Here is a 54771-nt window from a genome sequence, read left to right as displayed (position 1 = left end):
TTCAGAAACCTGAAAAGCAGCCTGCTGAACAATGCCCTGGTGCTGAGAAGCCGTAAGGTTGAGTTGCTGGAGCAGGAGGTGTGGGGCATGTTGCTGGCTTACAACCTGATACGGCGTGAGTGACTAGTCCTGATATAAGTTGACACTTTTCTGTCTGTAAAACGCCTGATGAACGTCATCGGGCGTTTTGTATTTCAGAGCCAGGTGTGGCCGCTCATGGTTATAAATTGCCACGGACTCTTTGACCATTTCCCGGGCCTGCGCCAGGTCTGCAGGACGCGAGAGTAAAAACTCATTCTTCAGAATACCGTTTATTCGCTCAGCCAGTGCGTTCTGGTAGCAGTCGTAACCATCTGTCATTGAACAGGTTATCCCGTTTCTTTCATGGACTGACTGATAGAGCGCTGAGCAGTATTGCTGCCCTCTGTCAGAATGATGCACCAGGGGACTCGTCGTTATTCTCAGCCTCAGAGCCTGTCTGAACGCTTTTACCACATTTTCCGTCTGCAGGTTTTCCCCAACATGATAGCCCATAATTTTTCTGGAGCAGGCATCGGTGACCAGACTCAGATAGGCCGTGCCACTGCGCAGTGGAAGGTAGGTAATATCGGCGACCCAGACCTGTTCCGGTTCAAGAGCGGTAACCTGTTCAGGGCCTGGTTTGAGCAGGTTTGGATGCTGGTAGAAGCGATGATGACTGTTGGTGGTTTTGTGATATGCCCGTTTCACTGGCACCAGAAGCCGATTTTCGTCCAGCAGGTTAAACAGACGATCCCGTCCTATAGCCAGGTTTTTACAGGCCTGGGTGTTCAGCAGATAGTGCAGTTTACGCGTACCGATTCGTGGCTGACGACACCTGACGCGGGCAACAAACTTCAGAACCTGAGCATGCTGCTCCTGCCGTTTTCTGCGCATTGTGTTGTCCTGATACCATGCCTGTCTGCTGTGCCCCAGGAACTGGCATGCGCGCGTAACCGTTATTTTTGGGGCCGGACTTTGCGCGAGGACTTGCCGGGCCGCTTTTTTACGATACTCACTCCGTAATCATTTTTCAGGACATTAATAACCGACTCAAAAAAATCAGCTTTCTGGTTTGCCAGCTCAAGCTGTTCTTCAAGTTCCCTGATTCTTTGCTCGGGTGTCAGCGGGACAGTCGTCAGGGCCACAGGCAGTCTCCTCTTTACCAGATCAGGAAGTCCGGGGCTCCAGTCAAGCCGACCATATTTACGCAGCCAGACAAGAACAGTGGAGCGCCCCTGAATGCCATATCGTAGCTGGGCCTGTTTATAGGTCATCTCGCCTTTTTCGACCTGCTCAACGACGGCTATTTTAAAGGATAGAGGATAATCACGTTGGGTGCGTTTGAACTCAGTCATCATCACGTTCTCCGGATTTAAGTCAGGAACGTGTCAACGCTATTCAGGACGGGTCAGAGGCAACAAAAGCGGCTGAGAAACACAAAAAAGCGGCGTCAGAAATCAGCTTTAAGTTCGCGTTCCAGTTTATCGCGACAGAAATGATAGTGCTGGGAAATACGGCATCACCGGGGACTATCCCGAAACGACTGGAGCATCTGCGGGGTGCTCTGGAAGCAGTGTTCATAACAAAACGCCCCCGACCATCAAGGCCGAGGGCAGTTAAGATATCAAAAACCCGTTATCCGGTGAAACGCAGCACTGCTCCGCTTAAGTGAACGGCATTGAGCGAAGGTCAGGCTTTTCTGTTTCTGCGTGGTGGTAATGGCGGCGTATGCTGGAAGTTCATCAAGGATGTACATTTCCGCTGTACTGAGCCTGTCCTCTGCCAGACGCCAAGCGAGCTTTTGTCGCCATGCAGGCGTCAATACAGCTGGCATCCACCGAAGGGCCTCTTCGAGTTCTGACTGCATAAGTTGGGTGACAAGCTTTAAATCTTCCTCGCCCGCATGTTTACCCTTACGCAGACAATTGCTTAATTTCTCGTTATCGGCGGTCAGGTCATAACCATATTGCGGTACATATCGTGCTTTGATGGTTTCTGGTTGCTGGAGGATTTTGGTCATCCATACCGAAGCGATCACTTCTATGTCGTCCTGCGTTACGGTCTGCTCTGCTCGGGCGTTCTGAATGATGGTGTTGATTGCTGCCAGAGCGGCAGGGGCTTTGAGTTTGGCTTGGTGAAGGTCTTTCGTCTCTAGTGAACGTTTTAGTTCACCTTTGCCGATAGCTAAACGTAGCTCCTGAGGAACCGCTTTGCGGATGTAGTAGGTGCCGTTACGGTCTTTGGTAGGCTTTATCATAATGCCCATTTTGTACCACCTTTTTGTACCACCGGGAAGCGGGGCCGGAGGGGAGATAAGAGTGGTAACTACTGCTAAACCAACAAGTTGTTGACTCAGAAAGCAAAAACCCCCGCCGAAGCGAGGGTTATAAATGAGTGGTGCCCGGACTCGGAATCGAACCAAGGACACGGGGATTTTCAATCCCCTGCTCTACCGACTGAGCTATCCGGGCAACGGGGCGCATTAAACCTGATTCGCCTCGTCTCGTCAATCAAATTTCTTCAATTTACGGCAGACTGCACAATCTATCATCAGTTTGCCGTTATCGCTCGTAATGTCAGGCAAACCAGGTGGTCCAGGCGGCGGAAAGCGGCATTGCCAGAAGGAGGGCAGGAAGCATATTGACCACCGGAAACATTTTTATGCCGCAGATGCGTAAGCCGGTTGCCAGCAGCAATAAACCACCTACGGCGCTGAAGTCCGCCATCATCGACGGTGTGGTCAGCGGTAATATCAGCGCAGCAGCCCACGCCAGCGTTAACTGGATGATGAGCAATGGAATACTAATCACCGATACCGCAATGCCAAGTGAACAGGCGAAGATCATCGCTGTAAAGAAATCAAGAAATGACTTGGCGATTAAAATACTCGGATCGCCTGTCATCCCTTCATTCATCGCGCCGAAGATCCCGGTGCCGCTGGCACAAAACAGGACAATAATTGCGACAAAATTCTGAATAAAAGATTCATGCGCAGATTTCTTGCTCGAGTGACGAAACAGATTCTGCGCTTTAGCGACCGCAGTGTTGACGCCTTTTTCCAGCAGACAAATTTCGCCGATTAATGCCCCGAGTAGCGTAGCTAAAACCATCGCCGGAAGGTTGGCACATTTCACGACCAGTAAAATACCAATTCCCAGCGACGCCAGGCCAAAAATGGACGTCATAGAAACGCGGATGTGTTCCGGTAAGCGTTGGCTAAGCAGTGCGCCGAGGGCGCCACCCAGTAATACTGCACTTGCGTTGATAAAAGGGCCGATGACCACAAGAGTTCCTGTTAATTGTGTTGTTTGATGTTTTTATTATGAACTTTTTGCCCCGTCGATTGCTTGTCTGGTCGCAAAGTCCTGGCTTGCACGCGTTAGCGAAAAGTGCCATGATTGCGCGAATTTTCTCCTTCCTGTACGGAGCTTGCCTGATGCACGCCGCCTCCTTACATTCTTTCGCTTATCGCCGTTTCGCGCGAAATGTCTCCTGTTCTGTGACGCTGCTTTTTATGCGGTGACGTTAACGTATGCTCACTGCAGGGCAACAGTAAAATCAGAGCGTTTCTGCTTTTACTGATGTCTGGCGGTCGGAGCTGGTGACCAGTTTGACCCACATCTCATGGGGCAGGGGGTTCCACCTTGCCCGGTATTTTTACTTCCCCGAAACGGGTTTTGCGCTTATGAAATCAATGAGTATTGCCGCCAGTGGTGAACTGGTTTCCCGACTTTCTACCCATCGCCGCGTGGTGGCGCTGGAAGATACTGATTTTACGGACGTCGCGGCAGTCGTCATTACCGCTGCGGATAGTCGTAGCGGCATTCTTGCGTTACTTAAGCGCACCGGTTTTCATCTGCCGGTGTTTTTGTATTCTGAAGATGCGGTTGAATTGCCCGCGGGCGTTACGGCTATCATCAACGGCAATGAGCAGCAGTGGCTGGAGCTGGAATCCGCAGCCTGTCAGTATGAAGAGAATTTGCTGCCGCCATTTTATGACACGCTGACCCAGTACGTTGAGATGGGCAATAGCACCTTTGCTTGTCCTGGGCATCAACATGGTGCGTTCTTTAAAAAGCATCCTGCCGGACGCCATTTTTACGATTTCTTTGGTGAGAACGTCTTTCGCGCCGATATGTGTAACGCTGACGTAAAATTGGGCGATCTGCTTATTCATGAAGGTTCCGCAAAGGATGCGCAGAAATTCGCTGCCAAAGTTTTTCATGCCGATAAAACCTATTTTGTGCTGAACGGCACATCGGCAGCGAATAAAGTGGTGACGAATGCGCTGTTAACGCGTGGTGATCTGGTGCTTTTCGACCGTAACAACCATAAGTCGAACCATCACGGTGCGCTGATTCAGGCGGGGGCGACGCCGGTGTATCTGGAAGCCTCACGCAACCCATTCGGGTTTATCGGCGGGATTGATGCGCACTGTTTTAATGAAGAGTATCTGCGCCAGCAAATTCGCGACGTTGCGCCAGAAAAAGCCGAACTGCCGCGCCCGTTCCGCCTGGCGATTATTCAGCTGGGAACCTATGACGGCACTATCTACAACGCCCGCCAGGTGATCGATACCATTGGGCATCTGTGTGATTACATTCTGTTTGATTCCGCGTGGGTCGGGTACGAACAGTTTATCCCGATGATGGCGGATTGCTCACCGTTGCTGTTAGAGCTTAACGAAAGCGATCCTGGGATCTTTGTGACTCAGTCGGTGCACAAACAGCAGGCGGGATTCTCGCAGACGTCGCAGATCCATAAAAAAGATAACCATATCCGCGGACAGGCGCGTTTTTGCCCGCATAAACGGTTGAACAATGCTTTTATGCTGCACGCCTCTACCAGCCCGTTTTACCCGCTGTTTGCTGCGTTGGACATTAACGCCAAAATTCATGAAGGGGAGAGTGGGCGTCGGCTGTGGGCTGAGTGTGTTGAGATAGGGATTGAAGCGCGGAAAGCGATTCTTGCGCGCTGTAAGCTGTTCCGCCCGTTTATACCGCCAGTTGTTGATGGCAAATTGTGGCAGGATTATCCGACGTCAGTGTTAGCCAGCGACCGCCGTTTTTTCAGTTTTGAGCCGGGGGCGAAGTGGCACGGCTTTGAAGGATATGCCGCGGATCAGTATTTTGTTGATCCCTGCAAGCTGTTACTCACTACGCCGGGTATCGATGCTGAAACCGGCGAATATAGCGATTTTGGCGTTCCAGCGACGATTCTGGCGCACTATCTGCGTGAGAACGGCATTGTGCCGGAGAAGTGCGATCTCAACTCCATTCTGTTCTTATTAACTCCGGCGGAAAGCCACGAGAAGCTGGCACAGCTGGTGGCGATGCTGGTGCAGTTTGAACAGCATATTGAAGATGACTCGCCGCTGTCTGAAGTCTTGCCGAGCGTTTATAACAAATACCCGGTGCGCTATCGCGACTATACCCTGCGCCAGTTGTGTCAGGAGATGCACGATCTGTATGTCAGTTTCGACGTCAAAGACCTGCAAAAAGCGATGTTCCGCCAGCAGAGCTTCCCGCCAGTGGTGATGAATCCCCAGGACGCGCATAGCGCTTATATTCGTGGTGAAGTGGAGTTGGTGCGCATTCGTGATGCCGAAGGGCGAATTGCGGCGGAAGGCGCGCTGCCGTATCCACCTGGCGTGCTTTGCGTGGTGCCAGGAGAAATGTGGGGCGGAGCGGTCCAGCGTTATTTCCTTGCGCTGGAAGAAGGCGTGAATTTGCTGCCGGGATTTTCGCCGGAGCTACAAGGTGTCTATAGCGAAACCGATGCGGATGGAATGAAACGGTTATACGGTTATGTGTTGAAGTAAGAATAAAAAACGGGGCACCTTCTGGCACCCCGTTTTTCTTTGCGTAATTAGTGGTTAACAGTTTGTGTACCGGCAGGGACACGAACGTGTTTGTATTTAAACATCGCCATGAATGCGAAGGCCAGAATCACGGAGTAACCTGCAAAAATCAGCCATACGGTCTGCCAGTCGGTAATGCCGTTTTGGGTGTACATCTCAACCACTTTACCGCTCACGATGCCACCGAGGATACAGCCGAAGCCGTTGGTCATCATCAGGAACATCCCTTGCGCACTGGCGCGAATCGCCGGGCTAACTTCTTTTTCGACAAACACCGAACCAGAGATGTTGAAGAAGTCGAACGCACAGCCGTAAACAATCATCGACAGAACCAGCAGTACGGTGCCGAACGGAGTCGGGTCGCCGTAAGCAAACAGCGCAAAACGCAGGATCCATGCCACGATACTGATCATCATTACGTTCTTAATACCGTAGCGGCTTAAGAAGAACGGGATGGTCAGAATGAACAGGGTTTCAGAGATTTGCGAAATCGACATGATGATTGACGCATGCTGCACAATAAAGCTGCTGGCAAACATCGGATCTTTGTCGAAGCTGTGCAGGAAGGTATTACCGAACATGTTGGTAATCTGCAGTTCCGCGCCCAGCAGCATCGAGAAGATGAAGAAAATCGCCATACGCTTGTTTTTAAACAGCGCGAATGCATCGAGGCCGAGCAGCGTCGTCCAGCTCTGATTAGCTTGCTGTTTAGCAACCGGAATATACGGCAGCGTAAAGGTGAACAGCACCAGAACGGCGGAGAGTGCTGCGCCAATATATAGCTGCATGTGGCTCAATTCAAAGCCAGACAGGCTCACAACCCACATCGCCATGATAAAGCCGATAGTACCCCAGATACGGATTGGCGGGAAATCAGTCACGATATCCATTCCTGCATTTTGCAGGCGATAGTAGGAGATGGTGTTGATTAACCCAAGCGTTGGCATATAAGCAAACGAGTTAATCAATATCACGAGGAACATCGCCTCCGGAGTGGTAACTTGTGCCGCCATGAAGAGGGTGATTGCGCCGATGGTGTGACAAATAGCATACACCCATTTCGCACTTAACCATTTGTCGGCCACAATCCCCAGCAAAGCAGGCATAAAGACCGCAGCGATACCCAGCGAGCTATAAACAGCGCCAATGGAAGCACCGTCGAACTTCAGGGTAACGAACATATATGAGCCGAGGGTCGTCAGCCAACTTCCCCACAGACAGAACTGCAGAAAAGAGAGGATTTTCAGCTGCAGCTTAAGATTCATGTTAATTTCCTCACATCGTGATGCGGATGAGTGTTTTAAAAAGCACATTTGACCGTGCAAGATGATGCGATTCTATCAACTTCACTGACTGTTTTTTTGTTATCCGTAGCAAATAATTGCAAATAATCTCAATTTGCAAGGCGAAATTGTGATGCGTATAACACTTTGTCTCGGAGTATTGTTAGAGGCAAAGGTGAAATTATCGGCGGCGGTAAGATTTCTGCGCCATGTTCACTTTATAAAGATAGCGACGAGATTCCGCAGACGGATGGCGGGTTGTCAGCGTCTGATAAACATCGCCCGGCGTCATAGTATTTATAATAGCGGCAGCCTGAATTTTATCGTTCGAGAAGACGCGTAATACGCTGCCTGCACCACCGTTATAGGCGGTGATGACGGCATAACGCCGCGACGTTGGGTTATCAATTCCGCCGAGATAAACATTATTCAGCATCGCCAGATACGCGGTGCCGGTATCAATATTGCTGGCAGGATCAAACAAGAAACTGCGGCTCGGCGTGCCGGATTTCCCCTGTGAGCGGAACACATCTTTCCCGGCAGTATGTTGTACCACCTGCATTAATCCCAGCGCATCGGAACGGCTGACCGCATACGGGTTAAAGGAAGATTCGGTCTGCATAATCGCCAGAATCAGCGACTCATCAACGCCATATTTCCGTGATGCCTGGCGGACCATGCCGAGATATTTGTGCGCACGTTTATCAAGGTGGTTCGGCACCATGTTAATGGTCACGCTGTAGATGATACGCAGCCCGTTGCTGCGGCTTTTGAGGCGGTTTTTCAGCAGATAATCCGCGAAGTTACTCGCACGGCCTTCCCAGCGAATCGGCTGCCCGGTGTTATCCACCACCTGACCGTAAAGGAAAGGTTCTTTCGAAATCGTAATATCATCAACGTCGGAATAGAGATCGACCGAACTCGGATCGTCGCCCATCAATAATGTTTTGATAATTGCCCGGCGCAAATGCGCAGCAGGTTCTGTCCCGGCGATGGTTTCGATAGTGATCGTACCGTCATCGAAGTTGATGTGGCTGCGGGTCTGATATTGATCGGTGTATTTCACGTAGTCCTTAGGACCGGCGATCACCACCTCTTTGAATCCCCAAATGTTCTCAATATTGTGGGCAAATTGCCCCATCAGAATATCAAAACCGTTGGTATCTTTGACCCAGGCTTCATTATAGGTATCGCCTTTTTTGGTCGTCGAACAGGAAATGAGCAACGGCGCAATCAAAGCCAGCGCGAGATATTTTTTCATCATTCCGGGTGCGTGTTGTGTTTGTTTTTATGCAAGTTGCCGGAGGCGTGCTCCGGCACTGTTTTTATTTTTTATCTTCCGGCGTATAGCCCTCGATATGCACCTCTTTACCTTCGAACAGGAAGTTAACCATCTCCTGCTCCAGCAGCTTGCGGTGCTCGGCATTCATCATGTTGAGTTTCTTTTCATTAATCAGCATGGTTTGTTTGTGCTGCCACTGCGCCCAGGCTTCTTTGGAGATCTCGTTATAGATGCGTTTTCCCAGTTCGCCGGGGTACAGCTGAAAATCCTGACCTTCTGCTTCACGCTGCAGGAAAGTACAAAAAATCGTTCTGCTCATAAATCATCCTCTTTATCGACTCACGCGCTAAACCGGCGCGCCAGTGCGTAACTGCTGTAACAAACGCTCCACGGGAGCCGCCAGGCCAACTGACGGCGGTTGCGCTAAGTTATACCAGAGCGCATTGCCTTCATCCATGCAGTCGGTGAATGACGACACGGGAAGCCACATAGGCACAATATCTAAGTGGAAATGGCTGAAGGTATGCCGAAACGCGGTCAGTTGCGTCAGGTTATCGGCAGCAATCTGCCGTTGTGCCAGCCATTCTCGCAAACTTTCTTCGTCGGCAAACTGTGGGAAACAGTATAAACCGCCCCACAATCCGCTCGGCGGACGCTGCGCCAGCAATACTTCATCTTCGTGCTGTAACAGCAGAAAGTAACCGGTGCGCTCCGGCAGCGTCTGTTTCGGCTTTTTGCCCGGATAAAGCGACCAGCTATTATTGGCGGCGGCAATACAACCGTTTTGCAGCGGGCAGAGCGAGCATTTCGGCTTCGAACGCGTACAAATCATCGCACCTAAATCCATCATCGCCTGATTAAACCGCTCCACGCCAACCGCGGGCGTCACCTGCTCGCTCAAACTCCATAATTTATTCTCGACCTCTTTTTTCCCAGGCCAGCCGCTTACAGCATAGCAGCGCGCCAGCACGCGTTTGACGTTACCGTCGAGAATCGGAAAGTGCTTACCCAGAGAAAGTGAGAGAATCGCGCCAGCAGTGGAACGCCCGACGCCCGGTAACGCCGCAACTTCTTCAAAGGTTTCCGGGAAATTACCGCCGTGTAAGGTGGCAACGTGTTGTGCCGCTTTATGCAGATTGCGCGCGCGGGCGTAATAGCCAAGCCCGGTCCACAAGTGGAGAACTTCGTCGAGCGGCGCGTTGGCGAGATCGGTCACCGTCGGGAAGCGCGCCATAAAGCGTTCAAAATAGGGGATTACGGTCGCAACCTGAGTTTGTTGCAACATCACTTCTGAGAGCCATACTTTGTAGGGCGTCTTGTCAATTTGCCAGGGCAGCGTTTTCCGCCCGTATTTATCGTACCAGTCCAGAACCTGGGCTGAAAATTGCGACGCTTGCATGGTCACCGAATTCACTGTTGTGGGGGGCAAGATTGCAGCACAGCCGCGGCGGGGTGTAAACCGGAACTTTCCGCAGCCACGGCCTTATCATGCTTGCATCCGGCAACTAACTTTGGATAATGCCCGTTTTCAGAACACTTTCACAAGCGACTAAATCTTTATGAAAAACGACGTCATTTCACCGGAATTTGATGAAAACGGCCGCCCACTGCGCCGTATCCGTAGTTTTGTGCGCCGCCAGGGGCGACTGACCAAAGGCCAGGAACATGCGCTGGAAAACTACTGGCCGGTGATGGGCGTTGAGTTCAGCGAAGATATGCTGGATTTCCCGACGCTGTTTGGCCGTGAAGCGCCGGTGACGCTTGAGATTGGTTTTGGCATGGGGGCGTCGCTGGTGGCAATGGCTAAAGATCGCCCTGAGCAGGACTTCCTCGGCATTGAAGTGCATTCACCGGGCGTTGGGGCTTGCCTGGCTTCCGCGCATGAAGAGGGCTTAAGCAACCTGCGCGTGATGTGTCACGACGCGGTCGAAGTGCTGCATAAAATGATTCCTGACAATTCATTGCGCATGGTGCAACTCTTTTTCCCTGACCCGTGGCACAAAGCGCGCCATAATAAACGCCGTATCGTTCAGGTGCCGTTTGCTGAACTGGTAAAAAGCAAACTGCAGCTGGGTGGCGTATTCCATATGGCGACCGACTGGGAACCTTATGCGGAACATATGCTCGAAGTGATGTCTTCTATTGACGGTTATAAAAACCTGTCAGAGAGCAATGATTACGTACCGCGTCCGGCATCACGTCCGGTGACGAAATTTGAACAACGTGGTCATCGTCTTGGTCACGGAGTATGGGACTTAATGTTCGAGAGGGTGAAATAATGGCAAAGAACCGTAGCCGTCGTCTGCGTAAAAAAATGCACATCGACGAATTCCAGGAATTAGGATTTTCGGTGGCATGGCGATTCCCGGAAGGTACATCGGAAGAGCAGATTGATAAAACCGTTGATGACTTTATTAACGAGGTTATCGAACCGAACAAACTGGCCTTTGACGGCAGCGGTTATCTGGCCTGGGAAGGTCTGATCTGCATGCAGGAAATCGGCAAATGCACCGAAGAACATCAGGCGATTGTGCGTAAGTGGCTGGAAGAGCGCAAACTGGATGAGGTACGCACCAGCGAACTTTTCGACGTTTGGTGGGACTAATAAAGCATACGGGCGATGACAAATGCAAAACTGCCTGATGCGCTACGCTTATCAGGCCTACAAAGATGCACGATCGAGTAGGCCGGATAAAGCATTTACGCCGCATCCGGCATGGACAACGTGTACTTTGTTATCAATCTGGGGCCAGCAAATGCTGGCCTGATTTGTTCTTGAGGGAAGACTATGATGCGCAAAATGCTGCTGGCGGCAGCACTTTCAGTGACGGCAATGACCGCTCACGCCGACTACCAGTGCAGCGTCACGCCGCGTGACGATGTGATTGTCAGCCCGCAAACCGTGCAGGTGAAGGGCGAAAACGGCAATCTGGTGATCACGCCAGACGGCAATGTGATGTACAACGGCAAGCAATATTCACTGAACGCCGCCCAGCGCGAGCAGGCGAAGGATTATCAGGCCGAACTGCGCAGCACGCTGCCGTGGATTGATGAAGGTGCGAAAAGCCGCGTAGAGAAAGCACGCGTTGCGCTGGATAAAATTATCGTTCAGGAGATGGGCGAAAGCAGCAAAATGCGCAGCCGTCTGACCAAACTTGATGCGCAGCTGAAAGAGCAGATGAATCGCATTATCGAAACGCGCAGCGATGGCCTGACGTTTCACTATAAAGCCATTGATCAGGTTCGCGCCGAAGGTCAGCAGTTAGTGAATCAGGCGATGGGCGGAATTTTGCAGGACAGCATTAACGAAATGGGCGCGAAAGCGGTGCTGAAAAGCGGCGGCAACCCGTTACAGAATGTGCTGGGAAGCCTGGGGGGACTGCAATCCTCAATCCAGACCGAGTGGAAAAAACAGGAAAAAGATTTCCAGCAATTTGGCAAAGATGTTTGTAGCCGTGTTGTGACTCTGGAAGACAGCCGTAAAGCCCTGGTCGGAAATTTGAAATAATCCTCTAGTTTAAGACGGCATAATGCTTTTTTATGCCGTTTAATTCTTCATTTTGTTACCTGCCTCTAACTTTATAGATCTCCAAAATCTATTCACAAAGTAAATTGTTTAACGTCAAATTTCCTATACAAAGCTAAGGGATAATACGTAGCGTTCACGTAACTGGAGGAATGAAATGGAGTTTTTCAAAAAGACGGCACTTGCCGCACTGGTTATGGGTTTTAGTGGTGCAGCATTGGCATTACCCAATATCACCATTTTAGCGACTGGCGGGACGATTGCCGGTGGTGGTGACTCCGCAACCAAATCTAACTACACAGCGGGTAAAGTTGGCGTAGAAAATCTGGTCAATGCGGTGCCGCAACTGAAGGACATTGCGAACGTTAAAGGCGAGCAGGTCGTTAATATCGGCTCCCAGGACATGAACGATAATGTCTGGCTGACACTGGCGAAAAAAATTAACACTGACTGCGATAAGACTGACGGCTTCGTTATTACCCACGGTACCGACACGATGGAAGAGACTGCTTACTTCCTCGATCTGACGGTGAAATGCGACAAACCGGTGGTGATGGTCGGCGCAATGCGCCCATCCACCTCCATGAGCGCAGACGGTCCATTCAACCTGTATAACGCGGTAGTGACCGCCGCTGATAAAGCCTCCGCCAATCGTGGCGTGCTGGTAGTGATGAACGACACCGTACTGGACGGTCGCGATGTCACCAAAACCAACACCACCGACGTAGCGACCTTCAAGTCTGTTAACTACGGCCCTCTGGGTTACATTCACAACGGTAAGATTGACTATCAGCGTACCCCGGCACGTAAGCACACCAGCGACACGCCGTTCGATGTCTCTAAGCTGAATGAACTGCCGAAAGTCGGCATTGTTTATAACTACGCTAACGCATCCGATCTTCCGGCTAAAGCCCTGGTAGATGCGGGCTATGATGGCATCGTGAGCGCTGGTGTGGGTAACGGCAACCTGTATAAATCCGTGTTTGACACTCTGGCAACCGCCGCGAAAAACGGCACTGCGGTAGTGCGTTCTTCCCGCGTACCGACGGGCGCTACCACTCAGGATGCCGAAGTGGATGATGCGAAATATGGTTTCGTTGCCTCCGGCACGCTGAACCCGCAAAAAGCACGCGTTCTGCTACAACTGGCTCTGACGCAAACCAAAGATCCGCAGCAAATCCAGCAGATTTTCAATCAGTACTAATCACTTCGCCCCGGTATTGCGCCGGGGCTTATTCACTTCAGACTCACGTCCATTGCTAATTATTATTACCCTGATGATAATCACTGAAATAAATTATTCCGCGCGAGGGTGTTCCGGTGAAAAAGCAATGGATTGTAGGCACGGCGCTGCTTATGTTGATGTCTGGTAATGTCTGGGCCGATGGCGAACCGCCAACTGAAAATGTCTTAAAAGATCAATTCAAAAAGCAGTATCACGGCATTCTCAAGCTTGATGCCATCAGCTTAAAAAATCTTGATGCCAAGGGTAATCAGGCCACCTGGTCAGCGGAAGGCGATGTCTCTTCCAATGACGATCTCTATACCTGGGTCGGTCAGTTGACCGATTATGAACTGCTGGAACAGACCTGGACGAAAGATAAACCAGTAAAATTCTCGGCGATGTTAACCAGTAAAGGAACGCCCGCGTCTGGCTGGACGGTGAACTTTTACTCTTTTCAGGCGGCAGCCAGCGATAGTGGGCGGGTGGTCGACGATATTAAAACGAATAATAAATATCTGATCGTAAATAGCGAAGATTTCAATTATCGCTTTAGTCAGCTTGAATCAGCGTTGAATACCCAGAAGAACTCGATTCCTGCGCTGGAAAAGGATGTAAAAGAGCTTGATAAGCAAATGGTGGCGGCGCAGAAAGCAGCAGATGCCTATTGGGGAAAAGATGCAAACGGCAAGCAAATGACCCGCGAAGATGCCTTTAAAAAAATTCACCAACAGCGTGATGAGTTTAATAAACAGAATGATAGCGAGGCGTTCGCGGTTAAATATGACAAAGAGGTTTATCAACCGGCGATTGCGGCATGTCATAAACAGAGTGAAGAGTGTTATGAAGTGCCGATTCAGCAGAAACGGGATTTCGATATCAACGAACAACGGCGACAGACTTTTCTACAATCACAAAAACTTAGCCGTAAATTGCAGGATGACTGGATAACGCTCGAAAAAGGGCAATATCCGTTAACGATGAAAATTTCAGAAATAAACAGTAAAAAAGTCGCGATTTTGATGAAAATTGACGATATCAACCAGGCTAATGAACGCTGGAAAAAAGATACCGAACAATTGCGGCGCAATGGGGTGATTAAGTAATTGTTGCGATGACGCATGAGTTGTAGCCGGATGTTGCGTACACGCCGCATCCGGCAATACAAATTTACTCAGCCAGAAAAAGCTCCAGCAGCGAATTTAAAAACAACTTCCCATGTTCCGTTATCTGCCAGTAATCCGCACATTCTGTGAGATAGCCCTGAGCGATAGCCTCGTCTAACTGAGGGCGAATAACCTCTTCTGAAAGGCCAGTATACTGGCTAAACTCCACGCGCGGCGCGGCCTCCAGCAGACGGAAGCGATTCATAAAGAACTCAAACGGCTTATCTGCGGCTTCGACATCACGCTGGCTTTCCAGATACCGCCCCTGCATAAAACCGCGCGGATGCCGCGTTTTGGTGGTACGCAGAATGCGCCCATCCGGGAAGGTCACTTTGCCGTGCGCGCCGCAGCCAATACCGATGTAGTCGCCAAATCGCCAGTAGTTGAGATTGTGCTGGCACTGATAACCGGGCTTAGCGTAAGCGGAAGTTTCATATTGCTGATAACCTGCCGCGGTTAACAACTGATGCCCCTGTTCGAAAATATCCCATAACGCATCCTCGTCCGGCAGTACGGGAGGGCGCGAGCCAAACAGCGTATTGGGTTCGATGGTCAGTTGATACCAGGAAAGATGCGGCGGATTCAGTTCAATGGCCTGGCGCAGATCGCCTAGCGCCTCTTCCAGTGATTGATCCGGCAGCCCGTGCATCAAATCGAGGTTAAAGCTACGCAGCCCCAGTCCGCTTGCCAGTTTTGCTGCACGTTTCGCTTCTTGCGGGCCATGAATGCGCCCAAGTCGTTTCAGCTTTTCTTCGCTAAAACTCTGTACGCCAATAGAGATGCGGTTCACGCCAGCACGCTGATAATCAACAAAGCGATCGGCTTCAACCGTACCAGGGTTCGCTTCCATAGTAATTTCTGCATCCGCTGCCAGCGGCAAACGCGCACGCACGCCGTCCAGCAGCGTTTGCATCGCCGGGCCGGAAAGCAGGCTCGGCGTACCACCGCCAATAAAGATTGTCTGCACTTCACGGCCCTGAGCGTAAGCCACATCGTTGTCCAGATCGCAAAGCAGATGCTGAACGTAATCGTCGTGCGGCACTTCCCCTTTCAACGCGTGAGAGTTGAAATCGCAGTACGGGCATTTCTGCACGCACCACGGGATGTGAATGTAGAGACTCAGCGGCGGTAATTTAACCATTACGTAAAGCGTCCAGCAGCAGTTTCAACGCCCGACCACGGTGAGAAATGGCGCTCTTTTCTTCGCGGGTCAGTTCGGCAGCGGTTTTCCCTTCGGAAGGTACGAAGAAGATTGGATCATAACCAAAGCCGCCAGTACCCGCTGGTTCACGAGTAATCACGCCCGGCCAGCTGCCGTGGCACACCAGCGGAGTGGGATCTTCCGCGTGGCGCAGATATACCAGCACGCAGTGGAAACGCGCCTGACGTTGGTCGTCCGGTACGTCTTTCAGTGTTTCCAGCAGTTTTTGCAGATTCTTTTGATCGGTCGCGTCTTCACCGGAATAACGCGCGGAGTAAATACCCGGCGCGCCACCCAGCGCATCTACCGCCAGACCGGAGTCGTCGGCAATTGCCGGTAAACCGGTCACTTTTGCCGCATGGCGCGCTTTCAGAATCGCGTTTTCGATAAATGTCAGGCCGGTTTCTTCAGCGGAATCTACGCCGAGGTCTGTTTGGGCCACGATATCAAGACCGAAGTCGCTAAGCAGCGACGCCAGCTCACGCACTTTACCGGCATTGCCGGTTGCGAGGACAACTTTTTGCATAGGATACCTAATTAATTAACGCCGCGATTTCTGGCGGGATTTGTTGCGGATTAATGATTTTAATTTGTTTGTGGCGGCCAAGTTCGCCTTTCTCAATCACCACCTGGCTTTTGGCAACCCGGAATTGCTTACCGAGAAACTTCACCAGATGGCTGTTGGCCTGGCCGTCAACCGGCGGCGCGGTAATGGCGACTTTTACCTCGTCGCCATGTAAACCGACAATTGAATCACGGCTGGCTTTCGGCTGAATATAGAGCCGTAAAACCAGACCGTCATCATTAACTGTTACGGCACTCATAACGCCATCCACAGCCCCGGCAGCAGCATGTTTCCGGTCGCCTGCAGCACTTCTGCGACACCCATATTAATGACATACAGTAGCAGAACGAGGATCATCGGCGAGAAATCAATCCCACCCATTGCCGGTAGCAGGCGGCGAATCGGACGCAGCAGTGGATCGGCAAGTTGAATCAGCACATATTCAATTGGGCTACGACCCTGGCTTACCCAGCTCATAATCGCCATCACCAGCAGGACCCAGAAAATCAGCAGGCCGATGGTTTTCAGCAGAATCAATAAACCGGCAATCCAGATGATCGGCAGGAAGGTCACCACTTTAAACAGCACGATGGCTTTGATGAAACTGAGAATATAGGCAACCAGCAGCGAGGCGCTATCAATTGGCCCCATTGCCGGAATAACGCGGCGCAGTGGCCCGATAATCGGTTGTGTCACCTTCACCACAAACTGTGAGAAAGGGTTATAAAAATCACAATGAGCCCACTGCATCCAGATGCGTAATAACAGCACCATGGTATACAGCTCAATGACCGTTGAAAGCAGGAAAGTCAACGTATTCATGGCGTTCTTAAGATTCCTTATTTTTTAGAGTAATCACGTGCACCAAAGATGGCAGTGCCGATACGAACCATCGTGCTACCTGCCGCAATGGCGGCTTCCATATCGTCCGACATTCCCAGAGAGAGCGTGTCGATATGCGGGTAGCGCGTTTTCAGTCCGGCAAATGCTACAGCCATTTGGCGTGCAACTTCAAACTGCCTTACATATTCTGACTCAGGCGCCGGGATTGCCATCAGCCCGCGTAGACGTAAACGCGGTAGTTCAGCGACCGCCGCTGCCAGCTCGTCCAGTTCCGCCAGTTGAATCCCTGACTTGCTGTTTTCATCACTAATATTAATTTGAATCAGTACGTTAAGAGGGGGAAGTTCTGCCGGTCGCTGGTCGTTCAGGCGTGTGGCGATACGCAAACGGTCGATGGTATGACACCAGTCGAAATGCTCTGCCACCAGGCGGCTTTTATTAGACTGCAACGGGCCAATAAAATGCCATTCTAATCTTGTTACGCCCAGCTCCTGAAAGTGGCGAATTTTATCTACCCCTTCCTGAACGTAGTTTTCACCAAATTGACGCTGCCCGGCATCAATGGCTTCTGCGATGGCGCTCGCAGGTTTTGTTTTACTGACTGCAAGCAGCGTAATTTCTTCTGGAGAACGGCCGCAACGCGTTGCAGCCGCTGAGATTTTGTCCCGGACCTGTGCCAGGTTATGCGCAATATCGTTCATTTTCCGAGGATCTTAGTATGAATATGGAAGAAATTGTGGCCCTTAGTGTAAAGCATAACGTCTCTGATCTACACCTGTGCAGCGCCTGGCCCGCACGATGGCGCATTCGCGGCAGAATGGAAGCTGCGCCGTTTGATGCGCCGGACGTCGAAGAGCTACTGCGGGAGTGGCTGGATGACGATCAGCGGGCAATATTGCTGGAGAATGGTCAGCTGGATTTTGCCGTGTCGCTGGCGGAAAACCAGCGATTGCGCGGCAGTGCGTTCGCGCAGCGGCAAGGCATATCTCTGGCGTTACGGCTGTTACCTTCGCACTGCCCGCAGCTCGAACAGCTTGGCGCACCACCGGTATTGCCGGAATTACTCAAGAGCGAGAATGGACTGATTCTGGTGACGGGGGCGACGGGGAGTGGTAAATCCACCACGCTGGCGGCAATGGTTGGCTATCTCAATCAACATGCCGATGCACATATTCTGACGCTGGAAGATCCTGTGGAATATCTCTATGCCAGCCAGCGATGTTTGATCCAGCAGCGGGAAATTGGTTTGCACTGTATGACGTTCGCATCGGGATTGCGGGCCGCATTGCGGGAGGATCCTGATGTGATTTTGCTCGGAGAGCTGCGTGACAGCGAGACAATCCGTCTGGCGCTAACGGCGGCAGAAACCGGGCACCTGGTGCTGGCGACATTACACACGCGCGGCGCAGCGCAGGCAGTTGAGCGACTGGTGGATTCGTTTCCGGCGCAGGAAAAAGATCCCGTGCGTAATCAACTGGCAGGTAGTTTACGGGCGGTGTTGTCACAAAAGCTGGAAGTGGATAAACAGGAAGGACGCGTGGCGCTGTTTGAATTACTGATTAACACACCTGCGGTGGGGAATTTGATTCGCGAAGGGAAAACCCACCAGTTACCACATGTTATTCAAACCGGGCAGCAGGTGGGGATGATAACGTTTCAGCAGAGTTATCAACAGCGGGTGGGGGAAGGGCGTTTGTGACGTTGCTGTGCCTGATACGAATTGTAAACATGCCCGATGCGCAAGCTTATCGGGCCTACAAACGTAGTCATTCACGCCGCGTCCGGCAAGATGGCGGGATGACGGTAACGACTATCCGCCAGGCTTTTAAATCGCCTTAATATCCTTGCTCGAAATAACTTTCGAGAATAATAACCGCAGAGGCAGAGTCGACTTTGCCTTTGTTGAGCGCCCGATAGCCGCCCTGTTCAAACAGACCGGAACGCGCTTCCACGGTGCTAAGACGCTCGTCATGGAGCTTTACTTCAACACCGAAACGGCCATGAATACGGTTGGCAAATTTACGCGCTCTGGCAGTCAATGGTTGCTCGGTGCCGTCCATATTCAGCGGCAAACCGACGATGATTTCGTCTGGTTGCCACTCTTTCAGTAAACGCTCGATAAGGTTCCAGTCCGGCGTACCGTCCTGTGCTTTAATTGCGGGCAGCGGGCGAGCGGTGCCAGTAATGCGTTGGCCGACCGCTACGCCAATGCTTTTGGTGCCGAAGTCGAAGGCGAGTAATGTTCCGCTCATCAGGCATGCCCTGCCACACCAGGCATGGTTAGAATATCAACACCAATCAGCCTTGCCGCATCGCGCCAGCGGTCGGCTATCGGTGTTTTGAACAGAATATTCAGATCTGCCGGGGCGGTTAACCACGCGTTATCGAGAATTTCTTGTTCCAGTTGGCCTTTATCCCAGGAGGAGTAACCAAGGGCTACCATCACGTCAGCAGGTTGTTTATCGGTGCCGAGTGTTTCCAGCACATCGCGGGAAGTGGTCATCACCGTGTTATCTGAAATGCGAATGCTGGACGCAAAATTGGATGGAGGGGTATGCAAAATAAACCCGCGATCTTCAGCTAGCGGGCCGCCAAGCATAACCGGTTTGTCCAGACGGACAGATTCATCACGCGGCTCCGGCGTGATCTTCAGCTTTTCCAGAATCCCTTCAATTTTGAGATTTTCCAGTGGCTTGTTAATGATGATCCCCATTGCTCCATTGGTATTATGTTCGCAAATGTAGACCACGGAACGACGGAAAATCGGATCCTGGAGAGCAGGCATGGCAATAAGAAAGTGATGCTGTAAATTCATTGTCAGAGGTTCTGTTTCCTGGTTCAAAAAAGCAACAGCGCCCAGTATGCGTGGAAAGTATGGCGCTGTCACTCATAGTCTCAACGAGATCCCTCTCGCTAAACAGGGTTACTGCTGCTGTAATCGTGCTTCAATAGCATCCATTAACATTCCGGTGATAGACACCGGAAACTCTGCTTCAATCTCACGAATACAGGTTGGACTGGTGACATTAATTTCAGTCAGGCGGTCACCGATAATATCCAGACCAACAAAAATCAGCCCTTTTTCTTTCAGCGTCGGTCCTACCTGACGGGCGATTTTCCAGTCGCTTTCCGTTAGCGGACGAGGTTCGCCACGACCACCGGCAGCCAGATTGCCACGGGTTTCGCCGCCCTGTGGAATACGCGCCAGACAGTACGGTACTGGTTCGCCATCCACCACCAGCACGCGCTTGTCACCATCTTTAATCGCTGGCAGATAATTTTGTGCCATGCAGTAGCGAGTGCCGTGCTCAGTCAAGGTTTCGGCAATCACACCAAGGTTCGGATCGCCTTCTTTCACGCGGAAAATCGACGCGCCGCCCATACCGTCCAGCGGCTTAAGAATGATGTCGCTGTGTTTTTCCCAGAACGCTTTCAACTGCGCTTTATTGCGCGTGACCAGCGTTTCTGGCGTTAAGTCAGAGAACCATGCGGTAAACAGTTTCTCGTTACAGTCGCGCAGGCTCTGCGGCTTGTTAACAATCAGCGTTCCTTTCTCTTCGGCGCGTTCCAGAATATAGGTCGCGTAGATAAACTCGGTATCAAACGGCGGATCTTTACGCATCAGAATCACGTCGAGATCGGCCAGTTGCAGATCCTGCTCACCCGTGAACTCGTACCATTTATCGTAGTTCTGTTCGACGCTCAAAGTACGGGTACGAGCGCGAGCCTCACCATTGATCAAATAGAGATCGGCCATCTCCATATAGTGAAGTTCGTAACCACGACGCTGTGCTTCCAGCAACATAGCGAAACTGGAATCTTTCTTGATGTTGATGCTTGCGATGGGGTCCATCACGATGCCGAGCTTGATCATTATTCTTCTCCGTTAGCCCAGATCGCCAAAACGCACTTGTAGCGCGGTAATGGCGGTGAGCGCAGTTGTCTCAGTACGCAGAACGCGAGGTCCCAACAGGATATCAGTAAATTGATAGCGGGCAGTCATGGCAATTTCATCTGCCGACAAACCGCCTTCCGGGCCAATCAGCAGGCGGACGCGTTCGACTGGTAACGGCAGCGTGTTGATGCTGTTACTGGCGCGCGGGTGAAGATTGAGTTTCAAGCCTTCATCTTGCTCTGCACACCAGGCTTCCAGATCCATCGCTGGACGGATTTCTGGTACCCGATTACGACCACACTGCTCGCAGGCGGCAATTGCAATTTTCTGCCACTGCTGGAGCTTCTTGTTCAGACGTTCACTATCCAGTTTAACGCCGCAGCGTTCAGAAAAAAGTGGCGTAATGAGGCTTACGCCAAGTTCTATCGATTTCTGGATAGTGAATTCCATTTTTTCTCCGCGCGACATCACCTGACCGAGGTGAATATGCAAGGGAGATTCACGATCGTCTACCTGGCCTTCCAGCACTTTAACTTCCACGCTTTTTTTGCTGGCACTGGTGATTTCTGCGTCAAAGACCTGGTTGCTGCCGTCAAATAACTGTAATGCCTGACCTGGCGCCATACGCAGGACGCGCCCGATATGGTTAGCGGCATCTTCACAAAGCGCGATCTGCGAATTGCTGGTGAGTGGTTCAGGATGATAAATGCGGGGGATACGCATGGTTAAATATCCGCGTCGTCTCCCCACGCGGTTGCGCGCGTGGGGCAGGGTTAACAAAAAGAATTTCGCTAGTGTAGGTTAGCTCTTTCGCGCCTGGCAAGCGCGTTGCACATACGGGTTGTGATTGCCTTGCACCTTCGCGATGCGTTCGTCACGCTCACACTCCCAGTCGGTGACCGGATACATTTTGTTCCAGGCGTTAAACAGCTGCGTTTGCTGGCGTGAGAGTGTCAGGTTGTACTGGTCACGCATGTAGAAGTAAATCCGCGCAATGGAACCACGGGCATGAGCTGGCGGTTCAGCAACTTTTTCTTTGAAATCAATCTTCATGGCGCACTGCCCATACTGGCCCTCGCCGCCATTCCACTGGCTGTACATAAAGTTGCCGCGATCGCCGTTCACTTCACCTATCGCGGGCTGCAGGTTATGCATATCGCTTTCCATTTGGCGATAAACCGGATCTTTAGCGCAGTTTTTACGACCGCCTTCCTGCCAGCACTGACGCTGGTGGCCGAACTGCCAGGCGGGAACAACATGTTCCCACTCTACGCGGCTGGCGCGGTTTTCATTTTTGCGCACCTGATACCCGCACGACTCCAGATCCACGATGCCTTTTTTACCCTGCCAGTTGATTTTACATCCGCAGTAAAATGTTCCCGGCACATCAGCGTAGACTTTTACCGCTGCTGTTTTCGCCTGGGAAAAACTATTGATGCCTTCGGCTAACGCCGTGCCGGATAATGCTGCGCTCAGTACCACCGCAGCCACAGACAAATTACGGTACATCACTTACTCCGTGTTAAAACGAGCGAGCAACGTAGCGAAAGTTGTTTTGGTATGCAATCAGCCAGATCAGTAAAATTCCTGATAGTTCTGCTGGTTATTGGGCAACCAGTTGTTCGCCGCAGTGAACGCAGCGATAGACGGCTTCGCCTCGTACCACGCGGTTATGACGACGTACGGTAAGCTGATGCTCCTGGCATTTGCAACGGTAGGGGAAAGTGTTACGGCGCACGGATTGCAGTTCAAACTGATGCGTACGGCGGGCGGGAACGCCCAGCACGCTTTCCATCATCCACTTCCACTCTTTGCCATGTGGCGCTACGCGACCGAAGTGCTTCCACACCAGCAGATGCGCCAGTTCGTGTGGCACCACTTCTTCTATAAAAGCCTCGCTGTTTTCCATCAGCAACACCGGATTGAGGCGAATTTCATAGCTTTCCAGCCAGGCTGTTCCGGCGGATGTGCCACGCTGGGTATAAGAGAGTTTTGGCTCCGGATAGTTACGCCCCAGCTTGAGGTTGGCCTGGGCGAGTTTTTCCCGCAGGCGACGCATAACAGCCTGTTGGATGGCGATAGGGAGACGGGATGTTTTCATAGCGGCAGAGGATAGAGCGAAGAAAAGATGACTGCAAGAGGTGGCTTCCTCCGCGACGGGAGGAAGCCTGAGGAGATTAATCGTGAGCGCCGATTTCGCGCAGTTTACGACCTTTCATCAGATTACGTTCAATGTGTTCCAGCGAAACGTGTTTGGTTTCCGGCACCAGCCACAGTGTCAGCAGGATAAACAGCACATTCAGACCTGCGTAAACCCAGAAGGTATTGGCGTTGCCCAGCGTGTTGAGCATGGTCAGGAAGGTTGCGCCGACAATCATGTTGGCAATCCAGTTGGTGGCGGTGGAGCAGGTGATACCGAAGTCGCGGCCTTTCAGCGGCTGGATTTCAGAACACAGTACCCAAATCAACGGACCCGCGCTCATGGCAAAACCGACAATAAACATCAGCAGCATGGCGATGGCGAAATATTGCGCCGACGGTGAGTGAATACCGATATGCATCATTGTACCCAGTACGCCCATGCCCACAGCCATCACCATGAAGCCCAGCGTCAACGTTGGTTTACGTCCCCAACGGTCAACAAGACCGATTGCGATAAAGGTGGCAAGTACGTTGGTCAGGCCGACAATCACGGTCCCCCACATTTGTTCCGTCGTGTTGGTATATCCCGCCAGTTCGAAGATTTTTGGCGCGTAATACATGATGACGTTCATCCCGGTGAATTGCTGCATCACCTGCAACAGTACACCCAGGAACACCGCGCGACGGAAGTTACTGTTCTCTTTAAACAGCGCCCAACCGCTCTGTTTAACCTGCAAACTTTCACGGATTTCATCCAGTTCACGTTTGGCTTCCGTGCTGGTGTCGCGCAGGCGCAGTAGCACGCGTTCGGCATCAACAAAGCGGCGTTTGGCAGCAAACCAACGTGGGCTGTCTGGCAGGAAGAAGACGCCAATCAGTAGCAGAATTGCCGGGATGATAATCACACCCAGCATCCAGCGCCATGCACCGGTGTAGCTGAAGGCGGTATCAGAAAGATACGCGCCGAGGATCCCGATAGTGATCATCAACTGATACATCGAGATCATACTGCCGCGAATTTTCTCTGGCGCAATTTCAGAGAGGTACAGCGGCGCGGTATAAGAGGCCACACCTACCGCCAGTCCCAGCAGCACGCGGGAAAGAATCAGCACTTCAACGTTCGGTGCAGCGGCAGAGAACAGCGAACCGGCAACAAACAGGATTGCGCCGATCATCAGGCTCTTTTTGCGCCCGAGTTTAAAGGAGAGCCAGCCGCTACCCACCGCACCGACTGCCGCACCGAACATCATGGAGCTTACGACCCATTCTTGCGTGTGCGAAGTAATCTGGAATTCATCTGCAATAAACGGCAGTGCGCCAGCAATTACACCGATATCCAGGCCAAAGAGTAATCCCGCCAGAGCGGCAAGGAAGCAGACGAAAAACGTCATTGCCTTGTTTGACCGCCCCTGTTTTTTAGCGTCAGGCATGATGCCCTCCAATATGGTTATTTTTTATTGTGAATTAAGATAGGTGAGTACGACGTAAAAAGATGTGAAGCAAATCACATCAGTGTAATCGCTTACACTAACATTCATTATGATTATAATTTAAGTGTATGAAAATAATTGAGTTATATAATCATAGGTTAAACATAGTTATCTGCATTTAAGACTTTACTGAAAAGAAATGTAACGATTATGAAAAATGAATCATACGATGAAAATATTGTGAACATTTGCTCTGTATTGCTGGTGTAATCGGTTTCAATCGTGATGATGATTTGCGGGTAAAACGTGTTCAGGAAGAATGATGTCATTGCGCGGGCGGCTTTTTGCCGGATGCGGCGTGAACGCCTATCCACCGCGGTGAGGTAAAAGAAAAGGCCAGCGCGAGGCTGGCCTTTGAAAGCAGGTGAAGAAAGATTACTTCAGACCGGCAGCTTCACGCAGCAGTTGCGCTTTGTCGGTTTTTTCCCACGGGAAATGTTCGCGACCAAAGTGACCGTATGCTGCGGTTTCTTTGTAGATCGGGTGCAGCAGATCCAGCATCTGAATCAGACCGTATGGACGCAGGTCGAAAAACTCACGTACCAGCAGGGTCAGCTGTTCAGAAGGCACTTTCTCGGTACCGAAAGTTTCCACCATGATGGAGGTCGGTTCAGCCACGCCAATTGCGTAGGAAACCTGAATTTCGCAACGGTCAGCCAGGCCAGCAGCAACGATGTTTTTCGCGACATAACGTGCTGCGTACGCTGCGGAACGGTCCACTTTTGATGGATCTTTACCGGAGAACGCGCCGCCACCGTGACGTGCCATGCCGCCGTAGGTATCTACGATAATTTTACGACCAGTCAGACCGCAGTCACCCATCGGGCCGCCGATAACAAAACGTCCGGTCGGGTTGATGAAGAATTTGGTTGCTGAAGTCAGCCATTCAGCCGGCAGAATCGGCTTGATGATCTCTTCCATTACCGCTTCTTGCAGCGATTTCTGGTCGATATCTTCAGAGTGCTGAGTGGAAAGCACGACAGCATCGATGCCGACGATTTTGCCGTCGTCATACTGGAAAGTCACCTGGCTTTTCGCGTCCGGGCGCAGCCACGGCAGAGTGCCGTTTTTACGCACTTCAGCCTGACGCTGTACCAGACGGTGTGCATAGGTGATAGGTGCAGGCATCAGCACGTCGGTTTCGTTGGTTGCGTAGCCAAACATCAGACCCTGGTCGCCCGCGCCCTGTTCCAGCGGATCGGCACGGTCAACGCCCTGGTTGATGTCAGGAGATTGTTTGCCGATAGCGCTCAGGACCGCACAGGAGTTAGCGTCAAAGCCCATGTCGGAATGTACATAGCCAATTTCGCGAACGGTGTTACGGGTGATCTCTTCGATGTCTACCCAGGCGCTGGTGGTGATTTCACCGCCAACTAAAACCATGCCGGTTTTTACGTAGGTTTCGCAAGCAACGCGTGCTTTCGGATCCTGTTCGAGGATCGCGTCTAAAACGGCATCAGAGATTTGGTCAGCAATTTTGTCAGGATGCCCTTCAGAGACGGACTCGGACGTAAAAAGGTGTTTTGCCATATTTAATATCACCTAAAGAGAATTTGGTTAGCTCAAACTGTTGTGTGGATTTTCTGTGGTAGCGGATCCTACCACGACTCGACAGGTTAAAAACACTGGCAGTCTGAGTGTTAATCAGTATGGATGGATTAACATCTGGATGGCTATTCTAGGTCAATCCTTCACCCGATTTCCACTTTTTTTTGAATCGTGTCTCATTCTGTTAGAAACGTGGCTGGAAATTTTTCCTGACAATGCTGGCATTCTGCGTATTTATCTTTTGCAATTTTCTGCCATTGTGGGGTATAAAACGCGGCGCGCGGCTTAAATAAAAAGCACACGACGTTTTTTTCGTGTTGCCACTTCCAGCCGGGTTGAAATCAGAGTTTTGGCTTGTGGGTTCGTCTTAACGGGCGGCCGTGGAGGTGATACGAAATAATGAACCGTTGTCTGCTGCTTAACCTGTCTCACCGTTCTGGTGAAGATTCGTTCCCCGCACTCTGCATCTCTGCTTTGCATACCTGCCGATGTTATACCCATCTCGGCGCTTCTCAGGATTCAAGAGCTGGTTACAGTTACTGAGGACTGAACAAGGGCGCTCTTGTAAAAACAAGAGTTTTCTCGTGGTTTCGCCGAACTGTCACACTTACGTTCGGTTATGTGCTTAATAATGTTATGAAAAAGAAACCGATTGCGCAGTCGGAGCGTCAGCATACACTGCTGGAAAATCCATGTGCTTATGGGTTGTTATCGCAGTTTCAGGCTGCGATAGTGGTTAACTGTTTTACACTTAATAAAATAATTTGAGGTTCGCTATGTCTGACGACATGTCTATGAGTTTGCCTTCGTCAGCGGGCGAACACGGTGTACTACGCTCCATGCAGGAGGTTGCAATGAGCTCCCAGGAAGCCAGCAAGATGCTGCGTACTTACAATATTGCCTGGTGGGGCAATAACTACTATGACGTTAACGAGCTGGGCCACATCAGCGTGTGCCCGGACCCGGACGTACCGGAAGCTCGCGTCGATCTCGCGCAGTTGGTGAAAACCCGCGAAGCACAGGGCCAGCGTCTGCCTGCACTGTTCTGTTTCCCGCAGATCCTGCAGCACCGTTTGCGTTCCATAAACGCCGCGTTTAAACGTGCGCGTGAATCCTACGGTTATAACGGTGACTACTTCCTCGTTTATCCGATCAAAGTTAACCAGCATCGCCGCGTGATTGAGTCCCTGATTCATTCTGGCGAACCGTTGGGACTGGAAGCAGGCTCGAAAGCAGAGTTGATGGCCGTTCTGGCGCATGCTGGCATGACCCGCAGCGTCATCGTCTGCAACGGTTATAAAGACCGCGAATATATCCGCCTGGCATTAATTGGCGAGAAGATGGGCCACAAGGTTTATCTGGTCATTGAGAAGATGTCAGAAATCGCCATTGTGCTGGATGAAGCAGAGCGTCTGAATGTCGTTCCTCGTCTGGGCGTGCGTGCACGTCTGGCCTCACAGGGCTCGGGTAAATGGCAATCTTCCGGCGGGGAAAAATCGAAGTTCGGCCTGGCAGCGACTCAGGTACTGCAATTGGTTGAAACGCTGCGTGAAGCCGGGCGTCTCGACAGCCTGCAATTGCTGCACTTCCACCTTGGTTCGCAGATGGCGAATATTCGCGATATCGCCACGGGCGTTCGTGAATCCGCACGCTTCTATGTGGAACTGCATAAGCTGGGCGTCAATATTCAGTGCTTCGACGTCGGCGGCGGTCTGGGCGTGGACTATGAAGGTACCCGTTCGCAGTCTGACTGCTCGGTGAACTACGGCCTCAATGAATACGCCAACAATATCATCTGGGCGATTGGTGATGCGTGTGAAGAAAATGGTCTGCCGCATCCGACGGTAATCACCGAATCGGGTCGTGCGGTGACTGCGCATCACACCGTGCTGGTGTCTAATATCATCGGCGTGGAACGTAACGAATACACGGTGCCGACCGCGCCCGCAGAAGATGCGCCGCGCGCACTGCAAAGCATGTGGGAAACCTGGCAGGAAATGCACGAACCGGGAACTCGCCGTTCTCTGCGTGAATGGTTGCACGACAGCCAGATGGATCTGCACGATATTCATATCGGCTACTCTTCTGGCACCTTTAGCCTGCAAGAACGCGCATGGGCTGAGCAGCTTTATTTGAGCATGTGCCATGAAGTGCAAAAGCAACTGGATCCGCAAAACCGTGCTCATCGTCCGATTATCGACGAGCTGCAGGAACGTATGGCGGACAAAATGTACGTCAACTTCTCGCTGTTCCAGTCGATGCCGGACGCATGGGGGATCGACCAGTTGTTCCCGGTACTGCCGCTGGAAGGGCTGGATCAAGTGCCGGAACGCCGCGCTGTGCTGCTGGATATTACCTGTGACTCTGACGGTGCTATCGACCACTATATCGATGGTGACGGTATTGCCACGACAATGCCAATGCCGGAGTACGATCCGGAGAATCCGCCGATGCTCGGTTTCTTTATGGTCGGCGCATATCAGGAGATCCTCGGCAACATGCACAACCTGTTCGGTGATACCGAAGCGGTTGACGTGTTCGTCTTCCCTGACGGCAGCGTAGAAGTGGAACTGTCTGACGAAGGCGATACCGTGGCGGACATGCTGCAATATGTACAGCTCGATCCGAAAACGCTGTTAACTCAGTTCCGTGATCAAGTGAAGAAAACCGATCTTGATGCTGAACTGCAACAACAGTTCCTGGAAGAGTTCGAGGCAGGTTTATACGGTTATACCTATCTTGAAGATGAATAATTAAACCGATGGTTGGGTGTTTTTATACAACACCCAACCTTTTCTCAGGTCATAAGGGCTAAAGGAAAGAGCACTAATTGCGGGAAGAGCACCAGTAAAATAAGGATTGCCACGCATGTGAGTAAGAACGGCCATATACCTTTGACCAGCTCATCCATACTTATCTTTCCAATACCACAAATTACATTTAATACTGTGCCTACTGGTGGTGTTATCAAACCAATGGACGTATTTATTACAAAAAGAACACCGAAATATACCGGGTCTATTCCTGCCTGTTTAATCAAAGGTACAAGTACAGGTGTCATAACTAAAATAGTGGGTGTTAAATCCATTGCTGTACCGATGATAAATATCAGCAACATTAATGTTAATATTAACAAAGTTTGGCTATGCATAACCGGCGCCAGCAGTTCCGTTAATTGTGCTGGAATATCTGCTGCTGCTATAAGCCATGCAGAAACCGATGCAGCAGCAACCAGGAACATAATAACAGCTGTTGTCTTAGCGGCATTGAGCATTAATCCATAAAGCGATCCTAAGTTAATGCCACGATAAATAAATACGCCGACAAATAATGAATAAGCAGCTGCTATCACTGCCGCTTCTGTTGGGGTAAATATACCAATCCTTAATCCACCCACGATAATAACAGGTAGCAACAACGCCCAAAAACCTTCACGAGTCTTTTTCAGCCTGTCTCGCAATGTGCTCTTCGGACTTGTTTGTACATTTTCTGATTTAGCCAGTAGTCGCCAGGTCAGGAGTAATCCCATTCCCATAATTATGCCAGGTACGATACCCGCAAGAAACAATTTGGTAATGGAAATTTGGCCTGTAACACCATACAAAATCATTGCTACTGATGGTGGAATTACTGGCGCGATTATTCCTCCGGCTCCGATTAAACCGCCAGTCCGATTTAATTTATACCCAGCTTCACGCATCATCGGTAAGAGAATCGCCGCCAATGCAGCAGTATCAGCTGCAGCAGAACCAGAGAGCGAAGCCATAATAATGGCGGCAAAAACGGCGACGTATCCCATTCCTCCTCGCACATGACCAACCCAGGTCATGGCAATACCAATAATCCGTTTGGTCATACCTCCGGCATTCATAAACTCTCCCGCCAGCATGAAAAAAGGTACTGCCAGTAACGGGAAGTTATTAGCTCCATTCCACATATTTTGAGTAATAATTTGGATATCTGTCATATCCAAAAAATACATTAATGAAAGAGCGCAAATAATTAGTGAGAAGGCGATAGGTAAGCCGATGAACATCGATAACAGAAGTGAACCCGCAAATATTAATAATGCCATTACTTACCCTCCCTGGAAGATATGGAAGAAAGCGTTTTAGCCCGGAAGAGATAATTTTTTGTAAAAACAGATATAATGTTTATCAATGCACTGATAAAAATACAAATGCCGGTCAGCCATGAAATTCCGAAAATAAGCAACATATTAACATCTAAAACCGGTGAATATGTCGTTGACAGAATATCAGATTCAATCCAGGTACCGTAAATTAGCGTTATACTACATACCAACATAAGTACCTGTGAAGCTAATTGGCAAATCTGTTGACCCAATAATGGCATTTTTTTAATGAAAAGGTCTACGCGAATATGGCTCTGATCTTTGATTGCTACCACAGCACCAATAAATATCATCCATACGAATAAAAATCGAGGTAACTCTTCAGCTATGTCTATTCCACTGTTAAAGATAAAACGCATCAATACATTGATAAGCACAAGAAGAAACATAATGCTGATACATATCACCATGATGGCTTCAAGGCTACCTATGAAAAACCTTGTGGCTTTTTCATAAATTTTCATTATGGAAACCTTTATTGAGAATAGCGGGGATATAGTATTACCCGCTATCTTGATAGTATTATTCAGCGAGTTTTTTCTTTACATCATAAAAATGCTTGATGGTATCTTCACCGACGGTTTTTTTATGTTTTTCTATAACAGGTTGAACGGCTTGCTGGATTTTTGACAATTCTCCTTCTTGTAAGGAGGAGACTACCATGCCATTTTTCCTGAGTTCGTCAATGGCGCCTTTTTCCTGTTCAATTTCTTGCTGGCGTTGAAACGTTTTATTGTTGTTGGCAACTTTCTGGATCACTTCTCTTTGTTTCTCAGTCAGCGAATCAAACCACTTTTTAGACACGATCAACGCAACAGGGGTATAAACATGCCCTGTCAGTGTCATATATTTTTCAACTTCATACATTTTATTCTGTAAGATATCGACAGAAGGGTGTTCATGACCATCAAGAGCGCCAGTTTCAAGTGCTGTAAATACCTCTGAATAAGCCATAGGTGAAGGATTTATACCTAAGCTTTTAAAACTGTCTATAGCAACCTGTGTTGGCATTACACGAATTTTTAAGCCTTTAAAACCTTCAAGCGTGGTGACTTCTCGTTTTATATTTGCCACATTACGAAAAGCGCCACCTGCCCATGTCAGTCCTTTCAGGTTAATGCTATCAAGATCTGTTAATAATTTATCGCCAAATTCACTATCAAGTATTTTTGCAGCTTCGTCATTAGAGGAAAATAAAAATGGGAAGTCGAATATTTGAAATTGTTTCTGAAAACCTGCAAGCGGAGAAACGGCGCCCATATAGAGTTGCTGAACATTACTTCGTGTTGCTTGCAACATTTGCTGTTCAGATCCGAGAACAGCATTTCCGTAAACAGTAATCTTAATTTCACCATCAGTTGCATTTTCAACATCTGCCGCAAATTTTTTCATAGCAATGGCTCTTGGATGTGCATCTGAAAATGAATGACCTAGCTTTACTGCTTTGACTTCTGCATTAAGGGTTGTTGAAAAAAAGCTACAACTTACTAATAATATCCCCAAGCTTAGACTTTGAACGGCAGAAGTAAATTCCTTTGCTTTCATATAAATATCCTTTATTAAATAAAATAATATGATTTGTATTTGTCTTTTTATTTATGGTGTTAATAATCTGGCTTATAAATTGTTATAATACTGCCAACCAACCACCATCGACATAAATAACTTGTCCATTGATATAGTCAGAAGCTGTAGAGGACAGGAATATGGCAGTTCCTACTAGCTCCTCTGGTTTTCCCCATCGTTCTGCTGGATTACTATTTTTAACCCATTTATCAAATTCTGCGTTATTAATAAGCGCAGTATTCATATCCGTTAATATATAGCCAGGACCAATAGCATTTGCCTGAATATTAAATTTTGCCCATTCAGCAGCCATAGAGCGGGTAAGCATTTTCACCCCGCCTTTTGCCGCGGTATAAGGTGAAACGGTTGGGCGAGCTGCTTCACTTGTTAAAGAGGCAATATTGATAATTTTGCCACCTGTATTGCGAGCTATCATGCGAGAGGCTGCTGCCTTTGAAACCAGAAAAACACTGGTGAGATTTACATCAATAACTTTTTGCCAGTCAGCTAAAGCAAGATCCACAATCGACTGACGGTACTGGATACCAGCGTTATTAATAAGAATATCGATAGCGATATCTTGTTCATCTATTTGTTGAAATGCTTGTTCCACAGCCTTTTCATCTGCCACGTTGAATGCAATTCCTTGTGCAGACAAGCCTCTGCTCTGGAGTTGTTCAACAGCTTCTTGCAACACGGCGTCATTCAGGTCATTTAGAATGACATGCGCACCAGCGCTGGCTAATCCTTCTGCATATGCGAATCCCAGACCGCGGGCGGAGCCTGTAATCAGAGCTGTTTTACCTGTCAGATCAAATAAATGATGCATTTTGTTTCCCTTATCATGGAAAGTTTTTTGAAAGGTAGGACGTCTGACAAGTTGCGTAAAAAACGATACAGTATTAAAAAACTTGTTCAATAAAAGCGCTTTCAAAATGTGTTGATAATCACAAAAAACAGAAAATTGAACTTGTAGGACATGTTATACTCATTTTTATTTTATAAAGTCTGTAGAAAGATGAATTCAAATAAAGCCGTTAAAAATCATAATGTTGTGTCTGTTTTGTTTGAGGCTATGAAAGGCTATCTGCAAGATGGTCGCTGGAAAGCGGGTTACAAACTTCCTTCAGAAGCCCAACTCGCTGCTCAATTTGGCGTAAGCAGAGTTAGCGTTCGAAGTGCAGTTCAAAAATTGCGTGATATGGGGGCTGTGATTACGTACCAGGGTAAAGGGACATATGTAACTGATAATATAGATAAATATGGTATTGATGATTTGCTGGCGAAACCTGCTATGCATCTTAGTGAAGCTGCGTTTTGTGATATGCTGGTTTTCAGGCAAACCGTGGAATTTAAATGCATTGAACTTGCTGCACAGCACGCAGATGATGAAGATATCGCGATTCTCGAACGTCTGCTTGGACAAATGTTAATCAATAAAAACGACTATAAAAAGTACAGTAAAGCAGACTACGAATTCCATCTTGGTATTGTTAATGCGGCAAAGAACACGGTTTTTACTGCAGCCATGCATGCAATAAAAGACATATATTATCAATATCTTGAAGAGTTGAATCGGACCCTTGGCATCACTATTGAAAGCATTGATGCACACTTGAATATTTATCTGGCAATAAAAAACCGCGATCCAAAAGCTGCCGCCGAAATTCTTGATACGCATATGGCGAGCAATCTCAAAGTTATCCAGACGCTTAATGAAAAAAAATAGTTGCCTGAGAAAATAATCCAGCTCATACTGCTCCACACCACATGTAGGACAACTGACAGGTTGCGCGAATCGGCTAACTACAGTGGAAATGAATATGCAGAATCTGAAAATAACAGATGTCAGGACGATCCTTACTGCACCCGGTGGGATCGATCTGGCCGTTGTAAAAATTGAAACGAATGAACCTGGCTTATATGGGCTTGGATGCGCTACGTTTACTCAGCGGATAGTGGCAGTGGAAAAGGCTGTAAATGAGTATATGAAGCCTTTCTTGATTGGGAAAAACCCTGCCCGTATAGAAGATATCTGGCAATCAGCATGTGTAAGCGGTTACTGGCGTAGTGGCCCAATTATGAATAATGCCTTGTCAGGGATCGATATGGCTTTGTGGGATCTAAAGGGAAAAGTCGCCGGACTCCCTGTTTATGAATTACTGGGGGGGAAATGCCGTGATGGCGTGCCATTATACCGCCATACTGACGGGGCTGATGAGATTGAAGTTGAAGATAATATCCACAGCGCTATAGCAGAGGGGTATCAGTACGTTCGCTGTCAGATGGGGATGTATGGTGGGGCTGGAACCGATGATCTGAAACTTATTGCCAGTAAATTAGCCAGAGCAAAAAACATTCAACCGAAACGCTCGCCAGCTAACAAAACTGCTGGCATCTATTTTGATCCGGAAGCGTATGCCAGAAGCGTTCCTCGTTTGTTCGATCATTTGCGTAATAAGTTTGGTTTTGGCATTGAATTTATCCACGACGTTCATGAACGCATAAGCCCCATTAACGCAATCCAATTAGCAAAATCACTTGAACCTTACTCACTTTTTTATCTTGAAGATCCTGTGGCCCCGGAAAACCTGGAGTGGTTGAAAGTACTTCGTCAACAATCGTCAACTCCTATTGCTATGGGGGAGTTATTCACGAATATTAATGAATATAAACCATTAATTATTAATCAACAGATTGACTTTATTCGCTGCCATGTCAGTTCAATTGGCGGGATCACACCAGCAAGAAAACTGGCGATTTTGAGTGAAATGTTTGGAGTTAGAACAGCATGGCATGGACCAGGAGACATTTCTCCTGTGGGGGTAGCCGCTAACATGCATTTGTCTGTAAGTTCGAGTAATTTTGGTATTCAGGAATACACGCCAGTCAATGAGGCGCTGCAAGATGTTTTTACAGGCTGCATCCAGATTAAGGACGGTTTTGCATATGTGAGTGATAAACCAGGACTGGGTATTGAAATGGATGAAAATAAAGCAAAAGCATGGCCAATTAATGGCGGTATTCCTGGCTGGACATTAGCGCGTACTCCTGACGGTACAGCGGCCCGACCATAGCCGTAAATTTATTTTTAGTGAGACCTCAAACATAGGAAGTGTAACGGCTATTGCCTTTGCTCTGATTGACCTGATTTGTGCAGACTACCAGCGATAATTCTTCTTATTCACTTCTACCAAATCCAACCCTTCTTCGTCGGGCCTGACGAAGAAGGTTTTTATATCGACTTTGTAAAAACAGCCCATTTATGAGCACATTAGGTCATCAATATTGTAGCTCACTGTCTACAAACTACTTTGGTTGTCAGCAAAATAGCGCAGGCACACTTTGATGCCCATATCGATACCTATAGTTGTGAGTTTGGCCACTGCCGCATTGTAAGAAGATCTGAACGACTTGAACTATTCGTATTGAGTGCGATGGAGACGACAACTTTACCGTGCTGGATGTCTGCCAGGTGAACGATCACTGTGTGGATGATATTATCGTCCAGGCGAAATAGATTGTTGGTGATATGCCGAGCTATCTGACTTTGGATATCGACAGCCCGTGCCCTACTTTTGCGCTGGAGAAGCTTTTTCCCGGATTGGCTGCGCTGAACTGCAACAACAGTTCCTGGAAGAATTCGAGGCAGGTTTGTACGGTTAAACCTATCTTGAAGATGAATAATTAAGATTATTCCACTGGCGGGGCGATTTGTTTTGCCGAATCGGTCCGATTTATTTTTATATATTCTTAAAAATAAATTGGCTGCTTTTATTCTTAAATAATCTCCCTACAATCGCTGCATTAATTAAATGCAGAGGGAACGGTTATGAAAAAATGGAAAGTACATGGCGCACTGGTCGCATTAGTCGTGTTGTTGGCAGGTTGTTCCAGTAACGCGCAGTATAATAGCAGTGCATCTGGCGATGTCGGCACCGCCTGGGGTGGGGATGTGCACTCAACGGTTCAGGGCGTATCTGCTGAGCGAGCCTGGCGCGATCCGGCGGAGATGATCGTTATTAGTTATTCAGCTAATGTTCCTTCCGGCTACGACCGCGTTTATAGCATTCGTATTAACGAACTGGAATATGCTATTCGCGATGCTAATTTTAATTCACTACCTATTACGCGGGTTTATGATTCATCAAATAATGAACCACGCTATATTGTCCATGCCAGAGTAGGAATGAATTATCAATTATATGTCCGCAATTACAGTCGTAACACCAACTACGAGATCGTTGCTACGGTTGATGGCCTGGATGTTCTGAACGGTAAACAAGGTTCGCTGAATAACAACGGTTATATTGTGAATGCCGGAGATTCGTTAGCGATTAAAGGATTCCGCAAAGATAAACATACCGAAGCGGCTTTTCAGTTCGCCAACGTTGCTGATTCCTACGCAGCCAATTCGGCGCAAGGCGATGTGCGTAATACCGGTGTAATCGGCTTTGCCGCCTTTGAATTACAAGGCCCGGCGCAAAACGCGCTGCCGCCGTGCTCTGGACAAGCGTTTCCGGCAGACAACAATGGCTATGCGCCGCCGCCGTGCCGTAAATAGCAACCTCGCTTGATGCCTCGCCCATTTAAGGCGATAATTAGCACAAACTTGTGTTTCGCAAATCCAACCCTTCCTCGTCGGGCCTAACGACGCGGAAGGGTTTTTTTATATCGACTTTGTAATAGGAGTCCATCCATGAGCACCTTAGGTCATCAATACGATAACTCACTGGTTTCCAACGCCTTTGGTTTTTTACGCCTGCCGATGAACTTCCAGCCGTATGACAGCGATGCTGACTGGGTGATTACTGGCGTGCCGTTCGATATGGCCACTTCTGGTCGTGCGGGTGGTCGCCACGGTCCGGCAGCTATCCGTCAGGTTTCGACGAATCTGGCCTGGGAACACAACCGCTTCCCGTGGAATTTCGACATGCGTGAGCGTCTGAACGTGGTGGACTGCGGTGATCTGGTATATGCCTTCGGCGATGCCCGTGAGATGAGCGAGAAACTGCAGGCACACGCCGAGAAGCTGCTGGCTGCCGGTAAGCGTATGCTCTCCTTCGGTGGTGACCATTTTGTGACGCTGCCGCTGCTGCGCGCTCATGCGAAGCATTTCGGCAAAATGGCGCTGGTACACTTTGACGCCCACACCGATACCTACGCGAACGGTTGTGAATTTGACCACGGCACCATGTTCTATACTGCGCCGAAAGAAGGTCTGATCGACCCGAATCATTCCGTGCAGATTGGTATTCGTACCGAGTTTGATAAAGACAACGGCTTTACCGTGCTGGACGCCTGCCAGGTGAACGATCGCAGCGTGGATGACGTTATCGCCCAGGTGAAGCAGATTGTGGGTGATATGCCGGTTTACCTGACCTTTGATATCGACTGCCTGGATCCTGCTTTCGCGCCGGGAACCGGTACGCCGGTGATTGGCGGTCTGACCTCCGATCGCGCCATTAAACTGGTACGCGGCCTGAAAGATCTCAACATCGTTGGGATGGACGTAGTGGAAGTGGCTCCGGCATACGATCAGTCAGAAATCACCGCTCTGGCTGCGGCGACGCTGGCGCTGGAGATGCTGTATATTCAGGCGGCGAAAAAGGGCGAGTAAGCGCACGGGGTAGCAAATGTGCCATTAATGTCAGATGCGGCGTAAACGCTTTATCTGACCTACGTTCGGCACCCGTAGGCCGGATAAGATGCGCCAGGCATCGCATCCGGCAATGCGCACGGGGTAGCAAATGTGCCATTAATGTCAGATGCGGCGTGAACGCCTTATCTGACCTACGTTCGGCACCCGTAGGCTTTACTTAACTCCATCCGCGCTCATACGATCGCGAATATGCTGGGCGCGTTCGGCGGATGCCGGATGGTCGTCAAACATTGAACTTTGGCGGCCTTCTTCCAGTTTCGCCAGTTTTTCAAAGCTGGTGGCAAGGCCTGCCGGGCTGATGCCGCGTTGACGCAGCAAATCGTAGGAATAATCATCCGCCTCTGCTTCCTGGCGCTGGGAGAATTGCGAATTGACTAATTTTTCGCCCAAGTCACCGAGTTGTGATTGCGATAAACTGCCGACAATCCCGCCCGCAGAGGCCGCAGCTACTCGCACGGCATTTGTACCAAGCGCTACCTGCATCCCTTTCTTCACATGGCCTAACGCCACATGGCCCATTTCATGGCCGATCACCGCTTCAACTTCGTTATCGGTCATCATATCCATCAGGCCGCTATAGACGCGGATACAGCCGTTTGCCATCGCAAAGGCATTCACATCCTTCGCCATATACACTTTGTAATTTACCGGCTGACCGTTGATGTTATTTCCCAGCGCATTAGCAATGGTGGTCAGACGTTTAGCGTATTCACTACCGTCTGGCGCAATCGTCGCCTTGCTGTCCATCTCCTGGCACGCCTGATCGCTCAGGGCTTTTACCTGCGCATCGCTCAAACTGTAAGCCTGAAAAGCTTCCGCTCCTGATGAGAGCAGTCCACTGGAGTCCATATTCTGGCAACCGGTCAGTACCGTTGCCACGCTCATTGCTACCAATAAGGCGCGAATTTTCATGTTTTCTCTTCCGCACAAGGTCAGGATTATTCTAAAAATGCGCCGTTTGCAGGTGAATCGACGCTCGTCCTAAGTATAAGAAAAAGCGCAGCGGACGGGCGAGCAGATTGCGCAACATGCGAGCATGATCCAGAGATTTCTGAAACGGCAAAAGGATGTTCCATGTACATGACGCGCGGCTTGCGGTAAATTGTTGGCAAATTTTCCGGCGTAGCCCAAAACGCGCTGTCGTCAAGTCGTTAAGGGCGTGCCCTTCATCATCCGATCTGGAGTCAAAATGTCCTCACGTAAAGAGCTTGCCAATGCTATTCGTGCGCTGAGCATGGACGCAGTACAGAAAGCCAAATCCGGTCACCCGGGCGCCCCGATGGGGATGGCTGACATTGCCGAAGTCCTGTGGCGTGATTTCCTGAAACACAACCCGCAGAATCCGTCCTGGGCTGACCGTGACCGCTTCGTGCTGTCCAACGGCCACGGCTCCATGCTGATCTACAGCTTGCTGCACCTCACCGGTTACGATCTGCCGATGGAAGAACTGAAAAACTTCCGTCAGCTGCACTCCAAAACGCCGGGTCACCCGGAAGTGGGTTACACCGCTGGTGTGGAAACCACCACCGGTCCGCTGGGTCAGGGTATTGCCAACGCAGTCGGTATGGCGATTGCAGAAAAAACGCTGGCGGCGCAGTTTAACCGTCCGGGTCACGACATTGTCGACCACTACACCTACGCCTTCATGGGCGACGGCTGCATGATGGAAGGCATCTCCCACGAAGTTTGCTCTCTGGCGGGTACCCTGAAGCTGGGTAAACTGATTGCGTTCTACGATGACAACGGTATTTCTATCGATGGTCACGTTGAAGGCTGGTTCACCGACGACACCGCAATGCGTTTCGAAGCCTACGGCTGGCACGTTATTCGCGACATCGACGGTCATGACGCAGCATCCATCAAACGCGCAGTAGAAGAAGCGCGCGCAGTGACCGACAAACCGTCCCTGCTGATGTGCAAAACCATCATCGGTTTCGGTTCCCCGAACAAAGCCGGTACGCACGACTCCCACGGTGCGCCGCTGGGCGACGCTGAAATTGCCCTGACCCGCGAACAGCTGGGCTGGAAATATGCGCCGTTCGAAATCCCGTCTGAAATCTATGCTCAGTGGGATGCGAAAGAAGCAGGCCAGGCGAAAGAATCCGCATGGAACGAGAAATTCGCTGCTTACGCCAAAGCTTATCCGCAGGAAGCCGCTGAATTTACCCGTCGTATGAAAGGCGAGATGCCGTCTGACTTCGACGCGAAAGCGAAAGAGTTCATTGCTAAACTGCAAGCTAATCCGGCGAAAATCGCCAGCCGTAAAGCGTCTCAGAATGCTATCGAAGCGTTCGGTCCGCTGTTGCCGGAATTCCTCGGCGGCTCCGCTGACCTGGCACCGTCTAACCTGACCCTGTGGTCTGGTTCTAAAGCAATCAACGAAGATGCTGCGGGTAACTACATCCACTACGGTGTTCGCGAGTTCGGTATGACCGCGATTGCTAACGGTATCTCCCTGCACGGTGGTTTCCTGCCGTACACCTCCACCTTCCTGATGTTCGTGGAATACGCACGTAATGCCGTACGTATGGCTGCGCTGATGAAACAGCGCCAGGTGATGGTTTACACCCACGACTCCATCGGTCTGGGCGAAGATGGCCCGACTCACCAGCCGGTAGAGCAGGTCGCTTCTCTGCGCGTGACCCCGAACATGTCTACATGGCGTCCGTGTGACCAGGTTGAATCCGCGGTCGCGTGGAAATACGGCGTTGAGCGTCAGGACGGCCCGACCGCGCTTATCCTCTCCCGTCAGAACCTGGCGCAGCAGGAACGTACTGAAGAGCAGCTGGCAAACATCGCGCGCGGTGGTTATGTGCTGAAAGACTGTGCCGGTCAGCCGGAACTGATCTTCATCGCCACCGGTTCTGAAGTTGAACTGGCGGTTGCTGCCTACGAAAAACTGACTGCCGAAGGCGTGAAAGCGCGCGTGGTTTCCATGCCGTCTACAGATGCATTCGACAAACAGGATGCGGCTTACCGTGAGTCTGTACTGCCGAAAGCGGTTACTGCACGCGTTGCAGTAGAAGCAGGCATTGCTGACTACTGGTACAAGTATGTTGGCCTGAATGGCGCTATCGTCGGTATGACCACCTTCGGTGAATCTGCTCCGGCTGAACTGCTGTTTGAAGAGTTCGGCTTCACCGTTGACAACGTTGTTGCGAAAGCAAAAGCGTTGCTGTAATCGGTAAGATGCTTTGTGAGAAGGGCCGCGAAAGCGGCCCTTTTTTACTTAGTAGAGATAAACGGAACTGTGCTGCCGGGGATCATGGTATCGGGCAGCTTACCGTCCCAACGCTCAGCAGTGGTGAGGGCAACAAGTCCGGGATTATCTCGCAGGGCTTCCCCGCGCAGGCGGATAGCTTCTGCTTCAGCCGCACTTTTTAAACGAATAGTTTCAGCTTCGGCCGCACCTCTTACGCGAATAGTCTCTGCTTCTGCTTTGGCTGCCGCCAGTTTACTGTCTGCTTCTGCCTGGGCTTGAGTTACCGCAATTTGCGCCTGGATTTTCTCTGTTTCCAGATTTTGCTTACGCGTGGCAATGGCGACTTCTGCTTTCATTCGGTCCTCAATCGACTTTTCATAAGCGTCAGAAAAATCGATGTTTTCAATCTGGACCCCGTCAATTACCACTGGCCCAACAACGGCTTTGCGCATGGCATTTTGCAGATCCTGAACCAGTTTTGTACGATCCTGTACGGCGCTGATGGCGGTATATTGGCCGAAAACGTTCTCCAGTTGAGTTGGCAACTGACGAACAATCAGGCGATCTTTTAATGCTTCAATGGTGTTGTAAGTGGTATAAACCGCGCCTGCTTCCGAAGGCTTAATGTGGAAACTAACTGACACGGTCATTTGTGCAGGTTGCTGGTCGCGGCTGTATGCCTGCAATCCCTGATAGACCACGGCCTGATTACGCGTGGAAATTTTCTCCACGCTTTCCATAAACGGGATCTTAAAACCCAGGCCCGGCTCGGCAACTTTTACGATTTTTCCGTAACGCAGCAAAATGCCGCGTTCACCTTCATTAACGGTGTAATACGAGAGAAATGGCAGCACAACCACGGCAAGCACGCCAATGGCGATAGCAATAGATTTTTGTGGGCGAAATGAGGTTATTGAAACAGGTGCTTTCATGACAATCTTCCTTGAGTAAAGTGTGGGAATATGTCACATGGGGGGAGGAGAAAACAGCTGGCAACCGAAAATTAAGAATCTATAAAGGGGAGGCGCGAAAAACAATAAATCAAATAAGTATGTTTTCGGATATTCAATAAACAAATGGTGACATGCGTCACAAACATATCAACGTATAAAATATTGATTTTGTGACGGTCATTGCAAATACAAAGTTGACTTTAATAATATTGATTTCATCTTATTGTTATTTAATGTTTTATTATTTTGGTTTATGAAACTTGTCCTCTCAGACGCTCAATTGCTTTCATTAAATCTCACGCGTATTTTATTTTTACCGCCGGACGGTACCGTAAAAATAAAATAAGGATGATTTATGCGGCTTATTGATTATTTTCCAGAGTCATCAATCTCAGTTATACATTCAGCAAAAGACTGGCAGGAAGCTATCGATTTTTCGATGGCATCATTGCTGGATAAAAACTATATCAGCGAGAATTACATTCAGGCTATTAAAGATTCCACCATTAGCAACGGTCCTTATTATATTCTCGCACCAGGCGTGGCGATGCCTCATGCGCGACCGGAATGTGGGGCGCTTAAAACCGGGATGTCACTGACATTACTCGAACGACCAGTGTATTTTCCGGGGAATGACGAACCGATTAAATTACTCATCGGGCTTTCGGCTGCCGATGCTGATTCGCACATTGGCGCTATTCAGGCGTTAAGTGAATTACTGTGCGAAGAAGAAATACTCGAACAACTATTAACAGCAATATCAGAAAAACAATTAGCGGACATAATCAACCGCGGATAATTACTCTCTCCTCTACAGGATAATATTATGGAAAACAAGTCTGCTCGTGCAAAGGTCCAGGCTTTTGGGGGCTTTTTGACGGCAATGGTCATCCCCAATATTGGTGCTTTTATTGCCTGGGGTTTTATTACTGCATTATTTATTCCTACTGGTTGGCTGCCTAACGAACATTTCGCCAAAATTGTTGGCCCGATGATTACCTATTTATTGCCCGTGATGATTGGTTCTACAGGTGGTCATCTGGTCGGTGGTAAACGCGGTGCGGTCATGGGCGGAATAGGGACGATTGGCGTTATTGTCGGTGCTGAAATTCCGATGTTCCTTGGCTCAATGATCATGGGACCGTTAGGTGGGCTGGTCATAAAATATATCGATAAAGCACTGGAAAAACGCATACCTGCTGGTTTTGAGATGGTTATCAATAACTTCTCATTAGGTATCGCTGGGATGATTCTCTGTTTGCTGGGTTTTGAAGTCATCGGCCCGGCGGTGTTAATTGCCAATACTTTCGTCAAAGAGTGTATTGAAGCACTGGTACATGCAGGCTATCTGCCTTTGCTGTCAGTCATCAATGAACCGGCGAAAGTGCTTTTCCTCAATAACGCGATAGATCAGGGCGTCTATTATCCGCTGGGGATGCAACAGGCATCAGTTAATGGCAAATCCATCTTCTTTATGGTGGCATCCAACCCTGGGCCTGGCTTAGGGCTGCTGCTGGCATTCACTCTGTTTGGTAAAGGGATGAGTAAGCGCTCTGCACCTGGTGCGATGATTATTCACTTCCTCGGTGGGATCCACGAACTGTATTTCCCGTATGTGCTGATGAAGCCGTTGACCATTATCGCCATGATTGCGGGCGGTATGTCTGGCACCTGGATGTTTAATTTGCTGGACGGTGGTCTGGTTGCAGGCCCAAGCCCAGGTTCTATCTTTGCTTACCTGGCGCTGACGCCGAAAGGCTCGTTCCTGGCGACAATTGCCGGAGTTACGGTAGGCACGCTGGTGTCCTTTGTTATCACTTCCCTGATACTGAAGATGGAAAAAACAGTGGAGACTGAGAGCGAAGATGAATTTACCGAGTCAGCCAATGCGGTTAAAGCAATGAAGCAGGAAGGCGCATTCTCGTTAAGCCGTGTTAAGCGTATTGCCTTTGTTTGCGATGCAGGGATGGGCTCCAGCGCGATGGGCGCAACCACCTTCCGTAAACGCCTGGAAAAAGCAGGGCTGACAATTGAAGTAAAACATTACGCCATAGAAAACGTGCCTGCAGATGCGGATATCGTCGTTACTCATGCCAGTCTGGAAGGGCGTGTGAAACGTGTGACGGATAAACCGCTGATATTGATTAATAACTATATTGGCGATCCAAAACTCGACACTTTATTTAATCAATTAACCGCCGAACATAAAAACTGATTGCAGAGGTAAAAATGAAAACCAAAGTTGCTGCTATTTATGGCAAGCGGGATGTCCGTCTGCGCGAATTTGAATTGCCAGAAATTACTGATAACGAACTTTTGGTGAGTGTAATTTCTGACAGCGTCTGTTTATCGACCTGGAAAGCGGCGTTACTCGGTAGTGAACATAAGCGCGTACCCGACGATTTAGAAAATCATCCGGTCATTACCGGGCATGAATGTGCCGGGGTTATTGTCGAAGTGGGTAAAAATCTCACCGACAAATATAAAAAAGGTCAGCGTTTTGTATTGCAACCGGCGATGGGGTTACCAAGCGGATATTCAGCGGGCTACAGCTACGAATATTTTGGCGGTAACGCCACCTATATGATTATTCCAGAGGTAGCCATTAATTTGGGCTGCGTATTACCGTATCACGGCTCTTATTTTGCTGCGGCGTCGCTGGCAGAGCCTATGTGCTGCATTATTGGCGCTTATCATGCCAATTATCACACCACGCAATATGTTTATGAGCATCGCATGGGCGTCAAACCTGGCGGCAATATTGCACTGCTGGCGTGTGCAGGTCCGATGGGAATTGGCGCTATCGATTATGCCATTAACGGCGGCATACAACCGTCGCGGGTGGTGGTGGTCGATATCGACGACAAACGTCTGGCGCAGGTGCAGAAGTTGCTGCCAGTGGAGCTGGCGGCCAGTAAAGGCATTGAGCTGGTGTATGTGAATACCAAAGGGATGAGCGATCCTGTCCAGATGCTACGGGCGCTGACGGATGATGCCGGGTTCGATGACATTTTTGTTTATGCGGCGGTGCCTGCTGTCGTTGAGATGGCTGACGAATTACTGGCGGAAGATGGCTGCCTGAACTTCTTTGCCGGTCCGACGGATAAAAACTTCAAAGTGCCGTTTAATTTCTACAACGTCCATTACAACAGCACTCACGTCGTCGGTACATCCGGTGGTTCAACGGATGACATGAAAGAGGCGATTGCCCTTAGCGCCACGGGGCAGTTGCAGCCGTCGTTTATGGTGACCCATATCGGTGGCCTGGATGCGGTGCCAGAAACCGTGCTCAATCTGCCGGATATCCCAGGCGGCAAAAAACTCATTTATAACGGCGTGGCCATGCCGCTCACTGCCATTGACGATTTTGCCGAAAAAGGCAAAACCGATCCGCTGTTTAAAGAGCTGGCGCGGCTGGTTGAGGAAACGCACGGCATCTGGAATGAACAGGCCGAGAAATATCTGCTGGCGCAATTTGGCGTTGATATTGGGGAGGCCGCGCAATGATGTCCCTGGCGTGGCCATTATTTCGCGTTACGGAACAGGCAGCGTTAGCTGCCTGGCCGCAAACCGGCTGTGGCGACAAGAATAAAATTGATGGCCTGGCGGTCACCGCGATGCGCCAGGCATTAAACGACGTTGCTTTTCGTGGGCGAGTGGTTATCGGCGAGGGAGAAATTGATCATGCGCCGATGCTGTGGATTGGCGAAGAGGTGGGCAAAGGCGATGGGCCAGAAGTCGATATCGCGGTTGATCCCATTGAAGGCACGCGGATGGTGGCGATGGGGCAGAGCAATGCGCTGGCGGTCATGGCTTTCGCCCCTCGAGATAGCCTGTTACATGCGCCCGATATGTATATGAAAAAGCTGGTTGTTAATCGACTGGCTGCCGGGGTGATTGATCTGTCTTTGCCCCTGGCGGACAACCTGCGCAACGTGGCGAAAGCGTTAGGCAAACCGCTGGACAAGCTGCGCATGGTTACGCTGGATAAACCGCGCCTGAGAGCCGCAATTGAGGAAGCAACACAGCTGGGCGTGAAGGTTTTTGCCCTGCCGGATGGCGATGTCGCCGCCAGCGTGCTGACCTGCTGGCAGGATAATCCTTACGATGTGATGTACACCATCGGTGGCGCACCGGAAGGCGTTATTTCTGCCTGTGCTGTTAAAGCATTGGGTGGGGATATGCAGGTGGAATTAATCGATTTTTGCCAGGCCAAAGGTGACTACACCGAAAATCGGCAAATCGCAGAACAGGAGCGTAAGCGTTGTAAGGAGATGGGGGTTGAAGTCAACCGTGTGTACTCACTCGATGAACTGGTGAGGGGGAACGATATCCTCTTTAGCGCTACGGGCGTGACGAGCGGCGAGCTGGTGAACGGTATCCAACAGACGGCGAATGGGGTGCGGACGCAGACATTACTGATCGGCGGCGCGGACCAAACGTGTAATATAATAGACTCCCTGCATTGATGGTGATCTATCGGAAGACGAATGGCGACGCTGACAGAAGATGATGTGCTTGAGCAACTGGACGCACAGGACAATTTATTGTCATTTATGAATACTGCGCATTCTATTTTGCTCCTGGGGATACGCCAGTTTCTGCCGTCGCTGTTTGTCGATAACGATGAAGAGATCGTGGAATATGCAGTGAAGCCGTTACTCGCCCAAAGCGGCCCGCTTGACGATATTGATGTTGCGCTGCGTTTGATTTATGCGCTGGGGAAAATGGATAAATGGCTGTATGCCGATATCACGCACTTTTCCCAGTTCTGGCATTACCTGAACGAACAGGATGAAACGCCCGGATTTACCGATGATATAACCTGGGATTTTATCAGCAACGTCAATAGCATAACCCGCAATGCGACGCTCTACGATGCGTTAAAAGCGATGAAGTTCGCCGATTTCGCCGTCTGGTCAGAGGCGCGTTTTAGCGGGATGGTCAAAACGGCGCTGACGCTGGCAGTAACGACAACTTTAAAGGAATTAACGCCGTGAAAATCGAACTGACGGTGAATGGACTAAAGGTACAGGCGCAGTACTCTGATGATGAAATTGAGAATGTACATAAACCGCTACTGCGTATGCTGGCGGCCTTACAGGCGGTAAATCTGCAGCGACGTACGGTGGTTTTTCTTTGCGCTCCGCCGGGGACGGGTAAATCTACATTAACTACCTTCTGGGAATATCTCGCGCAACAAGACCCTGAATTACCCACTATCCAGACGCTGCCGATGGATGGTTTTCACCATTACAATAGCTGGCTGGATGCGCATCAATTACGCCCCTTCAAAGGTGCACCAGAGACATTCGACGTTGCGAAACTGGCGGAAAATCTGTGCCAGGTCGTGGAAGGGGATTGTACGTGGCCGCAGTACGATCGACAAAAACATGATCCGGTAGAAGATGCGTTGCACGTTACCGCACCAATAATCATCGTCGAAGGAAACTGGTTGTTGCTGGATGATGAGAAGTGGCGCCAGCTTGCGCAATTTTGTGATTTTTCGATCTTTATCAACGCGCCCGCAGCTGCATTGCGTGAACGGCTGGTGGGGCGCAAGCTGGCGGGGGGGCTATCGCTGGCAGACGCAGAAGCCTTTTATGAACGTACCGACGGTCCGAATGTTCGCCGGGTGCTTGAAGAGAGTCTGCCTGCAAATTTGACCTTAATGATGACAGCTACGGGTGAATATCGACGCTGCATCAGTCATATTCTGATATAAGTCAGGGTTTATGACGGCACAACGAAAAGATTTTGCTACGCTTATTCGTGATTCTGCAAAGTGGAATAAATTCCAACGCATCAGGCCGGAAAACGTGACGCAAGTCAGATAATTGTCTTCTTTGACTGGACAATCATTCCTTTTATTCCATGTTTCGCTTATCCTAGCTGAAGCGTTTCAGTCGATTAAATGTTCGACAATTAACCAATCAGTCGCAGTTTGCGACAGGTAAGGTTTCCCCGAACGATTTGCTGGATTACTCTGTCTGGCAAATTTGCTCAGGGAAAGCCTTGCAGGAGATCTATGACCGTACGCGTAGCGATAAATGGCTTCGGTCGCATCGGGCGTAATGTGGTTCGTGCTTTGTATGAATCAGGACGCCGGGCGGAAATTACCGTGGTGGCAATCAACGAACTGGCGGATGCTGCGGGCATGGCGCATTTGTTGAAATATGACACCAGTCATGGCCGTTTTGCATGGGAAGTCCGTGAGGAACGTGATCAACTTTTTGTTGGTGATGATGTCATCCGCGTATTGCATGAACGTTCACTGCAATCGCTTCCCTGGCGTGAACTAGGCGTTGATGTGGTTCTCGACTGCACCGGCGTATATGGCACCCGCGAGCATGGCGAAGCGCACCTTGCCGCCGGGGCCAAAAAAGTGCTCTTTTCACATCCTGGCAGTAACGATCTCGACGCGACCGTTGTTTACGGCGTCAATCAGGATCAACTTCGTGCGGAACACCGCATCGTTTCTAACGCTTCCTGTACCACGAATTGCATAATTCCTGTCATCAAATTGTTGGATGATGCGTACGGTATTGAGTCCGGCACTGTGACTACAATTCACTCCGCCATGCACGATCAACAGGTTATTGATGCATACCATCCTGACCTGCGCCGCACCCGGGCAGCCAGCCAGTCGATCATTCCGGTCGATACCAAACTGGCCGCCGGTATCACACGATTTTTTCCGCAATTTAACGATCGCTTTGAAGCGATTGCGGTACGTGTGCCAACCATAAATGTGACGGCAATCGATTTAAGCGTGACGGTGAAGAAACCTGTAAAAGCCAATGAAGTCAACCTGTTGCTGCAAAAAGCAGCACAAGATGCATTTCATGGTATAGTTGACTATACGGAATTACCGTTGGTCTCTGTAGATTTTAACCACGATCCGCACAGTGCCATTGTCGATGGCACCCAAACCCGGGTCAGTGGCGCACACCTGATCAAAACGTTGGTCTGGTGCGATAACGAATGGGGCTTTGCTAACCGAATGCTCGACACGACGTTAGCTATGGCTACTGTTGCTTTCAGGTAAGACGCAAGCAGCGTCTGCAAAACTTTTAGAATCAACGAGAGGATTCACCATGTCTGTAATTAAGATGACCGATCTGGATCTTGCTGGGAAACGTGTATTTATCCGTGCGGATCTGAACGTACCAGTAAAAGACGGGAAAGTAACCAGCGACGCGCGTATCCGTGCTTCTCTGCCGACCATCGAACTGGCCCTGAAACAAGGCGCGAAAGTGATGGTAACTTCCCACCTGGGTCGTCCTACCGAAGGCGAGTACAACGAAGAATTCTCTCTGCTGCCGGTTGTTAACTACCTGAAAGACAAACTGTCTAACCCGGTTCGTCTGGTTAAAGATTACCTCGACGGCGTTGACGTTGCTGAAGGTGAACTGGTTGTTCTGGAAAACGTTCGCTTCAACAAAGGCGAGAAGAAAGACGACGAAACCCTGTCCAAAAAATACGCTGCACTGTGTGACGTGTTCGTAATGGACGCATTCGGTACAGCTCACCGCGCGCAGGCTTCTACTCACGGTATCGGTAAATTCGCTGATGTTGCGTGCGCAGGCCCGCTGCTGGCAGCTGAACTGGACGCGCTGGGTAAAGCACTGAAAGAACCTGCTCGCCCGATGGTGGCTATCGTTGGTGGTTCTAAAGTATCTACCAAACTGACCGTTCTGGACTCCCTGTCTAAAATCGCTGACCAGTTGATCGTAGGTGGTGGTATCGCTAACACCTTTATCGCGGCACAAGGCCACGATGTGGGTAAATCCCTGTACGAAGCTGACCTGGTTGACGAAGCAAAACGTCTGCTGACCACCTGCAACATCCCGGTTCCGTCAGATGTTCGCGTAGCGACTGAGTTCTCTGAAACCGCTCCGGCTACCCTGAAATCTGTTAACGATGTGAAAGCTGACGAGCAGATCCTGGATATCGGTGATGCTTCCGCTCAGGAACTGGCTGAAATCCTGAAGAATGCGAAAACCATTCTGTGGAACGGTCCGGTTGGCGTGTTCGAATTCCCGAACTTCCGCAAAGGTACTGAAATCGTGGCTAACGCTATCGCAGACAGCGAAGCGTTCTCCATCGCTGGCGGCGGCGACACTCTGGCAGCAATCGACCTGTTCGGCATTGCTGACAAAATCTCCTACATCTCCACTGGCGGCGGCGCATTCCTCGAATTCGTGGAAGGTAAAGTACTGCCTGCAGTAGCGATGCTCGAAGAGCGCGCTCAGAAGTAAAAAATCACAGGGCAGGGAAACCTGCCCTTGTTGCAGCGCGCTTTTAAAGCACGCACTTTTTCATACTCTAAATAATTCGAGTTGCAGCACAGCAACTTGAGGTATGGCGAGTATAAGGCCCGACGATACAGGACAAGAGACATGTCTAAGATTTTTGATTTCGTAAAACCTGGCGTAATTACTGGTGATGACGTACAGAAAGTTTTCCAGGTAGCAAAAGAAAACAACTTCGCACTGCCAGCAGTAAACTGCGTCGGTACTGACTCCATCAACGCCGTACTGGAAACCGCTGCTAAAGTTAAAGCGCCGGTTATCGTTCAGTTCTCCAACGGTGGTGCTTCCTTTATCGCTGGTAAAGGCGTGAAATCTGACGTTCCGCAGGGCGCTGCTATCCTGGGTGCGATCTCTGGTGCGCATCACGTTCACCAGATGGCTGAACACTATGGTGTTCCGGTTATCCTGCATACCGACCACTGCGCGAAGAAACTGCTGCCGTGGATCGACGGTCTGCTGGACGCGGGTGAAAAACACTTCGCTGCTACCGGTAAGCCGCTGTTCTCTTCTCACATGATCGACCTGTCTGAAGAATCTCTGCAAGAGAACATCGAAATCTGCTCTAAATACCTGGAGCGCATGTCCAAAATCGGCATGACTCTGGAAATCGAACTGGGTTGCACCGGTGGTGAAGAAGACGGCGTGGACAACAGCCACATGGACGCTTCTGCACTGTACACCCAGCCGGAAGACGTTGATTACGCATACACCGAGCTGAGCAAAATCAGCCCGCGTTTCACCATCGCAGCGTCCTTTGGTAACGTACACGGTGTTTACAAGCCGGGTAACGTTGTTCTGACTCCGACCATCCTGCGCGACTCTCAGGAATATGTTTCCAAGAAACACAACCTGCCGCACAACAGCCTGAACTTCGTATTCCACGGCGGTTCCGGTTCTACTGCTCAGGAAATCAAAGACTCCGTAAGCTACGGTGTAGTTAAAATGAACATCGATACCGACACCCAATGGGCGACCTGGGAAGGTGTACTGAACTACTACAAAGCGAATGAAGCTTACCTGCAGGGCCAGCTGGGCAACCCGAAAGGCGAAGATCAGCCGAACAAGAAATACTACGATCCGCGCGTATGGCTGCGTGCCGGTCAGACTTCGATGATCGCTCGTCTGGAAAAAGCATTCCAGGAACTGAACGCGATCGACGTTCTGTAAGATATTCCTTTCTGCTTATCTCAAGGCCCGCTCTGCGGGTCTTTTTTTCGCCAAAAGCAAAATTGCCTGATGCGCTACGCTTATCAGGCCTACAAGTGTCCTGCAATATATTGAATTTGCAGGTTTTTGTAGGTCGGATAAGGCGTTCACGCCGCATCCGGCATGACAAAGCGCTCTTTGTCATCTGTCTGAGGCCCGCTCTGCGGACCTTTTTTTCGCCAAAAGCAAAATTGCCTGATGCGCTACGCTTATCAGGCCTACACGTATCCTGCAATATATTGAATTTGCAGGTTTTTGTAGGCCGGATAAGGCGTTCACGCCGCATCCGGCATGACAAAGTGCACATTGTCATCTGTCTGAGGCTCGCTCTGCGGACCTTTTTTTCGCCAAAAGCAAGGTGATGTACTTAAGAAATCTGTGATCTATTTGGCAAAATTATGCTTTATTGTTTACCCTTGTCAGACTGCCCGTCGTGAGGCGGCGGAGTATGTTTCTCCAATTTAAGTCAGTTGAAAAGGAATATTGAATGGAAGATTTGAAAGTTGTCGATAGCATAAACGGCGCAGGATCCTGGTTGGTAAACAACCAGGCGCTGTTGCTGAGTTATGCTGTAAACATCGTGGCGGCACTCGCGATCATCATCGTTGGTTTGATTATCGCGCGGATGATTTCCAACGCGGTGAATCGCCTGATGATCTCCCGTAACATAGATGCCACCGTTGCTGATTTTCTTTCTGCATTAATCCGTTACGCAATTATCGCCTTTACGTTAATTGCAGCACTGGGCCGCGTGGGCGTACAAACCGCATCGGTCATTGCCGTACTCGGTGCCGCAGGTTTAGCTGTAGGTCTGGCCTTGCAGGGGTCACTATCTAACCTGGCTGCTGGCGTTTTGCTGGTTATGTTCCGCCCGTTCCGTGCAGGAGAATATGTTGACCTCGGCGGCGTTGCCGGTACTGTGCAGAGTGTGCAGATTTTCTCCACCACCATGCGTACCGCAGACGGTAAAATAATTGTTATTCCGAACGGTAAAATTATTGCCGGTAATATTATTAACTTCTCTCGTGAGCCGGCGCGCCGTAACGAATTTATTATTGGCGTAGCGTATGATTCTGATATCGATCAGGTTAAGCAGATCCTGACCGATATTATTCAGTCCGAAGATCGTATTTTAAAAGATCGTGAAATTACAGTACGCCTGAACGAACTTGGCGCATCGTCGATTAATTTCGTCGTGCGTGCCTGGAGCAACAGTGGCGATCTGCAAAACGTGTACTGGGATGTGCTGGAACGTATTAAACGTGAATTTGATGCTGCTGGCATCAGCTTCCCGTATCCGCAAATGGATGTGAACTTCAAGCGGGTGAAAGAGAGCAATAGCTAATTATGTACGAGGGCTTATCAAGGTGATAAGCCCTCATTTTTAACAACTAAAATCAAACTGCATATTTTTAAAGTCCAGCCAGGCATTACCTGCACCGAAATTATATCCACCGAAATACTCTTCAAACTCAATATAATAAGGCGACATTCCGTTTGGTATAGACTGCACGGGCGCCATTGAACCACCGAGATGATTGGGCAAATGTGCACTATGCCACTGGTGAGTTTCACATTTACTTTTTCCCTCTGCATCTTTAGAAAAATATCGAATGGACTGATATTCCGTATTATTTCTTTCTGTGGGGCTAATTCCCGCATTAGGATCAAAAGCGCGCGGCTCGCATGAAATCGCCAGATTGAAAGCCAGCGACTGCTCAGGAATGGTGCCCATTTTACGGTATACAAAATTGCTTTCAGGCGTATCTTTTGGCCTGACGTTAGCCTGAAAATAACTAAAAGCACTGCCGATAGTCAGCCATTCTGGCGTATCTTGCTGGTCGCGATAGTGGTTAGGTATAAGTTCAGGCGGCTCACAAAATGGGCCGTTGAACTCGTGCTGGGTGAGTAAAATCACCGCATAAGAACAGCCTAATATATCTTCCATCCGAAATAGCCGTGGATGTCGTTGCTTTTCTGCCTGCCAGAAAACATAAAGATCTGGATCTTCAGGTGGGGGGCAGGATTCAAAATTCTCAAACACATCCAATATTTCTTCTGTACATGGTGTTCCGCCATCGTTGTGCTCGGGCGCAACAGCAAAGAAAGATAACGCGACAATCTCTGGCCCATAAATCCGATAATCTTCCGGCAACAGCAGGGTAAATCCATGATTCAATGGGAAACCATTATTTGGATCCAGCGGCCACTGTTCGGGCGTTATGCCTGGCGGTAGGCCAAAGCACCAACCTTGTTGCCGCGGTATATTTTCGTGGATAGGGTAGGGGAGAAGAGTGAGATCATAGGCTTGCATAGTGTTAGTCCTTTACAACGCTAGCAGGAAAGAGAGCCATAACGCCGTTTATGTTATGGGGAATGATGAGATCTTTATCCTAAAATCAGTTACCGAATAGAATTATTTATTTTTTTATTAAAATTATTTATATGCTATTAGCATTATAAATTTTATCTAATAACAATCCCGCGCTATAGTCTCTTTATCAGATAATTAGTTCGGAATGTTCAACGTGTTTTCTTATTATTTTCAAGGGCTTGCTCTTGGTGCTGCTATGATTCTGCCGCTTGGTCCGCAAAATGCTTTTGTGATGAATCAGGGCATTCGTCGTCAGTACCACATTATGATTGCTTTGCTCTGCGCGATAAGCGATTTGGTCCTGATTTGCGCCGGGATTTTTGGTGGTAGCGCGTTATTGATGCAGTCACCGTGGTTGCTGGCGCTGGTGACCTGGGGCGGTGTGGCCTTCTTGCTGTGGTATGGCTTTGGTGCTTTTAAAACGGCGATGAGCAGCAATATTGAGCTGGTTAGTGCTGAAGTGATGAAGCAGGGACGTTGGAAAATTATTGCCACTATGCTGGCAGTAACCTGGCTGAATCCACATGTTTACCTGGATACCTTTGTGGTATTAGGCAGCCTGGGCGGACAGCTTGATGCCGAACCAAAACGCTGGTTTGCCCTCGGGACGATCAGTGCCTCTTTCCTGTGGTTTTTTGGTCTGGCGTTATTAGCCGCCTGGCTGGCGCCGCGTTTGCGTACTGCCAAAGCGCAGCGCATTATCAATCTCGTGGTGGGCTGCGTTATGTGGATTATCGCCCTACAACTGGCGAAAGAGGGTGTTGCTCATGCACAAGCCTTGTTCAGTTAGGCGCTATCTGATGGAAAAATAAAACAGAGACGCTAAGCTTGCCTCCAGAGGTCCTGAATTTTGGGCAAGTCAATTAACACGGAGAGACTAACGTGAAGTTCAAAGTTATCGCCCTGGCGGCATTGATGGGTTTCAGCGGGATGGCTGTGCAGGCCAATGAACTACCGGATGGTCCGCACATTGTCACTTCAGGAACGGCAAGTGTTGATGCGTTGCCAGATATCGCTATTCTTGCTATTGAAGTTAACGTGACGGCGAAGGATGCCGCTTCTGCCAAGAAGCAGGCGGATGAGCGTGTCGCGCAATATATTTCTTTCCTTGAACTCAATCAGATCGCGAAAAAAGATATCAGTTCCGCGAATTTGCGTACCCAGCCAGACTACGATTACCAGGATGGTAAAAGTATCCTGAAAGGCTATCGTGCCGTGAGAACGGTGGAAGTCACGCTTCGTCAGTTAGACAAACTGAATTCCTTGCTGGATGGCGCGCTGAAGGCCGGACTCAACGAAATTCGTTCTGTGTCG

The 54771-nt window shown here is 49.7% G+C and carries 55 protein-coding genes, 1 tRNA gene and 1 pseudogene (1 of these 57 cut by a window edge); 29 read left to right on the top strand and 28 right to left on the bottom strand.

The genetic code is table 11. The features are described 5' to 3' along the window. Nucleotides 1-123: 123 nt before the first annotated feature. Nucleotides 124-1379 (bottom strand): IS3 family transposase gene (locus FEK42_RS13055; protein WP_138211848.1). Its coding sequence is split into 2 segments (ribosomal slippage): nucleotides 124-1028 and nucleotides 1028-1379, totalling 1257 coding nucleotides; the frame shifts between segments, so codons are not numbered across the junction. A 53-nt stretch (nucleotides 1380-1432) separates the two neighbouring features. Here FEK42_RS13055 and FEK42_RS13050 point away from each other — a divergent pair. Further along, a pseudogene (locus FEK42_RS13050) lies at nucleotides 1433-1693 on the top strand (IS4 family transposase); the annotation flags it as partial. Here FEK42_RS13050 and FEK42_RS13045 read toward each other — a convergent pair. The 3 genes from FEK42_RS13045 to FEK42_RS13035 all read right to left on the bottom strand — a co-directional run bounded on the left by FEK42_RS13045 (nucleotide 1646) and on the right by FEK42_RS13035 (nucleotide 3305). Continuing rightward, nucleotides 1646-2287: a DUF6538 domain-containing protein gene (locus FEK42_RS13045; RefSeq protein WP_135492986.1), complete on the bottom strand. Its 642-nt coding sequence runs from the start codon at nucleotides 2285-2287 to the stop codon at nucleotides 1646-1648. The pseudogene FEK42_RS13050 and the gene FEK42_RS13045 overlap by 48 nt on opposite strands. 129 nt (nucleotides 2288-2416) lie before the next feature. Beyond that, nucleotides 2417-2492, bottom strand: a tRNA-Phe gene (locus FEK42_RS13040). A 105-nt stretch (nucleotides 2493-2597) separates the two neighbouring features. After that, entirely contained in the window at nucleotides 2598-3305 is a 708-nt protein-coding gene (locus FEK42_RS13035) for a DUF554 domain-containing protein (RefSeq protein ID WP_130207927.1), read from the bottom strand. A 401-nt stretch (nucleotides 3306-3706) separates the two neighbouring features. Between FEK42_RS13035 and speC the strand changes: the two genes are divergently transcribed. After that, entirely contained in the window at nucleotides 3707-5842 is a 2136-nt protein-coding gene (speC, locus tag FEK42_RS13030; protein ID WP_135492985.1) for an ornithine decarboxylase, read from the top strand. A 47-nt stretch (nucleotides 5843-5889) separates the two neighbouring features. On the opposite strand, the gene nupG is transcribed toward speC, so the two are convergent. The 4 genes from nupG to mutY form a co-directional block, all read right to left on the bottom strand. Next, on the bottom strand, nucleotides 5890-7146 hold the full coding sequence (nupG, locus tag FEK42_RS13025; RefSeq protein ID WP_130207923.1) for a nucleoside permease NupG: 1257 nt from the start codon (nucleotides 7144-7146) through the stop codon (nucleotides 5890-5892). Between the two features lie 199 nt (nucleotides 7147-7345). Then, nucleotides 7346-8425 (bottom strand): membrane-bound lytic murein transglycosylase MltC, encoded by a 1080-nt coding sequence (gene mltC / locus FEK42_RS13020; RefSeq protein ID WP_130208053.1) that lies wholly within the window; start codon nucleotides 8423-8425, stop codon nucleotides 7346-7348. Nucleotides 8426-8489: 64 nt separating this feature from the next. Next, nucleotides 8490-8765: an oxidative damage protection protein gene (locus FEK42_RS13015; protein ID WP_000091700.1), complete on the bottom strand. Its 276-nt coding sequence runs from the start codon at nucleotides 8763-8765 to the stop codon at nucleotides 8490-8492. Nucleotides 8766-8792: 27 nt separating this feature from the next. After that, nucleotides 8793-9845, bottom strand: a complete 1053-nt coding sequence (mutY, locus tag FEK42_RS13010; protein WP_135492984.1) for an A/G-specific adenine glycosylase — start codon at nucleotides 9843-9845, stop codon at nucleotides 8793-8795. Between the two features lie 160 nt (nucleotides 9846-10005). Between mutY and trmB the strand changes: the two genes are divergently transcribed. The 5 genes from trmB (at nucleotide 10006) to FEK42_RS12985 (ending at nucleotide 14300) form a co-directional block, all read left to right on the top strand. Continuing rightward, nucleotides 10006-10725, top strand: coding sequence for a tRNA (guanosine(46)-N7)-methyltransferase TrmB (gene trmB, locus FEK42_RS13005; RefSeq protein WP_021542238.1), 720 nt, complete (start codon nucleotides 10006-10008; stop codon nucleotides 10723-10725). Continuing rightward, nucleotides 10725-11051 carry a YggL family protein gene (locus FEK42_RS13000; protein WP_001107564.1) on the top strand — a complete coding sequence of 109 codons (327 nt, stop codon included), beginning with the start codon at nucleotides 10725-10727 and terminating at the stop codon, nucleotides 11049-11051. The genes trmB and FEK42_RS13000 overlap by 1 nt, the downstream gene beginning before the upstream one ends. 183 nt (nucleotides 11052-11234) lie before the next feature. Beyond that, on the top strand, nucleotides 11235-11954 hold the full coding sequence (locus FEK42_RS12995; protein WP_000984799.1) for a DUF2884 family protein: 720 nt from the start codon (nucleotides 11235-11237) through the stop codon (nucleotides 11952-11954). A gap of 175 nt (nucleotides 11955-12129) precedes the next feature. Next, nucleotides 12130-13176 carry an L-asparaginase 2 gene (ansB, locus tag FEK42_RS12990; RefSeq protein ID WP_000394125.1) on the top strand — a complete coding sequence of 349 codons (1047 nt, stop codon included), beginning with the start codon at nucleotides 12130-12132 and terminating at the stop codon, nucleotides 13174-13176. Nucleotides 13177-13292: 116 nt separating this feature from the next. Then, a complete protein-coding gene (locus FEK42_RS12985; protein ID WP_138211847.1) occupies nucleotides 13293-14300 on the top strand; it encodes a DUF1202 family protein in 1008 nt (335 codons plus the stop codon). A gap of 64 nt (nucleotides 14301-14364) precedes the next feature. On the opposite strand, the gene hemW is transcribed toward FEK42_RS12985, so the two are convergent. From hemW to yggS, 5 genes are read right to left on the bottom strand one after another with little or no spacing between them, the layout of a single operon-like run. Beyond that, on the bottom strand, nucleotides 14365-15501 hold the full coding sequence (gene hemW, locus FEK42_RS12980; RefSeq protein ID WP_135492983.1) for a radical SAM family heme chaperone HemW: 1137 nt from the start codon (nucleotides 15499-15501) through the stop codon (nucleotides 14365-14367). Then, on the bottom strand, nucleotides 15494-16087 hold the full coding sequence (locus FEK42_RS12975; protein ID WP_130207915.1) for an XTP/dITP diphosphatase: 594 nt from the start codon (nucleotides 16085-16087) through the stop codon (nucleotides 15494-15496). Before FEK42_RS12975 ends, hemW begins: the two co-directional genes overlap by 8 nt. A gap of 7 nt (nucleotides 16088-16094) precedes the next feature. Then, on the bottom strand, nucleotides 16095-16385 hold the full coding sequence (yggU, locus tag FEK42_RS12970; RefSeq protein ID WP_001277222.1) for a DUF167 family protein YggU: 291 nt from the start codon (nucleotides 16383-16385) through the stop codon (nucleotides 16095-16097). After that, nucleotides 16382-16948 (bottom strand): osmotic shock tolerance protein YggT, encoded by a 567-nt coding sequence (gene yggT / locus FEK42_RS12965; protein WP_001094831.1) that lies wholly within the window; start codon nucleotides 16946-16948, stop codon nucleotides 16382-16384. The genes yggU and yggT overlap by 4 nt, the downstream gene beginning before the upstream one ends. Nucleotides 16949-16965: 17 nt before the next feature. Then, entirely contained in the window at nucleotides 16966-17670 is a 705-nt protein-coding gene (gene yggS / locus FEK42_RS12960) for a pyridoxal phosphate homeostasis protein (protein WP_000997803.1), read from the bottom strand. Nucleotides 17671-17687: 17 nt separating this feature from the next. Here yggS and FEK42_RS12955 point away from each other — a divergent pair, with 17 nt between their 5' ends. Continuing rightward, a complete protein-coding gene (locus FEK42_RS12955) occupies nucleotides 17688-18668 on the top strand; it encodes a type IV pilus twitching motility protein PilT (protein WP_001349546.1) in 981 nt (326 codons plus the stop codon). A 136-nt stretch (nucleotides 18669-18804) separates the two neighbouring features. Here FEK42_RS12955 and ruvX read toward each other — a convergent pair whose 3' ends face one another. The 8 genes from ruvX to metK all read right to left on the bottom strand — a co-directional run bounded on the left by ruvX (nucleotide 18805) and on the right by metK (nucleotide 26026). Then, nucleotides 18805-19221: a Holliday junction resolvase RuvX gene (gene ruvX / locus FEK42_RS12950; RefSeq protein ID WP_000017111.1), complete on the bottom strand. Its 417-nt coding sequence runs from the start codon at nucleotides 19219-19221 to the stop codon at nucleotides 18805-18807. Then, nucleotides 19221-19784, bottom strand: coding sequence for a YqgE/AlgH family protein (locus tag FEK42_RS12945; protein ID WP_130207909.1), 564 nt, complete (start codon nucleotides 19782-19784; stop codon nucleotides 19221-19223). The genes ruvX and FEK42_RS12945 overlap by 1 nt, the downstream gene beginning before the upstream one ends. 108 nt (nucleotides 19785-19892) lie before the next feature. After that, a complete protein-coding gene (gene gshB, locus FEK42_RS12940; protein WP_130207907.1) occupies nucleotides 19893-20843 on the bottom strand; it encodes a glutathione synthase in 951 nt (316 codons plus the stop codon). A gap of 12 nt (nucleotides 20844-20855) precedes the next feature. Further along, nucleotides 20856-21587 (bottom strand): 16S rRNA (uracil(1498)-N(3))-methyltransferase, encoded by a 732-nt coding sequence (rsmE, locus tag FEK42_RS12935; protein ID WP_130221434.1) that lies wholly within the window; start codon nucleotides 21585-21587, stop codon nucleotides 20856-20858. Between the two features lie 78 nt (nucleotides 21588-21665). Then, entirely contained in the window at nucleotides 21666-22373 is a 708-nt protein-coding gene (endA, locus tag FEK42_RS12930) for a deoxyribonuclease I (protein ID WP_130207903.1), read from the bottom strand. A gap of 94 nt (nucleotides 22374-22467) precedes the next feature. After that, nucleotides 22468-22965, bottom strand: coding sequence for a SprT family zinc-dependent metalloprotease (locus tag FEK42_RS12925; RefSeq protein WP_130207901.1), 498 nt, complete (start codon nucleotides 22963-22965; stop codon nucleotides 22468-22470). 76 nt (nucleotides 22966-23041) lie between these two features. Continuing rightward, a complete protein-coding gene (gene galP, locus FEK42_RS12920; RefSeq protein ID WP_135492982.1) occupies nucleotides 23042-24436 on the bottom strand; it encodes a galactose/proton symporter in 1395 nt (464 codons plus the stop codon). 435 nt (nucleotides 24437-24871) lie between these two features. Further along, entirely contained in the window at nucleotides 24872-26026 is a 1155-nt protein-coding gene (gene metK, locus FEK42_RS12915) for a methionine adenosyltransferase (RefSeq protein ID WP_130207895.1), read from the bottom strand. A 55-nt stretch (nucleotides 26027-26081) separates the two neighbouring features. On the opposite strand from metK, the gene FEK42_RS23205 reads away from it, so the two are divergent. The 4 genes from FEK42_RS23205 (at nucleotide 26082) to speA (ending at nucleotide 28797) form a co-directional block, all read left to right on the top strand. Next, nucleotides 26082-26333 (top strand): hypothetical protein, encoded by a 252-nt coding sequence (locus FEK42_RS23205; protein ID WP_130218033.1) that lies wholly within the window; start codon nucleotides 26082-26084, stop codon nucleotides 26331-26333. Between the two features lie 110 nt (nucleotides 26334-26443). After that, on the top strand, nucleotides 26444-26587 hold the full coding sequence (gene yqgG / locus FEK42_RS23200; protein ID WP_001297404.1) for a protein YqgG: 144 nt from the start codon (nucleotides 26444-26446) through the stop codon (nucleotides 26585-26587). Nucleotides 26588-26680: 93 nt separating this feature from the next. Beyond that, nucleotides 26681-26812 carry an acid stress response protein YqgB gene (yqgB, locus tag FEK42_RS12910; RefSeq protein WP_130218031.1) on the top strand — a complete coding sequence of 44 codons (132 nt, stop codon included), beginning with the start codon at nucleotides 26681-26683 and terminating at the stop codon, nucleotides 26810-26812. Nucleotides 26813-26820: 8 nt separating this feature from the next. Then, nucleotides 26821-28797 (top strand): biosynthetic arginine decarboxylase, encoded by a 1977-nt coding sequence (gene speA, locus FEK42_RS12905; protein WP_010347927.1) that lies wholly within the window; start codon nucleotides 26821-26823, stop codon nucleotides 28795-28797. 44 nt (nucleotides 28798-28841) lie between these two features. Here speA and FEK42_RS12900 read toward each other — a convergent pair whose 3' ends face one another. The 4 genes from FEK42_RS12900 to FEK42_RS12885 all read right to left on the bottom strand — a co-directional run bounded on the left by FEK42_RS12900 (nucleotide 28842) and on the right by FEK42_RS12885 (nucleotide 32574). Next, nucleotides 28842-30119: a TRAP transporter large permease subunit gene (locus FEK42_RS12900; protein WP_135410373.1), complete on the bottom strand. Its 1278-nt coding sequence runs from the start codon at nucleotides 30117-30119 to the stop codon at nucleotides 28842-28844. Further along, a complete protein-coding gene (locus FEK42_RS12895) occupies nucleotides 30119-30643 on the bottom strand; it encodes a TRAP transporter small permease (protein ID WP_135492981.1) in 525 nt (174 codons plus the stop codon). Before FEK42_RS12895 ends, FEK42_RS12900 begins: the two co-directional genes overlap by 1 nt. 58 nt (nucleotides 30644-30701) lie before the next feature. After that, entirely contained in the window at nucleotides 30702-31724 is a 1023-nt protein-coding gene (locus tag FEK42_RS12890; protein WP_130259422.1) for a DctP family TRAP transporter solute-binding subunit, read from the bottom strand. Nucleotides 31725-31806: 82 nt separating this feature from the next. Next, complete coding sequence (locus FEK42_RS12885; RefSeq protein WP_130259421.1) at nucleotides 31807-32574, bottom strand: SDR family oxidoreductase; 768 nt, start codon at nucleotides 32572-32574, stop codon at nucleotides 31807-31809. Between the two features lie 189 nt (nucleotides 32575-32763). Here FEK42_RS12885 and FEK42_RS12880 point away from each other — a divergent pair, with 189 nt between their 5' ends. From FEK42_RS12880 to speB, 4 genes are all read left to right on the top strand, one after another. Next, nucleotides 32764-33474 carry a FadR/GntR family transcriptional regulator gene (locus tag FEK42_RS12880; RefSeq protein WP_135492980.1) on the top strand — a complete coding sequence of 237 codons (711 nt, stop codon included), beginning with the start codon at nucleotides 32764-32766 and terminating at the stop codon, nucleotides 33472-33474. Nucleotides 33475-33568: 94 nt separating this feature from the next. After that, nucleotides 33569-34822: an enolase C-terminal domain-like protein gene (locus FEK42_RS12875; protein WP_135492979.1), complete on the top strand. Its 1254-nt coding sequence runs from the start codon at nucleotides 33569-33571 to the stop codon at nucleotides 34820-34822. A gap of 755 nt (nucleotides 34823-35577) precedes the next feature. After that, the gene (locus tag FEK42_RS12870; protein ID WP_135492978.1) at nucleotides 35578-36309 is read left to right on the top strand and encodes a hypothetical protein; all 732 of its coding nucleotides are present in this window, start codon (nucleotides 35578-35580) and stop codon (nucleotides 36307-36309) included. 135 nt (nucleotides 36310-36444) lie between these two features. Next, complete coding sequence (gene speB, locus FEK42_RS12865) at nucleotides 36445-37365, top strand: agmatinase (protein ID WP_000105566.1); 921 nt, start codon at nucleotides 36445-36447, stop codon at nucleotides 37363-37365. Nucleotides 37366-37560: 195 nt separating this feature from the next. Here speB and loiP read toward each other — a convergent pair whose 3' ends face one another. Next, a complete protein-coding gene (gene loiP / locus FEK42_RS12860) occupies nucleotides 37561-38319 on the bottom strand; it encodes a metalloprotease LoiP (RefSeq protein ID WP_130218025.1) in 759 nt (252 codons plus the stop codon). Nucleotides 38320-38596: 277 nt separating this feature from the next. Between loiP and tkt the strand changes: the two genes are divergently transcribed. Continuing rightward, complete coding sequence (gene tkt, locus FEK42_RS12850; protein WP_000098613.1) at nucleotides 38597-40588, top strand: transketolase; 1992 nt, start codon at nucleotides 38597-38599, stop codon at nucleotides 40586-40588. A gap of 44 nt (nucleotides 40589-40632) precedes the next feature. On the opposite strand, the gene FEK42_RS12845 is transcribed toward tkt, so the two are convergent. Then, entirely contained in the window at nucleotides 40633-41541 is a 909-nt protein-coding gene (locus FEK42_RS12845; protein ID WP_000646923.1) for a prohibitin family protein, read from the bottom strand. A 376-nt stretch (nucleotides 41542-41917) separates the two neighbouring features. Between FEK42_RS12845 and cmtB the strand changes: the two genes are divergently transcribed. The 10 genes from cmtB (at nucleotide 41918) to mscS (ending at nucleotide 52428) form a co-directional block, all read left to right on the top strand. Then, the gene (gene cmtB, locus FEK42_RS12835; RefSeq protein WP_135492977.1) at nucleotides 41918-42361 is read left to right on the top strand and encodes a PTS mannitol transporter subunit IIA; all 444 of its coding nucleotides are present in this window, start codon (nucleotides 41918-41920) and stop codon (nucleotides 42359-42361) included. A gap of 27 nt (nucleotides 42362-42388) precedes the next feature. Next, the gene (gene cmtA, locus FEK42_RS12830; RefSeq protein WP_135492976.1) at nucleotides 42389-43777 is read left to right on the top strand and encodes a PTS mannitol transporter subunit IICB; all 1389 of its coding nucleotides are present in this window, start codon (nucleotides 42389-42391) and stop codon (nucleotides 43775-43777) included. 14 nt (nucleotides 43778-43791) lie between these two features. Further along, nucleotides 43792-45069 (top strand): zinc-binding dehydrogenase, encoded by a 1278-nt coding sequence (locus tag FEK42_RS12825; RefSeq protein WP_135492975.1) that lies wholly within the window; start codon nucleotides 43792-43794, stop codon nucleotides 45067-45069. Beyond that, a complete protein-coding gene (gene glpX / locus FEK42_RS12820) occupies nucleotides 45066-46031 on the top strand; it encodes a class II fructose-bisphosphatase (RefSeq protein WP_135492974.1) in 966 nt (321 codons plus the stop codon). Before FEK42_RS12825 ends, glpX begins: the two co-directional genes overlap by 4 nt. Before the next feature lie 21 nt (nucleotides 46032-46052). Next, nucleotides 46053-46562 carry a fumarase E gene (gene fumE / locus FEK42_RS12815; protein WP_135492973.1) on the top strand — a complete coding sequence of 170 codons (510 nt, stop codon included), beginning with the start codon at nucleotides 46053-46055 and terminating at the stop codon, nucleotides 46560-46562. After that, a complete protein-coding gene (locus FEK42_RS12810; protein ID WP_135492972.1) occupies nucleotides 46559-47287 on the top strand; it encodes a nucleoside/nucleotide kinase family protein in 729 nt (242 codons plus the stop codon). Before fumE ends, FEK42_RS12810 begins: the two co-directional genes overlap by 4 nt. Before the next feature lie 303 nt (nucleotides 47288-47590). Further along, complete coding sequence (epd, locus tag FEK42_RS12805; protein ID WP_130259411.1) at nucleotides 47591-48610, top strand: erythrose-4-phosphate dehydrogenase; 1020 nt, start codon at nucleotides 47591-47593, stop codon at nucleotides 48608-48610. Between the two features lie 49 nt (nucleotides 48611-48659). Continuing rightward, complete coding sequence (gene pgk, locus FEK42_RS12800) at nucleotides 48660-49823, top strand: phosphoglycerate kinase (protein ID WP_138211846.1); 1164 nt, start codon at nucleotides 48660-48662, stop codon at nucleotides 49821-49823. Between the two features lie 141 nt (nucleotides 49824-49964). Continuing rightward, complete coding sequence (gene fbaA / locus FEK42_RS12795; protein ID WP_000034372.1) at nucleotides 49965-51044, top strand: class II fructose-bisphosphate aldolase; 1080 nt, start codon at nucleotides 49965-49967, stop codon at nucleotides 51042-51044. Nucleotides 51045-51570: 526 nt separating this feature from the next. Continuing rightward, on the top strand, nucleotides 51571-52428 hold the full coding sequence (gene mscS / locus FEK42_RS12790; protein WP_130259410.1) for a small-conductance mechanosensitive channel MscS: 858 nt from the start codon (nucleotides 51571-51573) through the stop codon (nucleotides 52426-52428). 39 nt (nucleotides 52429-52467) lie between these two features. Here mscS and FEK42_RS12785 read toward each other — a convergent pair whose 3' ends face one another. Then, nucleotides 52468-53397 carry a hypothetical protein gene (locus FEK42_RS12785; protein ID WP_138211845.1) on the bottom strand — a complete coding sequence of 310 codons (930 nt, stop codon included), beginning with the start codon at nucleotides 53395-53397 and terminating at the stop codon, nucleotides 52468-52470. Between the two features lie 214 nt (nucleotides 53398-53611). Between FEK42_RS12785 and argO the strand changes: the two genes are divergently transcribed. Together argO and FEK42_RS12775 are read left to right on the top strand one after the other, a co-directional pair. Beyond that, the gene (argO, locus tag FEK42_RS12780; RefSeq protein ID WP_135410366.1) at nucleotides 53612-54247 is read left to right on the top strand and encodes an arginine exporter ArgO; all 636 of its coding nucleotides are present in this window, start codon (nucleotides 53612-53614) and stop codon (nucleotides 54245-54247) included. 92 nt (nucleotides 54248-54339) lie between these two features. Further along, nucleotides 54340-54771 carry the 5' portion of an oxidative stress defense protein gene (locus tag FEK42_RS12775; protein ID WP_135492971.1) on the top strand. The gene runs 309 nt beyond the window's last position, so only the first 432 of its 741 coding nucleotides appear in the window; its start codon is at nucleotides 54340-54342; the stop codon falls past the right edge of the window.

The sequence above is a fragment of the Escherichia sp. E2748 genome (assembly GCF_005781125.1).
GTDB lineage: Bacteria > Pseudomonadota > Gammaproteobacteria > Enterobacterales > Enterobacteriaceae > Escherichia.
The sequence above is the reverse complement of the archived record's forward strand: the minus strand, read 5'-3'. Positions and strand labels throughout refer to the sequence as shown.

Bases quoted from the DNA above. Each gene is read 5' to 3' on its own strand.
- FEK42_RS13045 (WP_135492986.1), bottom strand. From the start codon at position 2,287: ATGGGCATTATGATAAAGCCTACCAAAGACCGTAACGGCACCTACTAC.
- speC (WP_135492985.1), top strand. From the start codon at position 3,707: ATGAAATCAATGAGTATTGCCGCCAGTGGTGAACTGGTTTCCCGACTT.
- nupG (WP_130207923.1), bottom strand. From the start codon at position 7,146: ATGAATCTTAAGCTGCAGCTGAAAATCCTCTCTTTTCTGCAGTTCTGT.
- mltC (WP_130208053.1), bottom strand. From the start codon at position 8,425: ATGAAAAAATATCTCGCGCTGGCTTTGATTGCGCCGTTGCTCATTTCC.
- FEK42_RS13015 (WP_000091700.1), bottom strand. From the start codon at position 8,765: ATGAGCAGAACGATTTTTTGTACTTTCCTGCAGCGTGAAGCAGAAGGT.
- mutY (WP_135492984.1), bottom strand. From the start codon at position 9,845: ATGCAAGCGTCGCAATTTTCAGCCCAGGTTCTGGACTGGTACGATAAA.
- trmB (WP_021542238.1), top strand. From the start codon at position 10,006: ATGAAAAACGACGTCATTTCACCGGAATTTGATGAAAACGGCCGCCCA.
- FEK42_RS13000 (WP_001107564.1), top strand. From the start codon at position 10,725: ATGGCAAAGAACCGTAGCCGTCGTCTGCGTAAAAAAATGCACATCGAC.
- FEK42_RS12995 (WP_000984799.1), top strand. From the start codon at position 11,235: ATGATGCGCAAAATGCTGCTGGCGGCAGCACTTTCAGTGACGGCAATG.
- ansB (WP_000394125.1), top strand. From the start codon at position 12,130: ATGGAGTTTTTCAAAAAGACGGCACTTGCCGCACTGGTTATGGGTTTT.
- hemW (WP_135492983.1), bottom strand. From the start codon at position 15,501: ATGGTTAAATTACCGCCGCTGAGTCTCTACATTCACATCCCGTGGTGC.
- FEK42_RS12975 (WP_130207915.1), bottom strand. From the start codon at position 16,087: ATGCAAAAAGTTGTCCTCGCAACCGGCAATGCCGGTAAAGTGCGTGAG.
- yggU (WP_001277222.1), bottom strand. From the start codon at position 16,385: ATGAGTGCCGTAACAGTTAATGATGACGGTCTGGTTTTACGGCTCTAT.
- yggT (WP_001094831.1), bottom strand. From the start codon at position 16,948: ATGAATACGTTGACTTTCCTGCTTTCAACGGTCATTGAGCTGTATACC.
- yggS (WP_000997803.1), bottom strand. From the start codon at position 17,670: ATGAACGATATTGCGCATAACCTGGCACAGGTCCGGGACAAAATCTCA.
- FEK42_RS12955 (WP_001349546.1), top strand. From the start codon at position 17,688: ATGAATATGGAAGAAATTGTGGCCCTTAGTGTAAAGCATAACGTCTCT.
- ruvX (WP_000017111.1), bottom strand. From the start codon at position 19,221: ATGAGCGGAACATTACTCGCCTTCGACTTCGGCACCAAAAGCATTGGC.
- FEK42_RS12945 (WP_130207909.1), bottom strand. From the start codon at position 19,784: ATGAATTTACAGCATCACTTTCTTATTGCCATGCCTGCTCTCCAGGAT.
- gshB (WP_130207907.1), bottom strand. From the start codon at position 20,843: ATGATCAAGCTCGGCATCGTGATGGACCCCATCGCAAGCATCAACATC.
- rsmE (WP_130221434.1), bottom strand. From the start codon at position 21,587: ATGCGTATCCCCCGCATTTATCATCCTGAACCACTCACCAGCAATTCG.
- endA (WP_130207903.1), bottom strand. From the start codon at position 22,373: ATGTACCGTAATTTGTCTGTGGCTGCGGTGGTACTGAGCGCAGCATTA.
- FEK42_RS12925 (WP_130207901.1), bottom strand. From the start codon at position 22,965: ATGAAAACATCCCGTCTCCCTATCGCCATCCAACAGGCTGTTATGCGT.
- galP (WP_135492982.1), bottom strand. From the start codon at position 24,436: ATGCCTGACGCTAAAAAACAGGGGCGGTCAAACAAGGCAATGACGTTT.
- metK (WP_130207895.1), bottom strand. From the start codon at position 26,026: ATGGCAAAACACCTTTTTACGTCCGAGTCCGTCTCTGAAGGGCATCCT.
- yqgG (WP_001297404.1), top strand. From the start codon at position 26,444: ATGAACCGTTGTCTGCTGCTTAACCTGTCTCACCGTTCTGGTGAAGAT.
- yqgB (WP_130218031.1), top strand. From the start codon at position 26,681: ATGAAAAAGAAACCGATTGCGCAGTCGGAGCGTCAGCATACACTGCTG.
- speA (WP_010347927.1), top strand. From the start codon at position 26,821: ATGTCTGACGACATGTCTATGAGTTTGCCTTCGTCAGCGGGCGAACAC.
- FEK42_RS12900 (WP_135410373.1), bottom strand. From the start codon at position 30,119: ATGGCATTATTAATATTTGCGGGTTCACTTCTGTTATCGATGTTCATC.
- FEK42_RS12895 (WP_135492981.1), bottom strand. From the start codon at position 30,643: ATGAAAATTTATGAAAAAGCCACAAGGTTTTTCATAGGTAGCCTTGAA.
- FEK42_RS12890 (WP_130259422.1), bottom strand. From the start codon at position 31,724: ATGAAAGCAAAGGAATTTACTTCTGCCGTTCAAAGTCTAAGCTTGGGG.
- FEK42_RS12885 (WP_130259421.1), bottom strand. From the start codon at position 32,574: ATGCATCATTTATTTGATCTGACAGGTAAAACAGCTCTGATTACAGGC.
- FEK42_RS12880 (WP_135492980.1), top strand. From the start codon at position 32,764: ATGAATTCAAATAAAGCCGTTAAAAATCATAATGTTGTGTCTGTTTTG.
- FEK42_RS12875 (WP_135492979.1), top strand. From the start codon at position 33,569: ATGCAGAATCTGAAAATAACAGATGTCAGGACGATCCTTACTGCACCC.
- FEK42_RS12870 (WP_135492978.1), top strand. From the start codon at position 35,578: ATGAAAAAATGGAAAGTACATGGCGCACTGGTCGCATTAGTCGTGTTG.
- speB (WP_000105566.1), top strand. From the start codon at position 36,445: ATGAGCACCTTAGGTCATCAATACGATAACTCACTGGTTTCCAACGCC.
- loiP (WP_130218025.1), bottom strand. From the start codon at position 38,319: ATGAAAATTCGCGCCTTATTGGTAGCAATGAGCGTGGCAACGGTACTG.
- tkt (WP_000098613.1), top strand. From the start codon at position 38,597: ATGTCCTCACGTAAAGAGCTTGCCAATGCTATTCGTGCGCTGAGCATG.
- FEK42_RS12845 (WP_000646923.1), bottom strand. From the start codon at position 41,541: ATGAAAGCACCTGTTTCAATAACCTCATTTCGCCCACAAAAATCTATT.
- cmtB (WP_135492977.1), top strand. From the start codon at position 41,918: ATGCGGCTTATTGATTATTTTCCAGAGTCATCAATCTCAGTTATACAT.
- cmtA (WP_135492976.1), top strand. From the start codon at position 42,389: ATGGAAAACAAGTCTGCTCGTGCAAAGGTCCAGGCTTTTGGGGGCTTT.
- FEK42_RS12825 (WP_135492975.1), top strand. From the start codon at position 43,792: ATGAAAACCAAAGTTGCTGCTATTTATGGCAAGCGGGATGTCCGTCTG.
- glpX (WP_135492974.1), top strand. From the start codon at position 45,066: ATGATGTCCCTGGCGTGGCCATTATTTCGCGTTACGGAACAGGCAGCG.
- fumE (WP_135492973.1), top strand. From the start codon at position 46,053: ATGGCGACGCTGACAGAAGATGATGTGCTTGAGCAACTGGACGCACAG.
- epd (WP_130259411.1), top strand. From the start codon at position 47,591: ATGACCGTACGCGTAGCGATAAATGGCTTCGGTCGCATCGGGCGTAAT.
- pgk (WP_138211846.1), top strand. From the start codon at position 48,660: ATGTCTGTAATTAAGATGACCGATCTGGATCTTGCTGGGAAACGTGTA.
- fbaA (WP_000034372.1), top strand. From the start codon at position 49,965: ATGTCTAAGATTTTTGATTTCGTAAAACCTGGCGTAATTACTGGTGAT.
- mscS (WP_130259410.1), top strand. From the start codon at position 51,571: ATGGAAGATTTGAAAGTTGTCGATAGCATAAACGGCGCAGGATCCTGG.
- FEK42_RS12785 (WP_138211845.1), bottom strand. From the start codon at position 53,397: ATGCAAGCCTATGATCTCACTCTTCTCCCCTACCCTATCCACGAAAAT.